Source organism: Streptomyces sp. NPDC054883 (assembly GCF_053610645.1).
This window is the reverse complement of record NZ_JBSGYT010000026.1, coordinates 1-55,402: the sequence shown is the minus strand read 5'-3', so window position 1 is coordinate 55,402 and position 55,402 is coordinate 1. Positions and strand designations below refer to the sequence as shown.

The 55,402-nt window shown below is 71.8% G+C and carries 56 protein-coding genes and 1 pseudogene; 41 read left to right on the top strand and 16 right to left on the bottom strand.

What is annotated here, in order from left to right:
* Positions 1–446 precede the first annotated feature (446 nt).
* Both ACWGH1_RS20205 and ACWGH1_RS20200 read right to left on the bottom strand, forming a co-directional pair.
* Entirely contained in the window at positions 447–1,178 is a 732-nt protein-coding gene (locus tag ACWGH1_RS20205) for a DUF4232 domain-containing protein (protein WP_453356677.1), read from the bottom strand.
* A 174-nt stretch (positions 1,179–1,352) separates the two neighbouring features.
* Positions 1,353–2,114 carry an NAD(P)H-dependent oxidoreductase gene (locus ACWGH1_RS20200; protein WP_453356678.1) on the bottom strand — a complete coding sequence of 254 codons (762 nt, stop codon included), beginning with the start codon at positions 2,112–2,114 and terminating at the stop codon, positions 1,353–1,355.
* Between the two features lie 32 nt (positions 2,115–2,146).
* Between ACWGH1_RS20200 and ACWGH1_RS20195 the strand changes: the two genes are divergently transcribed.
* From ACWGH1_RS20195 to ACWGH1_RS20170, 6 genes are all read left to right on the top strand, one after another.
* Entirely contained in the window at positions 2,147–2,494 is a 348-nt protein-coding gene (locus ACWGH1_RS20195) for a VOC family protein (protein ID WP_453356679.1), read from the top strand.
* A 140-nt stretch (positions 2,495–2,634) separates the two neighbouring features.
* Entirely contained in the window at positions 2,635–3,009 is a 375-nt protein-coding gene (locus ACWGH1_RS20190) for a VOC family protein (protein WP_453356680.1), read from the top strand.
* Positions 3,010–3,203: 194 nt separating this feature from the next.
* The gene (locus ACWGH1_RS20185) at positions 3,204–4,316 is read left to right on the top strand and encodes an ABC transporter substrate-binding protein (RefSeq protein WP_453408869.1); all 1,113 of its coding nucleotides are present in this window, start codon (positions 3,204–3,206) and stop codon (positions 4,314–4,316) included.
* Positions 4,317–4,355: 39 nt separating this feature from the next.
* Positions 4,356–4,628, top strand: a complete 273-nt coding sequence (locus tag ACWGH1_RS20180) for a DUF3253 domain-containing protein (protein ID WP_453357357.1) — start codon at positions 4,356–4,358, stop codon at positions 4,626–4,628.
* 59 nt (positions 4,629–4,687) lie between these two features.
* On the top strand, positions 4,688–5,161 hold the full coding sequence (locus tag ACWGH1_RS20175) for an SRPBCC family protein (RefSeq protein WP_453357358.1): 474 nt from the start codon (positions 4,688–4,690) through the stop codon (positions 5,159–5,161).
* Between the two features lie 145 nt (positions 5,162–5,306).
* The gene (locus ACWGH1_RS20170; protein ID WP_453357359.1) at positions 5,307–5,699 is read left to right on the top strand and encodes a YciI family protein; all 393 of its coding nucleotides are present in this window, start codon (positions 5,307–5,309) and stop codon (positions 5,697–5,699) included.
* 162 nt (positions 5,700–5,861) lie between these two features.
* Here ACWGH1_RS20170 and ACWGH1_RS20165 read toward each other — a convergent pair whose 3' ends face one another.
* Positions 5,862–6,485, bottom strand: a complete 624-nt coding sequence (locus tag ACWGH1_RS20165; protein WP_453408868.1) for a TetR/AcrR family transcriptional regulator — start codon at positions 6,483–6,485, stop codon at positions 5,862–5,864.
* A 128-nt stretch (positions 6,486–6,613) separates the two neighbouring features.
* Between ACWGH1_RS20165 and ACWGH1_RS20160 the strand changes: the two genes are divergently transcribed.
* Positions 6,614–7,564 (top strand): alpha/beta fold hydrolase, encoded by a 951-nt coding sequence (locus tag ACWGH1_RS20160; protein ID WP_453354363.1) that lies wholly within the window; start codon positions 6,614–6,616, stop codon positions 7,562–7,564.
* 55 nt (positions 7,565–7,619) lie between these two features.
* Here the strand turns inward: ACWGH1_RS20160 and ACWGH1_RS20155 are convergent, their stop codons facing one another.
* Positions 7,620–9,281: an FAD-dependent oxidoreductase gene (locus ACWGH1_RS20155; protein WP_453354364.1), complete on the bottom strand. Its 1,662-nt coding sequence runs from the start codon at positions 9,279–9,281 to the stop codon at positions 7,620–7,622.
* A gap of 196 nt (positions 9,282–9,477) precedes the next feature.
* Here ACWGH1_RS20155 and ACWGH1_RS20150 point away from each other — a divergent pair, with 196 nt between their 5' ends.
* From ACWGH1_RS20150 to ACWGH1_RS20120, 7 genes are read left to right on the top strand one after another with little or no spacing between them, the layout of a single operon-like run.
* The gene (locus ACWGH1_RS20150; RefSeq protein WP_453354365.1) at positions 9,478–10,635 is read left to right on the top strand and encodes a SchA/CurD-like domain-containing protein; all 1,158 of its coding nucleotides are present in this window, start codon (positions 9,478–9,480) and stop codon (positions 10,633–10,635) included.
* Positions 10,636–10,693: 58 nt separating this feature from the next.
* A complete protein-coding gene (locus tag ACWGH1_RS20145; protein ID WP_453354366.1) occupies positions 10,694–11,131 on the top strand; it encodes a cupin domain-containing protein in 438 nt (145 codons plus the stop codon).
* Positions 11,128–12,384 carry a beta-ketoacyl-[acyl-carrier-protein] synthase family protein gene (locus ACWGH1_RS20140; RefSeq protein ID WP_453354367.1) on the top strand — a complete coding sequence of 419 codons (1,257 nt, stop codon included), beginning with the start codon at positions 11,128–11,130 and terminating at the stop codon, positions 12,382–12,384. Before ACWGH1_RS20145 ends, ACWGH1_RS20140 begins: the two co-directional genes overlap by 4 nt.
* A gap of 8 nt (positions 12,385–12,392) precedes the next feature.
* A complete protein-coding gene (locus ACWGH1_RS20135) occupies positions 12,393–13,643 on the top strand; it encodes a ketosynthase chain-length factor (RefSeq protein ID WP_453354368.1) in 1,251 nt (416 codons plus the stop codon).
* Positions 13,644–13,675: 32 nt separating this feature from the next.
* The gene (locus tag ACWGH1_RS20130) at positions 13,676–13,933 is read left to right on the top strand and encodes an acyl carrier protein (protein ID WP_453354369.1); all 258 of its coding nucleotides are present in this window, start codon (positions 13,676–13,678) and stop codon (positions 13,931–13,933) included.
* Position 13,934: 1 nt separating this feature from the next.
* A complete protein-coding gene (locus tag ACWGH1_RS20125) occupies positions 13,935–14,414 on the top strand; it encodes an SRPBCC family protein (protein WP_453354370.1) in 480 nt (159 codons plus the stop codon).
* Between the two features lie 17 nt (positions 14,415–14,431).
* A complete protein-coding gene (locus ACWGH1_RS20120) occupies positions 14,432–14,764 on the top strand; it encodes a TcmI family type II polyketide cyclase (protein WP_453354371.1) in 333 nt (110 codons plus the stop codon).
* Between the two features lie 83 nt (positions 14,765–14,847).
* On the opposite strand, the gene ACWGH1_RS20115 is transcribed toward ACWGH1_RS20120, so the two are convergent.
* The 3 genes from ACWGH1_RS20115 to ACWGH1_RS20105 all read right to left on the bottom strand — a co-directional run bounded on the left by ACWGH1_RS20115 (position 14,848) and on the right by ACWGH1_RS20105 (position 18,338).
* A complete protein-coding gene (locus ACWGH1_RS20115; protein WP_453354332.1) occupies positions 14,848–15,897 on the bottom strand; it encodes a methyltransferase in 1,050 nt (349 codons plus the stop codon).
* Positions 15,898–15,940: 43 nt separating this feature from the next.
* Positions 15,941–16,999 (bottom strand): right-handed parallel beta-helix repeat-containing protein, encoded by a 1,059-nt coding sequence (locus ACWGH1_RS20110; RefSeq protein ID WP_453354331.1) that lies wholly within the window; start codon positions 16,997–16,999, stop codon positions 15,941–15,943.
* 553 nt (positions 17,000–17,552) lie between these two features.
* A complete protein-coding gene (locus ACWGH1_RS20105) occupies positions 17,553–18,338 on the bottom strand; it encodes a polysaccharide deacetylase family protein (RefSeq protein ID WP_453354330.1) in 786 nt (261 codons plus the stop codon).
* A 630-nt stretch (positions 18,339–18,968) separates the two neighbouring features.
* On the opposite strand from ACWGH1_RS20105, the gene ACWGH1_RS20100 reads away from it, so the two are divergent.
* Together ACWGH1_RS20100 and ACWGH1_RS20095 are read left to right on the top strand one after the other, a co-directional pair.
* On the top strand, positions 18,969–19,640 hold the full coding sequence (locus ACWGH1_RS20100; RefSeq protein WP_453354329.1) for a HEAT repeat domain-containing protein: 672 nt from the start codon (positions 18,969–18,971) through the stop codon (positions 19,638–19,640).
* Between the two features lie 3 nt (positions 19,641–19,643).
* Entirely contained in the window at positions 19,644–20,648 is a 1,005-nt protein-coding gene (locus ACWGH1_RS20095) for a HEAT repeat domain-containing protein (protein WP_453354328.1), read from the top strand.
* Between the two features lie 12 nt (positions 20,649–20,660).
* On the opposite strand, the gene ACWGH1_RS20090 is transcribed toward ACWGH1_RS20095, so the two are convergent.
* Positions 20,661–21,017, bottom strand: coding sequence for a transglycosylase family protein (locus ACWGH1_RS20090; RefSeq protein ID WP_453354327.1), 357 nt, complete (start codon positions 21,015–21,017; stop codon positions 20,661–20,663).
* Between the two features lie 578 nt (positions 21,018–21,595).
* On the opposite strand from ACWGH1_RS20090, the gene ACWGH1_RS20085 reads away from it, so the two are divergent.
* From ACWGH1_RS20085 to ACWGH1_RS20045, 9 genes are all read left to right on the top strand, one after another.
* Positions 21,596–22,879: a phenylacetate--CoA ligase family protein gene (locus tag ACWGH1_RS20085; protein WP_453354326.1), complete on the top strand. Its 1,284-nt coding sequence runs from the start codon at positions 21,596–21,598 to the stop codon at positions 22,877–22,879.
* Positions 22,876–24,216 (top strand): MFS transporter, encoded by a 1,341-nt coding sequence (locus ACWGH1_RS20080; protein ID WP_453408867.1) that lies wholly within the window; start codon positions 22,876–22,878, stop codon positions 24,214–24,216. Before ACWGH1_RS20085 ends, ACWGH1_RS20080 begins: the two co-directional genes overlap by 4 nt.
* On the top strand, positions 24,213–25,358 hold the full coding sequence (locus ACWGH1_RS20075) for a GNAT family N-acetyltransferase (protein ID WP_453356528.1): 1,146 nt from the start codon (positions 24,213–24,215) through the stop codon (positions 25,356–25,358). Before ACWGH1_RS20080 ends, ACWGH1_RS20075 begins: the two co-directional genes overlap by 4 nt.
* Positions 25,355–26,503, top strand: a complete 1,149-nt coding sequence (locus tag ACWGH1_RS20070; protein WP_453356527.1) for a LuxE/PaaK family acyltransferase — start codon at positions 25,355–25,357, stop codon at positions 26,501–26,503. Before ACWGH1_RS20075 ends, ACWGH1_RS20070 begins: the two co-directional genes overlap by 4 nt.
* Complete coding sequence (locus ACWGH1_RS20065; protein WP_453408866.1) at positions 26,500–29,022, top strand: acyl-CoA reductase; 2,523 nt, start codon at positions 26,500–26,502, stop codon at positions 29,020–29,022. The genes ACWGH1_RS20070 and ACWGH1_RS20065 overlap by 4 nt, the downstream gene beginning before the upstream one ends.
* Positions 29,023–29,265: 243 nt before the next feature.
* Positions 29,266–29,859, top strand: a complete 594-nt coding sequence (locus ACWGH1_RS20060) for a hypothetical protein (protein ID WP_453408865.1) — start codon at positions 29,266–29,268, stop codon at positions 29,857–29,859.
* A gap of 157 nt (positions 29,860–30,016) precedes the next feature.
* A complete protein-coding gene (locus ACWGH1_RS20055) occupies positions 30,017–30,481 on the top strand; it encodes a hypothetical protein (RefSeq protein WP_453357231.1) in 465 nt (154 codons plus the stop codon).
* 165 nt (positions 30,482–30,646) lie between these two features.
* Positions 30,647–31,252 carry a hypothetical protein gene (locus tag ACWGH1_RS20050; RefSeq protein ID WP_453357230.1) on the top strand — a complete coding sequence of 202 codons (606 nt, stop codon included), beginning with the start codon at positions 30,647–30,649 and terminating at the stop codon, positions 31,250–31,252.
* A 282-nt stretch (positions 31,253–31,534) separates the two neighbouring features.
* Complete coding sequence (locus ACWGH1_RS20045; protein WP_453357232.1) at positions 31,535–32,509, top strand: serine/threonine-protein kinase; 975 nt, start codon at positions 31,535–31,537, stop codon at positions 32,507–32,509.
* Between the two features lie 131 nt (positions 32,510–32,640).
* Here ACWGH1_RS20045 and ACWGH1_RS20040 read toward each other — a convergent pair whose 3' ends face one another.
* From ACWGH1_RS20040 to ACWGH1_RS20030, 3 genes are all read right to left on the bottom strand, one after another.
* Positions 32,641–32,871, bottom strand: a complete 231-nt coding sequence (locus tag ACWGH1_RS20040; RefSeq protein WP_453354944.1) for a response regulator transcription factor — start codon at positions 32,869–32,871, stop codon at positions 32,641–32,643.
* Between the two features lie 211 nt (positions 32,872–33,082).
* Positions 33,083–35,518 (bottom strand): SpoIIE family protein phosphatase, encoded by a 2,436-nt coding sequence (locus ACWGH1_RS20035; RefSeq protein ID WP_453354945.1) that lies wholly within the window; start codon positions 35,516–35,518, stop codon positions 33,083–33,085.
* Positions 35,519–35,873: 355 nt separating this feature from the next.
* On the bottom strand, positions 35,874–36,137 hold the full coding sequence (locus ACWGH1_RS20030) for a hypothetical protein (RefSeq protein WP_453354946.1): 264 nt from the start codon (positions 36,135–36,137) through the stop codon (positions 35,874–35,876).
* Between the two features lie 702 nt (positions 36,138–36,839).
* Between ACWGH1_RS20030 and ACWGH1_RS20025 the strand changes: the two genes are divergently transcribed.
* The 9 genes and pseudogenes from ACWGH1_RS20025 to ACWGH1_RS19985 all read left to right on the top strand — a co-directional run bounded on the left by ACWGH1_RS20025 (position 36,840) and on the right by ACWGH1_RS19985 (position 44,801).
* Entirely contained in the window at positions 36,840–38,267 is a 1,428-nt protein-coding gene (locus tag ACWGH1_RS20025) for a DUF6777 domain-containing protein (protein WP_453354947.1), read from the top strand.
* Positions 38,268–38,503: 236 nt separating this feature from the next.
* The gene (locus ACWGH1_RS20020) at positions 38,504–39,448 is read left to right on the top strand and encodes an SDR family NAD(P)-dependent oxidoreductase (protein WP_453354948.1); all 945 of its coding nucleotides are present in this window, start codon (positions 38,504–38,506) and stop codon (positions 39,446–39,448) included.
* 148 nt (positions 39,449–39,596) lie between these two features.
* On the top strand, positions 39,597–39,752 hold the full coding sequence (locus tag ACWGH1_RS20015; RefSeq protein ID WP_453354949.1) for a DUF6131 family protein: 156 nt from the start codon (positions 39,597–39,599) through the stop codon (positions 39,750–39,752).
* A gap of 217 nt (positions 39,753–39,969) precedes the next feature.
* On the top strand, positions 39,970–40,131 hold the full coding sequence (locus tag ACWGH1_RS20010; RefSeq protein ID WP_046495796.1) for a hypothetical protein: 162 nt from the start codon (positions 39,970–39,972) through the stop codon (positions 40,129–40,131).
* A 549-nt stretch (positions 40,132–40,680) separates the two neighbouring features.
* Positions 40,681–41,781 carry an LLM class flavin-dependent oxidoreductase gene (locus tag ACWGH1_RS20005; RefSeq protein WP_453408880.1) on the top strand — a complete coding sequence of 367 codons (1,101 nt, stop codon included), beginning with the start codon at positions 40,681–40,683 and terminating at the stop codon, positions 41,779–41,781.
* A complete protein-coding gene (locus ACWGH1_RS20000; RefSeq protein WP_453356945.1) occupies positions 41,778–42,431 on the top strand; it encodes a CE1759 family FMN reductase in 654 nt (217 codons plus the stop codon). Before ACWGH1_RS20005 ends, ACWGH1_RS20000 begins: the two co-directional genes overlap by 4 nt.
* Before the next feature lie 145 nt (positions 42,432–42,576).
* Positions 42,577–43,182: a GOLPH3/VPS74 family protein gene (locus tag ACWGH1_RS19995; protein WP_453356946.1), complete on the top strand. Its 606-nt coding sequence runs from the start codon at positions 42,577–42,579 to the stop codon at positions 43,180–43,182.
* 252 nt (positions 43,183–43,434) lie between these two features.
* Positions 43,435–43,734 (top strand): annotated as a pseudogene (locus ACWGH1_RS19990) (DUF1062 domain-containing protein); the annotation flags it as partial.
* 380 nt (positions 43,735–44,114) lie between these two features.
* Positions 44,115–44,801 (top strand): HAD family hydrolase, encoded by a 687-nt coding sequence (locus ACWGH1_RS19985; RefSeq protein ID WP_453354297.1) that lies wholly within the window; start codon positions 44,115–44,117, stop codon positions 44,799–44,801.
* Positions 44,802–44,877: 76 nt separating this feature from the next.
* On the opposite strand, the gene ACWGH1_RS19980 is transcribed toward ACWGH1_RS19985, so the two are convergent.
* Positions 44,878–46,116: a PP2C family protein-serine/threonine phosphatase gene (locus ACWGH1_RS19980; RefSeq protein ID WP_453354296.1), complete on the bottom strand. Its 1,239-nt coding sequence runs from the start codon at positions 46,114–46,116 to the stop codon at positions 44,878–44,880.
* The gene (locus ACWGH1_RS19975; RefSeq protein ID WP_453354295.1) at positions 46,113–46,337 is read right to left on the bottom strand and encodes a hypothetical protein; all 225 of its coding nucleotides are present in this window, start codon (positions 46,335–46,337) and stop codon (positions 46,113–46,115) included. Before ACWGH1_RS19975 ends, ACWGH1_RS19980 begins: the two co-directional genes overlap by 4 nt.
* Before the next feature lie 580 nt (positions 46,338–46,917).
* On the opposite strand from ACWGH1_RS19975, the gene ACWGH1_RS19970 reads away from it, so the two are divergent.
* Complete coding sequence (locus ACWGH1_RS19970) at positions 46,918–47,271, top strand: hypothetical protein (RefSeq protein WP_453354294.1); 354 nt, start codon at positions 46,918–46,920, stop codon at positions 47,269–47,271.
* A gap of 44 nt (positions 47,272–47,315) precedes the next feature.
* Here ACWGH1_RS19970 and ACWGH1_RS19965 read toward each other — a convergent pair whose 3' ends face one another.
* A complete protein-coding gene (locus ACWGH1_RS19965) occupies positions 47,316–48,923 on the bottom strand; it encodes a hypothetical protein (protein ID WP_453354293.1) in 1,608 nt (535 codons plus the stop codon).
* Positions 48,924–49,080: 157 nt separating this feature from the next.
* Between ACWGH1_RS19965 and ACWGH1_RS19960 the strand changes: the two genes are divergently transcribed.
* A complete protein-coding gene (locus ACWGH1_RS19960; RefSeq protein ID WP_453354292.1) occupies positions 49,081–49,260 on the top strand; it encodes a DUF6193 family natural product biosynthesis protein in 180 nt (59 codons plus the stop codon).
* Between the two features lie 422 nt (positions 49,261–49,682).
* On the opposite strand, the gene ACWGH1_RS19955 is transcribed toward ACWGH1_RS19960, so the two are convergent.
* Both ACWGH1_RS19955 and ACWGH1_RS19950 read right to left on the bottom strand, forming a co-directional pair.
* Complete coding sequence (locus tag ACWGH1_RS19955) at positions 49,683–50,573, bottom strand: alpha/beta fold hydrolase (RefSeq protein ID WP_453354291.1); 891 nt, start codon at positions 50,571–50,573, stop codon at positions 49,683–49,685.
* A complete protein-coding gene (locus tag ACWGH1_RS19950; protein WP_453354290.1) occupies positions 50,570–51,193 on the bottom strand; it encodes a TetR/AcrR family transcriptional regulator in 624 nt (207 codons plus the stop codon). The genes ACWGH1_RS19955 and ACWGH1_RS19950 overlap by 4 nt, the downstream gene beginning before the upstream one ends.
* A gap of 254 nt (positions 51,194–51,447) precedes the next feature.
* Between ACWGH1_RS19950 and ACWGH1_RS19945 the strand changes: the two genes are divergently transcribed.
* From ACWGH1_RS19945 to ACWGH1_RS19925, 5 genes are all read left to right on the top strand, one after another.
* A complete protein-coding gene (locus ACWGH1_RS19945; RefSeq protein ID WP_453354289.1) occupies positions 51,448–52,164 on the top strand; it encodes a hypothetical protein in 717 nt (238 codons plus the stop codon).
* 145 nt (positions 52,165–52,309) lie between these two features.
* Complete coding sequence (locus ACWGH1_RS19940; protein ID WP_453408864.1) at positions 52,310–52,903, top strand: hypothetical protein; 594 nt, start codon at positions 52,310–52,312, stop codon at positions 52,901–52,903.
* A gap of 87 nt (positions 52,904–52,990) precedes the next feature.
* Entirely contained in the window at positions 52,991–53,419 is a 429-nt protein-coding gene (locus ACWGH1_RS19935) for a hypothetical protein (protein ID WP_453357420.1), read from the top strand.
* Positions 53,413–53,673 carry a helix-turn-helix transcriptional regulator gene (locus tag ACWGH1_RS19930; protein WP_453357421.1) on the top strand — a complete coding sequence of 87 codons (261 nt, stop codon included), beginning with the start codon at positions 53,413–53,415 and terminating at the stop codon, positions 53,671–53,673. The genes ACWGH1_RS19935 and ACWGH1_RS19930 overlap by 7 nt, the downstream gene beginning before the upstream one ends.
* Positions 53,670–54,662, top strand: a complete 993-nt coding sequence (locus ACWGH1_RS19925) for an NAD(P)-dependent alcohol dehydrogenase (protein WP_453357422.1) — start codon at positions 53,670–53,672, stop codon at positions 54,660–54,662. Before ACWGH1_RS19930 ends, ACWGH1_RS19925 begins: the two co-directional genes overlap by 4 nt.
* The last annotated feature ends 740 nt before the right edge of the window (positions 54,663–55,402 follow it).

The following is a 55,402-nucleotide window of genomic DNA, read 5'->3' as shown; positions in this document are numbered from 1 at the left end:
GGCGCCCGCCGACGTGACGGCGTCGCCGGGACCCGGCCGTGGCCGCGGAAGTGACAGCCGCCGTAGCCGAAGGCCGGCCTGCCGGTTGCCGGCCGGGACGCCTGCTCCGGGCGCCGTGGGCGAAGAACACGCGCGGCGCACGCTGCCGGGGGTCCTGGAAGGCCTCTTCGGCCTCCCCCTGCCCGTGAGAACGCAGGGCTCGCGACGGCCTCTCCGGCGGGCCGCCCCACCGGGACCACCGCGGTCGTGGCGCTCGGCGTCTTCCTGTCCGGCCGCTACCTCGGCCTCGGCATGGGCGGCATGGAACGGCTCGCCGCGTTCCCGGTCCTGCTGTGGGCGCTGCCGCGGCAGCCGCGAACGCCGAGGATGCAGGCCGCCCGGTCCGGGGGTCCCCTCCGCGGAGGGGCGGAGGAGGACCTCTTCACATCCGTCGTCAGGCGGCCCCGTCAGTGGGGGAACAGCGGGGTCGCGGCGGCTTCCGAGCTGCTGTTCCAGTACGTCACGCGGGCCTTGTCATCCACGTACACGCCGCCCTTCGGCATCTGCAGGAGGACACCCTCGCCCGTGCTGTTGTCGGGGCGCTGGCCGTGCGGTGCGAGCGCCAGGTTCTTCACCAGGGTGCTGACGTCCTTGTTGCTCTGGCGCAGGAGCAGTCCGGCGTACGCGTCCTTGCCGGGGGCGAGCGTCACCTCCGTCTGCGGCTTCGAGTTCTCGAAGGCCCCCACGAGCCGGCCGTGGCCGTCCTCCAGCCGGAGTACCGGATAGCTCCGCAGCTTGCACGGCTCGGTGCTGGTGTTGGTGACGGTCAACAGGAGCTTCGAGTCGTCCTTGGCGGGCGGTACGGCCCACTCCACCTTGACCTCGGTGTAGTCGTCCGGACAGTTGCCGTCGATGCCCTTCGGGTCGCCCTCGGCTTCGCCCGGACGGCCCGGCGCGGAAGAGGACGCGGAGGGCTTGGCGGGGGGTTTGGCGGTGGGTGACGCCGGGGCCGGGGCGACGGCCGGCGCGGACGCGGAGACGGTAGGCGACGCGGAAGACGACGCGGTGGAGTTCGGCGGCGGGGTGGCGCCCGCCTTGTCGTCGCTCGGCTCGCAGGCCGTGGCGGCGAGGAGCGCCGTGGCGGCGAGGCCGAAGGTGCCGAGTCTCCGGGCGTGGGTGGTCTTGCGGGAAATGTGCATCACGAGCCCCCGTGGCTGCTGGCGTACTGGCTTGGTCTGGCCAGGATGCCCACCCTGACCTGCGGATTCACCTCAGCCCAGGCGCCGTTACACCTCTCGTATGCGGCGGTGACGATTCCGTGGTGAGAGCGGCTCCAGGCCCGGGCAGATGCCGTCCCGCCCCTGCTGCTCGGCTCAGTCGCCGGGCTCGGGAACCACGTCCCGGTCCAGCAGCGTCGCGGCTTGCCGACGTGCCTCGCCGAGCCACGCCGCGCGTGTTTCGTCGTCCGCGTCGGTGACCGTGCGGAAGACGACCCGGCGTACGTCGGCGACTCCCACGTACGGCAGGACACAGGCCGACCAGATGCTCTGCAGCGGGTCGCCGAACTCGCTCTCCTCCCGGTCCGCGGGCGTGTCGGAGGTGTTCAGGACGAGAGCCCGGCCGGCCCTCAGCAGCCCCACGGGCTCGCCGTCGGCGGTACCCAGTTTGTAGGCGACGCCCGGCACGAGCACCCGCTGCACCCAGCCGACGAGGACCGCGGGCGGCATACCCCACCAGTTCGGGTGGACGAACACCATGGCATCGAGGGTGGCCGCCTCCTCCTGGTGAACGGCCACCTGCGCGTCGTGGGCGCAAGACGCGGACCGGACCGTCTCCGTCTCCGCGGCGGAAAGCTGTGGTGGGAATCCTTCGGCACACAGGTCGTGCGCCAGCACTTGGCATCCCCGTCCGCGCAGTTCCGCCACCACCGCTTCGAACACGGCGTGGTTGAAACTCCCCGGTCGAGGGTGTGCAAGATATACCCCTACGCGCACGTTCCGTCCCCCAGTCGACACGAGCCGATCGGCTGATCCGCCACCGGCCGATCGCCGATTATCCCCGTGCCCGGGCTCGTACGCGGCGGATTCGATGCATGCGGTGGTGGCGGATGTGCCGTAGAACTCCTGGGGAGACATTGGGACACGTTCATCCTGACTTGGAGTCGTCAATGGCCGTTCGCCGTGTCGTGCCCAACATCCGGTCGGAGGCCGCGCAGGAGAGCCGGGAGTTCTACGGCCTGTTGGGCTTCGAGGAGGTCATGAACCACGGCTGGATCATGACCCTCGCCTCCCCGGCCAGCCCGGCAGCGCAGATCAGCGTCATGACCGGCGACAAGACCGCGCCCGTCGCTCCCGATATGAGCATCGAGGTGGATGACGTGGACGCGGCTTATGCGGTCATGAGGGAGAGCGGCGCGGACATCATCCACCCCTTGCAGGACGAGGAGTGGGGGGTGCGGCGCTTCTTCGTCCGCGACCCGAGCGGACGGGTGGTCAACGTGCTCGGCCACCGCTGACGGCCACTCGCGACGCCTGGTGACCCGTTGTCGGCGTGGGGGGCCCGGCGGCGCACCGGCACACCACCGTGCATGCCCGCTGGGGCAGCGGGTACGACTGCTCCCGTACGGGAAGGCGCGAGGACGAGGGGTGTCGGAAAGTGATCCGAAAGTTGCAGGCGGTCGCGCTGGACTGCGCCGATCCGGTCCGGCTCGCCGAGTTCTACGCGGAGCTGCTCGGCGGCCGGGTGGTCGCGGACCCGGAGGATCACGACTGGCTGGAGGTGCACGGGTTCGAGGGCACGCCGCTGGCCTGCCAGCGGGTGGACGGCTACCGACCGCCCGAGTGGCCCGGCCAGCAGCACCCGCAGCAGCTCCACCTCGACTTCGACGTGGACGACCTCGACGCCGAGGAGAAGCGGGCGCTCGCCCTCGGGGCCACGGTGCTGGAGCGGACCGACCAGCTCCGCCAGGAGGCCAACTGGCGGGTCTACGCGGACCCGGCCGGCCATCCGTTCTGCCTCTGCCTCCACTGAGACGCTCCCTCCGCGGCGGGATCGGCTCAGCGGGCTGATAATCGGTTGCCATTGGGCGACCGTGGTGGATGCAATGTCCGGCATGGTCACCCCGGTGCGCCCGGCACGGCGCGGCCAGACGGCCGCGTACGGCCGACCCTTGCCGCTCCGCGGTTCGGGCATGCAACCGAATCGCGACACGGAGACGCCGACGTATGCGTACGCCACCAACCACACCCGCCGCGGAGCGGGCTGACGGTTCATCCGTCCGGATCGGCGCTCTCGTTCCGCTGACCCGGCCCGGCTGGGTCGAGGCGGGCCGGCACTTGCTCGCCGGACTGGAGCTGGCCGTTCACGAGGTCAACGACACGGGTGGGATCGGCGGAACACCACTCGAACTGGTGGTCCGGGACACCGCCGCTGATCCACGCAGGGCCGTGGCCGCCGTGGACGAGTTGGCCGGCCTGGGCGTGGCTGCCTTGGCGGGGGAGTACCACAGCGTCGTCGCTCGCGCCGCTGCCGCCCGGGCCGACGCCCTCGGCCTGCCGTTCCTCTGCTCGTCAGCGGTGCTCGACGCGCTCACCGAGCGGCCGACGGAGTGGGTCGCGCGGCTGGCCCCGGCGCAGTCCCACGGCTGGCGGGTCTACGCGGATTTCCTCCTCGGCACGGGTCACGGCCGGATCGCCGTGGCAACCGGGCCGGGTGTCTACTGGGCGTCCGGGGCCCGCATCCTGCGCGACCGCCTCGCTGCACGCGGTGGCACCGTCATCGAACTCGACATGAGCGCGCTCGCCCCGGCGGACGTGTGCGACGCACTCGTCCGCCATCGCGCGACCGCCCTCCTCCTGCTGGTCGGCCACCCGGAGCCAGCGGTGTCGGTCGTCAGGTCAGTCCGCCGCGACCCGCGCCTCGCCGAGATCATGATCGGTGCCCCGGCCGGGCAACCGGAGTTCGCCGAATGGGCGACGCTGCTGGGCGGCGACGGCGCCGCGATCCCGTTCCTGCGGTACCTGCCCGCGCGCCTCGGCCCGCTCGGCGCACGGGTCGAGGCGGCCCTCCGCGACCGGTTGGCCGAAGCTCCTTCGTTCGTCGCCTTCGAGGGCTACGACACGGTCACCGTCCTCGCCGCGGCTCTGCGTTCCCACGGCACGGACCGGACGCGGATCGCCGAGTCCTGGCCGCGCGCAGCAGTCGAGGGCACCCGCGGGCAGATCCGGTTCTCCCGCACGCCGGGCATCAGCGTGTGGCAATGGGCCTGGACGGCCGTCCACGTCGTTGACCGGGACCCGGCGGAACCCGGTCGCTTCCGGATCCTCCACACCGGCTGAGAGGGCCGCCAGGCCCGTCACCGGTGGGACACTGGCGAAGTGACGGACATCGAGCGGCAGACGGATCGACGCTTGGAGCGAGCCATCCTGGAACTGCTGGAGCGGCGTGGCCCGACCGCCACCATCTGCCCCTCCGACGCCGCGCGGGCGGTGTACGGAGGGGACGGCGACGAATGGCGCGCGCTCATGGAACCGGCCCGCCGTGCGGCCTGGCGGCTGGTCGCCTCCGGAGAGGTGGAGATCACCCGGGGCGGCCGTCCCGTCGAGCCGACGGAGGCCCGCGGTCCGATCCGTATCCGCCGCGCCCGCTGACACCCCCAGGCGTGGCGTGGCGCGGCGCCACGCGCCGCACGGAACTAGGGTGAGGGGCCATGACCATTGATCCGATCCGGCTGCCCGACCTGACGGAGCGCCCCCACCGGCTGACGGTCGAGCGCGCGATGATCGCCGCCGAGCACACGCTGTACGCGGCGTGGACGGAGGAGTTCGACCGCTGGTTCGCGGCGCCGGGCTCGGTCGTGATGACGGCCGAGGTGAACGCGCCGTTCTTCTTCGAAACGGAGTTCGCGAAGGAACCGGGGGCTCCCGCGACCCGGTATCCGCACTACGGGCGGTTCCTGAGGCTGGTGCCCGACCGGCTGGTGGAGCTGACCTGGGTGACGGGCCGGGCCGGCACGGCGGGAGCCGAGACGGTGGTCACCGTCGAGCTCAGCCCCCACCCGATCGGCACCCGGGTCCGGCTGACCCACGCCGGGTTCTACGACGGGGCCGCCCGCGACATGCACGAGGCGGCCTGGCACCAGGTCCTCGCGAACCAGGACGAGGTCCTCGGCGCCTCCTCCTGAGGAGCGGCGCGGACACCGGGCGAACCCGGTCCTCGGTGGACTGCGTCGAAGCGGGGGCCCGGGCGCCGATGAGTTCCGCGGCGCCCGGCGGTCTACCCCTTGACCGGCCGGAGAAGCCGGGCAGCCACCCGGAAGGATGAGGGACATGAAGTACATGATCCAGATGAACGTGCCCGCCGCCCAGTGGGACGCCGTCATGTCGTCCTATTCCAAGGACGACATGGAGGCCATGTTCGCCCACATGAACGCCCTCAACAATGACCTCACTTCCGCTGGGGAGTGGGTGGAAGGGCGGGGCCTCGGCGGCCCCTCACTGGTCAAGACGGTGCGGGCGGGGAGCGACGGGCGGCCGCAGGTGACCGCCGGGCCGGCCGAGGCGGGACACATCCTGGCCGGGTACTGGGTCGTCGACGTCAAGAGCGAGGACCGGGCCCTGGAGATCGCCGCGCGGGCGTCGGCCTGCCCCGGACCGGGCGGGAAGCCCGGCAGCGAGCCGGTCGAAGTGCACCTGATCCCCGGGGAACCGACGGAGGCCTGAGCGGTCGGGCCGCGTCCACGGCTGGCCCCCGAGACGGGGCCTGCCGCCCGGAGCACGCCGCAGCCGCGAACGCAGGCCCGAGCCGGCCCTACCCCTGGACAGGCCTGGCGGCACCTCTGCGGCGGACGGCGACAGCAGCCGGGCGGTGTGGCCGGGCAGCGGTCATGCGGGCGGTGCGGGCCGGCCGCTGTTGAAGATCCGGTCGAGGTGGTGGTGGAGTACCGCGATCGCCGACTCCGGCGTCCGCTGGCCGACGAGGATGCTGGTGCCCATGGTCGCCGTCATCGCCAACAGGCTGATCGCCTCGGTGCGGGCGTCGATGCCGGCATCGGCCAGCCCGGTCTCCTGTGCCTGGAGAAGCAGTCCGGTCAGCGCGTTCTCCGCGGCGTCGGGATTGTCGATGAACGGCTGGGCGGCGAGCGCCTCGTCGGTCACGGACAGGACCGAGTACGAGGTGTAGAGGAGGTGGAAGGTACGGCTCTCCTCGTCGGTCGGCAGGGAGGCCAGCAGCAGCGCCTCGGTCGTGGCCCGCGGGCCCGGGTCCGGGCCCGCGGCGGCGAGACGGGCGCCCACGCGGGCGGTGAAGCGGTCGGTGAGGTGCTGGAGCCCGTAGAAGAGCAGTTTCTCCTTCGTCTGGAAGTAGTACTGCACGAGTCGGAGTGACACTCCGGCCTCTGCGGCCACGTCGCGCATGCCGACCGCGTGCAGTCCGCGCCGGCCGGCGACCTGGATGAGGGCCTCGGCGATCTGGGTGCGCCGTTCCTCGTGGTCCACGCGCTTCGGCATGTGCCGTGCCTCCGCCTGTCGGTGGTGGGTTGCGGTCCGGCTGCCCCGGACCTTCTTCATGGTACCGTCGTATCAACGTCATGATACGTTCGTATCACGAAGAATGGATCTCTCTCCGGAGGTGCCCCGTGCCCCAGAACCTGACCCGAGCACGCCGCGACATCGGCCGCTACGTGAACGACGAGCTGCGCGACCGGTACTTCGCCGCATGTGACGTGCTCTACGCGAAGGGCGCACCCATCAGCTCGGAAACGGACGTCGAGACCAGCTTCGGCACCACTCACGTCTACCGCTACGGGCCCACGGATCCGGCGGCCGAGTCACGTACGCCGGTCGTCCTGATCCACGGCTCCGGCGGCTGCTCGGCGCAGTGGTACCCCAACACCCGCGCGCTCAGCGCGGACCGCCCTGTTTACGCACTCGACACCCCGGGCGACCCCGGGCGCAGCGTGCAGCGCGAGCCCATGTGGCAGCCCGAGCGCGCGGCGCAGTGGATGGACGAGGCCCTCGACGCGCTGGGCCTCGACAAGGTCCACCTGGTCGGCTCCTCCTACGGCGGCTGGCTGGTCATCAACCAGGCCCACCGCCGGCCCGAGCGGCTCGCCTCGGTCACCGCTCTCGACCCGGGGGGCCTGGAGAAGGTGGGCCTGCGCTTCTTCGTCTGGATCTTCGCCAGCCTCTTCGCCACCTACGCCCCCGAGGCGTGGCGCCCCCGCCTCGCCGCCTGGCTGGAGCAGCCCGTGATCATCGTTCCGGAACTCCGGGCCATGATCCAGGCCGGCGTGCGCGCTTTCCGGATCCGCCGCCCCGCCCCGCTGCCGCTGTCCGACGCCGAGCTGGGTTCCATCCGGACGCCGTTCTACCTGATCATGGGCAAGCGCAGCCTGCTCGTGCACCCGAAGCGGCAGCTGGAACGCGTACCGCGGCTGATCCCCGGCGCCCGCGCCGAGATCGTCGCCGCGACCGGCCACGGACCGCAGATCGACCACCCTGAGCTGGTCAACGCCCGGATGCGGTGCTTCATGGACGACATCGAATCCCTCGACCCGGCGGCGACCCGGGGCACCGCGGACGCGTAGTCGCGAGGGGCGGCCGGTGAACACCGCCGACGCGCCCCCCTCACCCCGTGCAGGTTCAGCCCGTGCGCAGGACCGCCGCCAAGGCCCGGCGCAGCGCCGCCTCCGGGTCCGCCGCCGCGCCCTCGGCCCGCCAGGCCACGAACCCGTCGGGGCGCACCAGGACCGCACCCTCGGCCGTGGTGCCGTGGACCTGCGCCCAGTCGGCGGGCTCGTCGGCGCCCGGCGCGCCGGGGCCGTCGTACACCAGGTCGGCGTCGGGGCCCGCACCGATCCGGTAGGCCTCCAGCCGCACCCCGCCGGCGTCCGCGATGCGGCGCGCGGCCGCATGCCAGCCCGCGGCATCGCCCGCCCCGCTGAGCAGCACCATCGAACGCTCGTAGAGGTCGACCGTGGACAGCCGCCGCTCCCCGTGCCGCAGCCACATGTGCGGGGCCCGGCTGCCCGGCTGCCCCGTCAGCCGCACCCCCTCGGGCACCACGTCCTGCTCCGGGTCGGCCCCGACGACCGCGCCCTGCGGGTAGCGGTAGGCGAGCACGACGTTCAGGATGCCGCCCTGCCGGCCGCCGCCCATCCCCGGCGGCGGCGCGAAGCCGGGGTGGCTGTGCTCCACCGAACGCGCCGAAGCGCGGGCGCTGGTCGCCAGCGCCACCGGCCGCCGCTCCGCGTCGTACGTCTCCAGCAGCCCCGGCCCGGCCCAGCCGCCCAGCACGGCGGCCAGCTTCCAGGCCAGGTTGTGGGCGTCCTGGATGCCGGTGTTCGAGCCGAACGCCCCCGTCGGGGACATCTCGTGCGCGGAGTCGCCGGCGAGGAACACCCGCCCGGCGCCGTACCTGTCGGCGACCCGCTCCGCCGCGTGCCACGACGCCTTGCCGGTCACCTCCACGTCGAGGTCGGCGACACCGACGGCCCGGCGGATGTGATCCTGGCACCGCTCGTGGGTGAACTCCTCCAGGGTCTCGCCGTCCTCCGGGTGCCAGGGCGCGTGGAAGACCCAGTTCTCCTTGTTGTCGACGGGCAGCAGCGCACCGTCGGCGTCCGGGGAGGTCAGGTAGCACACGATGAACCGCCGGTCGCCCACCACGTCGGCGAGCCGGCGCGACCGGAAGGTGATGCTCACGTTGTGGAAGAGGTCGCCGGGGCCGCTCTGCCCGATGCCCAGCCGTTCCCGGACCGGGCTGCGCGGGCCGTCCGCGGCGACGAGGTAGTCGGCGCGGACGGTGTGGCGCTCTTCGGTGATCCGGTCGCGCACGACGGCGGTCACGCCCTCCGCGTCCTCCTCGAACGACACCAGCTCGTGCGAGTACCACAGGTCCCCGCCCTGCTCGCGGGCGCCGTCGAGCAGCACGGGCTCCAGGTCGTTCTGGCTGCACAGGCACCAGGAGGTCGGGCTGAACTTCGCCAGCCCGCCGCCGGGGTCGATGTCCTTGAACAGCCACTCGCCCGCGTCGCCCACGAGGGTCGGCGTCTGCAGGATGCCGTGGTTGTCCGCCAGCAGCGACGCCGCGGTCTTGATGTCCGGCTCGACGCCGGCCACCCGGAAGAGCTCCATGGTCCGGACGTTGTTGCCGCGTCCGCGCGGGTGGATCGAGGTCCCGGCGTGCCGCTCGACCAGGGTGTGCCGTACCCCGTGGCGCCCCAGGAACAGGGACGTGGACAGGCCCACCAGGGAGCCGCCCACGATGAGGACCGGAACCCGGTGGTCGACTTCGTGCTGCATCGATGCCTCCAGAGGCAGGCGTTCGGGATGGGGCGCGGGCAGTTCCGCGCCTTCTGGACAGCGGGTCCGCGGGCCCGTCACCCGCGTGGTTCATGCGGGTCGCGCACTTCCCCGGGCGGGCACAGGATCGAGACACGCTGACGTCGCGACACCGCGGCCGGCGTCCACCTCTGCCCTCGAAGGAGATGTGCGCAGGATGACCACCACGTCTGAACGTGTTTCAGAACCGCAGAAGCGACAGATGCCGAAACGTGTCTCCCAGTCCGTGTTCGACGGCTCCAGGCTCCGCGTCGTCCTGCTGGTGGATGTGTACGACGGCGCCCAACAGCAGTTCCTGGAGGCGTACGAACAACTCTGCACCCAGGTCTCGTCGGTTCCGGGACACGTCAGCGACCAGCTGTGCCAGTCGATCGAAAATCCATCCCAATGGCTCATCACCAGCGAATGGGAGAGCGCCCCGCCCTTCCTCGCCTGGGTGAACAGCGAAGAACACGTACGGATGGTCTCGCCGCTGCACGGCTGCGTCCGGGACACCAGGTCGCTGCGCTTCCACGTCGTACGGGAGACCGGCGGCCCGGCCGTCGACACCAAGCCCGACCAGCGCCGCCTGCAGACCTCCCCCCGCATCGGCGACGGTGTGGTCCGCCACGCCCTCACCTTCACCGTCAAGCCGGGCAGCGAGGAGGCCGTCGCCGAAATCCTCGCCGGATACGCCTCGCCCGAGCCGCAGGTCGACGACACCACCCGGCTGTGCCGCACCTCCCTGTTCATGTACGGCAACCGGGTGGTGCGGGCCGTCGAAGTCAAGGGCGACCTGCTCGCGGCGCTGCGCCACGTCGCCCGGCAGCCCGAGGTACGGGCCGTCGAGGAGGCCATCAACCCCTACCTGGAACAGGACCGGGACCTCAACGACCCCGAGTCGGCACGGGTCTTCTTCACCCGAGCGGCCCTGCCCGCCCTGCACCACGTCACGGCCGGGCACGAGCACCCCGAGGCCGAACGGCACGCCCTGTACTACGAGGCCCGCCCGGACTGCGGCATGCGGCTGGCCGAGCTGCTCGCCCAGCACGACGAGGCGGCGGCCGACGACCCGCGCAGCCCCGTGCTGCGCAGCACGATCTTCCAGCGCGACGAGGTCGTGGTGCGCCTGGTCGACGTACGCGGCGACCTCGACGACGCCGACCCGGCGCTCTGCCTGGGCCTGGCCGACCCCGCCGAGGCGGCGGAGCTGACCACGCTCTTCGAGGGCGCCCCCGGGGCCGACCTGTCCGCACTGCGGAGCGAGGACTTCGCGCGCCTGCTGGGGCTCGCGCGCATGCGACTCATCACTGACCGCCGGTCGCCTGAGGCCTGACCGGACCACGCGGACCGCGGCCCAACCCGCCCGGCGCGGCACACAACGGAGGAACGTCGTGATCACATCCAAGCCCCGAATCGTCGGACTCGGCGACGTCGAGCCCAACTGCCGGCGCGGCGGCGATCTGCGCGCCCTGCTCACCCCCGCCACCGTCGGCTCGACCAGCGGTTTCATGGGCGTCGCCATGGTGCAGCCCGGCGACCGCATCGCCGAGCACTACCACCCGTATTCCGAGGAGTTCGTGTACGTCGTCTGCGGGCGGCTGGAAGTGGACCTGGACGGTGTGGCGCATCCGCTGCGGCCCGAGCAGGGGCTCCTGATCCCCATCAACGTGCGCCACCGGTTCCGCAACGTCGGCGACACCGAGGCCCGCATCGTCTTCCACCTGGGCCCGCTGGCCCCGACCCCGCCGCTCGGCCACGTCGACACCGAGGGCACCGACGCCGTCGCGGACGGCGCCTCGCCGGCCGACCTCTCCCAGGTCCGTTCATGACCCGGCGGGTGGCCGTCACGGGCCTCGGCATAGTCGCGCCCGGCGGCATCGGAGTACCGGCGTTCTGGGACCTGCTCGCCGCCGGGCGCACCGCGACGCGCGGCATCACCTTCTTCGACCCGGCAGGTCTGCGGTCGCGGATCGCCGCCGAGTGCGACTTCGACCCGGCCGCCCACGGCCTGGACGCCGAGCAGGTCGCCCGCGCCGACCGGTACATCCAGTTCGCGCTGGCCGCCGGTGACGAAGCGGTCCGCGACGCGGGCATCGACCTCGCCAGGGAGGACCCCTGGCGGGTCGGGGTCTCCCTCGGCACCGCCGTCGGCGGCACCACCCGCCTGGAACAGGACTACGTACTGGTCAGCCACGGCGGCCGGCGCTGGGACGTCGACCCGGGCGAGGCGCAGCCGCACCTGCACCGGGCGTTCTCGCCCAGCACCCTGGCCTCCACGGTCGCCGAGCGCTTCGGTGCCTGCGGCCCGGTCCAGACCGTCTCCACGGGCTGCACCTCCGGACTGGACGCCGTCGGGTACGCCTTCCACACGGTCGAGGAGGGCCGGGCCGACATCTGCATCGCCGGCGCGTCCGACTCCCCGATCTCGCCCATCACCATGGCCTGCTTCGACGCCATCAAGGCCACGTCGCCCAACAACGACGACCCCGCCCACGCCTCCCGGCCCTTCGACAACGACCGCGACGGGTTCGTGATGGGCGAGGGCGCGGCGGTCCTGGTGCTGGAGGAGCTGGAGCACGCCCGGGCCCGCGGAGCGCAGGTGTACTGCGAAGTCGGCGGGTACGCCACCTTCGGAAACGCCTACCACATGACCGGGCTGACCGGTGAGGGCCTGGAGATGGCCCGGGCCATCGAGAACGCCCTCGACCACGCCCGCATGGACCGCTCGGCCATCGACTACGTGAACGCCCACGGCTCGGGCACCCGGCAGAACGACCGCCACGAGACCGCGGCCGTCAAACGGGCCCTGGGCCACCACGCCTATGCCACGCCCATGAGCTCCATCAAGTCCATGGTCGGGCACTCCCTCGGCGCGATCGGGGCGATCGAGCTGGTGGCCTGCGTCCTGGCCATGCGACACCAGGTCGTACCCCCGACCGCGAACTACGAGACGCCGGACCCCGAGTGCGACCTGGACTACGTCCCCCGCGTCGCCCGCGAACGCAAGCTGGACGGCGTGCTGTCCGTGGGCAGCGGGTTCGGCGGCTTCCAGTCCGCGGTGGTCCTGAACCGGAAGGGTTAGAGGACACGATGAGCCAACCGAACCCACGGCGCGCCGCCGTCACCGGAATCGGCGTGATCGCGCCCAACGGACTCAGCACGGACGCGTTCTGGAAGGCCACCCGGGAAGGCATCAACGTCCTCGGCCGCATCACCCGCGAGGGCTGCGACCACCTGCCGCTGCGGGTGGCCGGCGAGGTGCGCGCCTTCGAACCGGCGACGGCGGTCGAGGAGCGCTTCCTCGTCCAGACCGACCGGTTCACGCACTTCGCCATGGCGGCGGCCGACTCCGCCCTGGAGGACGCCCAGCTCGGACAGGCCGCCACCGGCGATGAGCCCTTCTCCGTGGGCGTGGTCACCGCCGCCGGCTCCGGCGGCGGCGAGTTCGGCCAGCGCGAGTTGCAGCAGCTGTGGGGCAAGGGCAGCCGGTTCGTCGGCCCCTATCAGTCCATCGCCTGGTTCTACGCCGCCAGCACCGGCCAGATCTCCATCCGCCGGGGCTTCAAGGGGCCCTGCTCGGTCGTCGCCGCCGATGAGGCCGGCGGCCTGGACGCCCTCGCGCACGCCGCGCGGGCCGTGCGGCGCGGCACCGACGTGATCGTGGCCGGCTCGACCGAGGCGCCCCTGGCCCCGTACTCGATGGTCTGCCAGCTCGGCTACCCGGAGCTGAGCACCGAACCGGACCCCGACCGGGCCTACCGCCCCTTCACCTCCGCGGCCTGCGGCTTCGTACCCGCCGAGGGCGGCGCGATGCTCGTGGTGGAGGCGGAGGACAGCGCGCGCGAGCGCGGCGCCGCGGTGCGCGCCATCGTCGCGGGGCACGCCGCGACGTTCACCGGCGCCTCTTGCTGGGAGGCGTCCCGAGAAGGGCTCGCCCGGGCCATCGAAGGGGCCCTGGCGGAGGCCGGCTGCGCCGCCGAGGAGGTCGACGTGGTCTTCGCCGACGCCCTCGGCGTCCCCGAGGCCGACCGCGCCGAGGCACTCGCCATCGCCGACGCCCTGGGACGGCACGGCAGGCGCGTGCCCGTCACCGCACCCAAGACCGGCATCGGCCGCGGCTACTGCGCGGCGCCCGTGCTGGACGCCGCTGCCGCGGTGCTGGCCATGGAGTACGGCGTCATCCCGCCCACTCCCAACATCTTCGACATCTGCCATGACCTCGACCTCGTGACCACCCGCGCCCGCGCCGCCGAGCTGCGCACCGCGCTGGTCCTGAGCCGGGGCCTGATGGGGTCGAACTCGGCGCTCGTGCTCCGGCGCGGCGCCACGGATGCCCCGTAGCGGGGCACCCCGTACCCAAGGAGAGGAATCCCATGAGTGACCGCATCACCGTGGAAGAACTGGCCGAACTCATGAAGAAGGCCGCCGGGGTCACCGTCGACCCCGCCGAGCTCGAAAAGCGCAGCGACTCCGGCTTCGACACCTTCGGCCTCGACTCGCTCGGGCTGCTCGGCATCGTCGGCGAGCTGGAGAACCGGCACGGTACGCCGATGCCGACCGACGCCGAGCGCTGCAAGACCCCCCGGCAGTTCCTCGACCTGGTCAACAGCAGCCTCGTGGCAGGAGCGTGACGTGGCCGGCCACACGCAGAACGAGATCACCATCGCCGCGCCCGTCGACCTGGTCTGGGACATGACCAACGACGTGGCGAACTGGCCGCAGCTGTTCAGCGAGTACGCGTCCGCCGACATCCTCTCCGTCGAGGGGAACAAGACGACCTTCCGGCTGACCATGCACCCGGACGAGAACGGCACGGTGTGGAGCTGGGTGTCCGAGCGCGAGACCGACCGCGACCGGCTCAGCGTCACCGCCCGCCGCGTCGAGACCGGACCCTTCGCCCACATGAACATCCGCTGGCAGTACCAGGAGGTGCCGAAGGGCACCCGGATGGTGTGGACGCAGGACTTCGCCATGAAGCCGGAGGCGCCCGTCGACGACGACTGGATGACGGACAACATCAACCGGAACTCCAAGGTCCAGATGGCCCTGATCCGCGAGCGCATCGAGCAGGCCGCCGCCGAGCGCCGGCCCGCGCAGGTGCTCACCGACTGAGCCGGACGGAGAACCCGATGCACCAGTCACTGATCGTCGCCCGTATGGCCCCCGGGTCGGCCCCCGGCATCGCCGAGGTCTTCGGGGCCTCGGACCGCGGCGAGCTGCCGCAGCTCGTCGGGGTCGCCCGGCGCAGCCTCTTCCAGTTCGGCGACGTGTACCTGCACCTCATCGAGTCCGAGCAGGACCCGGGCCCCGCCATCGCCAAGGTGACCGGGCACCCCGAGTTCGTCGACGTCAGCCGGCGGCTGTCCGCGTACGTCAGCGCGTACGATCCCGACACCTGGCGCTCGCCGAAGGACGCCATGGCGCACTGCTTCTACCGCTGGGAGCGCGACTCCCGGTCCTGAAGCACGCCGCTCCGCCACCGGTCGCCGGGCCCGCACCTCGCGGACCCGGCGACCGGCGTCGTACGGCAACCGGCCGACTGGTCTCAGCCCGCCACGGTGCAGTCGAAGGCGTGCAGGTACGGGTTGACCGGACGGATGTCGTTCACGGCCAGGCCCGCCTCCTTCAGCCTGCCGACCATGCTCTCGGTCGTGTGCTTGGCCCCGCCGACGTTGAGCAGGAGCAGCAGGTCCATGGCGGTGCTGAACTGCATGGACGGGGTGTCGTCCACGAGGTTCTCGATCACCACGACCCTCGCCCGCGCGCCGCCGGCCGCGATGACGTTGCGCAGGGTGCGGGCGGTGCTGGCGTCGTCCCACTCCAGGATGTTCTTGATGATGTACACGTCGGCCTGCACCGGGATGTCCACCCGGCAGTCGCCGGGCACGATGCGCACCCGGTCGGCCAAAGCCCCTCCCGGCCGCAGCCGCGGATCGGCGTTCTCCACCACGCGCGGCAGATCGAGCAGGGTGCCCCGCATGGCCGGGTACTTCTCCAGCAGGCTCGCCACCACGTACCCCTGGCCGCCGCCGATGTCGGCGACCGACGAGGCCCCCGACAGGTCGAGGAACTCCGCCACGTCCTGCGCCGACTGCCGGCTGGAGGTGGTCATGGCGCGGTTGAAGACGTCGGCCGACTCGGGGGCGTCCTCGTTCAGATACGTGAAGAACTCCTTGCCGAAGAGGTCCTCGACGACGTTGCGGTTGGTGCGCACCGCCTCGTCCAGCTTCGGCCAGGCGGCCCAGGTCCAGGGCTCCGTGCACCACAGGGTGATGGCGCGCAGGCTGTGCGGGTCGTCCTCGCGCAGCAGCCGGGACGTGCCGGTGTGCGCGAACGTCCCGTCCGGCTGCTCGGCGAAGACCCCGTAGCAGGACAGCGCCCGCAGCAGCCGCCGCAGCGGCTTGGGCTCGGTCTTCACGGCGGCGGCGAGGTCCGCCACGCTCATCGGGCCGTCCCCGAGGGCGTCGGGTACGCCCAGCCGGACGGCCGCGCGGAGGGCGGCGGTGCATGCCGCCCCGAAGACGAGTTCGCGCAGCCGCATGGACGGCGGGGGCACCGGCCTCGTGGCGGGGTCGGAAATGGGTGCGGTCGTCATGTGCCGCCCTTCCCTTTCTCGTGCGTGCGGTACGGGCGGTAGGTCAGCACAGTCCCGTGGGCTTCGAGGCCCCGCAGGAGTTGCCCTTGAAGACGTTGCTCCGGCCGAGGTTGGCGTCGACGAGGTCCGCCGGGGCGTTGCCCCGCAGCGTGTTGCCGGTGATCCGGTTCCGCTCGTTCGTGGCGCCCACGAAGCTCTTGAAGAGGACGACGCCGCCGGACAGCGGGGAAGCGCCGCTGTTGTCCGTGATCGTGTTCCCGGTCACCTCGGTGTCCTCGGCGCCGGTCAGTACGATCCCGGAGCCCTGGAGGAAGGGCAGCCGGGCCGTCTTCGGACAGAGCTTGTTGTTCGCCACCACCCGGTTGTCGTGCAGGGTCATGTGGCCGGTGCGCGGGAGGTTCTCGTCACCGACGACGAACAACCCGGCGCAGTTCGCGGTGATGTCGTTGTGCCCGACGCCGAGGTTGCGCAGGCGGCGCACGGTGAGGCCGATGCGGTTGTCCCGCAGGCGGTTGTGCTCCACCACCGTTCCCAGGGTGTCCGCGGCGCCCGCCTCGGTAGCGACGGTGTTGGCGAGGAACAGGCCCGCGTCGCCGTTGCCGCGTGCGGTGTTGCCGGTGAAGACGCCGTGCGTGGAGCGCTCCTGGGCGATGCCCCACTGGCCGTTCTTCTCGGCGGTGACGTTCCGTACGGTCAGGTGGTCGGTCCGGGAGGCCCAGAGCCCGTTCTTGGCGAAGCCGGACAGGGTGAGCGAGGCGACGGTGGTGCCTTCGACGGGCCGGCCGTCGGCGCCCTCGACGCAGATCCCGCTCCCGGCCTGGGCGCAGGCGTCGGCGGCTCTTCCGGCGGCCGGTGTGAGGACGGTGCGGGGGCCCGTGCCGCGCAGGGTGAGCCCGGAGGTGGTCACCCGTACGCTCTGGCGGAACGTCCCTGAGGTCAGCAGGACGGTGTCGCCCGGGCGCGCCGCGTCCACCGCACGCTGGATCGAGTCGCCGGGCCGTACGACGTGGACCGTAGGTCCAGCGGTGGCCGGCGCGGCGCCGAGCCCCGTCGCGCAGAGCACCGCGGCGCCCGCGCAGTAAAGAATATGACGCTTCTTCATATTCGTACGTTATGACCTGATGCGCCGCCGAGGGCCGGGATGGGCCATCCGGTGGCGTGTCATCGCGGGCATCCGGCGGCCGGCAGGCATCGGGCGCTGGGACCCCCGCGAGAGCGTCCGGCAAGGAGGCCACCTTCCAGGAGTTCGCGGACACCGCCTTCAAGAAGGCCGGAGAACGGTTCGGGCCGGCAGCGCCGAGCAGTCGACCGTGCTGGCGGCGTGGCAGGAAGTGGAGATCCGGATCAGCCAACGGGAACGGTGGCATGGGCCGGCGGCACAGTCCGGCGGACCTGACCAGGCAGGTCGGCGAGCTGGGCGCCCGGATGACGGGGCTGGCCAAGGACCTGGCCGCCTTGAAGAGGAGCAGGTGACCACTGCCGGACACGGCCGCCGACCGACCCGGCCGCGCTGCCCGGCCCGCCCGGGAAGCGGGCGGGGGGACCGTGGGAGCGGATCGGCGCGCGGCGCGGGCGCAACGCGGACGACACGTGCCCTCATGACGCACCTGCGGCGCCGGTGCCCGGCACTGTGTCCGGCTCCGTCCGCGACGGTCCTACGGGGTGGTGCGGGCCGGGAAGGTGAAGGTGTAGCCCCGCGCGGTGAGCCACGGCAGGTACTCCTTCAGCGCCGCGACCGTCTCGCTGCGGTCGCCGCCCCCGTCGTGGAAGAGGACGGTCGGCTGCTGCGGCAGCTCGCCCTCCACGGCGGCGAAGATGGCCGGCAGGCCCGGACGGCTCCAGTCCTTGGGGTCCACGCTCCAGCCCAGGGGACGCATCCCGCTCGCCGCGGCGATCGCCCGGCTGTCGGGGGTGAAGGCACCGCCCGGCGCCCGGTAGTAGTTGACGGCGACGCCCGGCACGGCCGCCTCGATCATGGCCTTGCCGTCGAGTATCTGCCGGCGCTGGTACGCCACGGGCTTGTGGTCCATCGTCACGTCGTGGTCGACGGAGTGGTCGCACAGCTGGTGCCCGTCCGCGGCGACCGCCCGCACCAGCGCCGGGTACTTCTGCGCCTGGGTCCCGATCATGCAGAAGGTGGCCTTGACGTGGTTCTTCCGCAGCACCTGGAGCACCTGCGGGGTCCAGCGGGGGTCCGGGCCGTCGTCGATGGTGATGGCGACGTCACGGCCCGGGCCCTGGGCCAGCCGGGAGATCTCCAGCGGGACCCGGGAGGCGCTCCGGTCCGGTTCCGCGTGATGCGCGCCCGGGTGCCGGCCGGCGGTGCCGTCGGCGGCCGCGGCTGCCGGCGCGACCGCCGCCGTCAGAAGACCGAGGACGGCCGCCGCCACCGCGGAGCCCGCCCGCCGACGACGTGCGGAACTGCTGGTGGTGGTGCCCATGGACGCGCCCTTCCGTTGCGCTCGGCTCCCCGGCCTCGCGTAGCTGCCCGATCCAGGCTAGGTCATCCCTCGCCGCCCCTTCCTCCGCCGAACGGCCCGCGGAACGGCCCCTCGCCTGGCCGGCCACCGGTGGAGGGCCATGGCAGGCGTTCCAAGGTGAGATGCGTCACGGCCGCCGGCGCGGACCCACCGCCCTGCGGCCCCAGCCCCGGGCCTTGGCGACCGCGCGGCCGGCACCGGACGGGGCACGACCATCGGTCGACGACCTGGAAGCCGCCGGAACATCTGCGTCCTGATGCTCCGGCCCGGCCGGTACCCGTCGCATTCCCCGGGACCCGGACGGCCTGGGTTCAGCCCACGCGCTCGTGCGGCCGTCCCGCAGCCACAGGTCGGACACGTACCGGCCGACCGGCCTCGGGCCCGCGTCCAGTCCGGCACCCAGGCGCCGAGACCTTCCCCCGCACCGCCCGCCACGCGGCCGAGCTCACCTCCGGCGCGGGCCACGACCGGTTCGACTTCACCCTCGCCCTGATGACCGACGGCCTCGCAGACCGCTGCACCCGTCGGCGTGGAACCGGTTGACCTTGACACAGTGACAAGGCCTTCACTGTGGCCGAGGAGGTGGTCCGCATGACCATGTTGCAAGAGGACGCGAACACCGCGCGCGTTCTCCAAGGGCTGGAGAACGACAGCGCGTCGGTCCGGCTGCGGGCAGCGCTGGTGGCCGGCACGAGCCCCGACCCCGGGTTCATCGGCAAGCTCATCGAGCGGTGCGCGAGCGAACCCGACTTCCAGGTAAGGGAAATGCTGACCTGGGCACTCACCCGCCACGCGACATCGAGGACGGTCCCGCTGCTCATCGACGGACTTCGGTCGGATCATGGGCAGGCGCGGAGCCAGGCGTTGCACACCCTCTCCAAGATCGGGGATCGCAACGCGTGGCCCGCGATCACACCGGCGCTGCTGTCCGACGCCGACGACGACGTGGCCCGGAGTGCCTGGCGGGCCGCGGTGGTGCTCGTACCCGAAGGTGACGAGCCCGAGTTGGCCGTAGTGTTGGCGACGCAGCTCGGGCGCGGCCCCCGCGAGACGCAGCTGAGCCTCAGCCGGGCGCTGATCGCGCTCGGGGAGGTGATGTTGCCCGCACTGGGCGCCGCGATGACGGACCCGGACCCTCGGGTGCGTGCGCACGCGATCGCCACGGAACAGCTGTGGCGCGACCCGGATGCCGGCTTCGAGTTCGCGATCGAGGAGGCGAAGCGCACCGCAGCCCTCGGCGGGGCCGGCCAGGAGGGGCAGTAGGCAGTGTTGATCGGCGATGTCGCGCGACGGTCCGGGGTCAGCGCCCGCATGCTCCGGCACTACGAATCGCTCGGCCTGGTGCGGCCGACGGGTCGTACCGGTTCCGGCTACCGGGAGTACTCCGACGAGGACATCCGGCGGATCTTCCACATCGAGAGCCTGCGGTCGTTGGGGCTGCCGCTGCGCGACGTCGGACGCGCGCTCGATGATCCCGGCTTCGCGCCCGCGGAGCTCGTGGGCGACCTCGTCCGCCAGACGCGAGAGCGGATCGCGGCGGAGACGGAGCTGCTCACGCGACTGCGCCGGATCGGGGCCGCGGCACCCGCCGACTGGGGGGACGTCCTCCAGATCGTCGCGCTCCTCCAGGCGTTGGGGTCCAAGAGCGCGGCGGCGCGGCAGCGCGCGGCCCTGTCCGCGGCCGGGGAAGTTCCCGTGCCGGTGGAAGCACTGGTCGAGGCCGTGCTGAGCGAGTCGGACCCGAACGTCGCCGGAGCCCTTCGCTGGGCCCTGGCGCAATCGGGTGGGGACGGGCTGGAACTGCTGGCGGAGGGCCTCGGCTCACCCGCCGCCGACGTGCGCAAACGTGCCGTCCGCTCCATCGCCGAGATCGACAACGGTGCGGCGACCGCATTGCTGCGGGACGCCCTCACGCACCCCGACATCGTGGTCCGCGGGTACGCGGCTCTGGCGCTCGGGGCACGTGGAGTGGCCGAGGCGGTCCCGACACTCATCGGCATGGTCGTCGAGGAGCGGAACGACGCCGACGCGGCCGATGCGCTGAGCGCGCTGGCCGGTGATCCCGCGTTGGCGGATCGGATCGCTGCGGGACTGGTAGCCCGCCTCACCCGCGGCGCCGTGCAACCGGCCACGCGTCAACGGCTGACCCAGGCGCTCGCGGACATCCCGGGGAGCAGGGCGTCACGTGCCCTCGCAGATCTGACGCAGGACGAAGACCGGGCCGTCGCGCTCACCGCGGCGTACGTTCTCAAGCTGCGCACCCCGAACTAGCGACTGTGCTTCCTACCGGCGGGCGCAGGACCAAGCGCCCATGCCCTGCATGGCGGCCAGCCTCTTGGCAGTGGCGATCTGCTCGTTCTTCGTGGCCAAGTCGGCCCGTGCGGCGTACCGGCGGCCACCAGCGGCTTTCCAGCTCGAGTGGGTGAACTGGAGACCGCCGTAGTGTCCGTTGCCCGTGTTGGCTCGCCAGTTGCCCCCCGACTCGCACTGGGCGATCGCATCCCAGTTGACGCCAGGTTTATAGGAGCCGGTGGCCGCATGGGCGCTGGGATCGGTGAGTGCTGCCCGGTACAGGAGCACGGCGCAGAGCAGGGCCAGGACGGTGCTTCCGGTGCGCCGGCTGTCTGGGAAACGAGACATCGGTCTTCCTCCACGGTCTGATGGGCCGGCCCACGAACGCGGCCGGCACCGATTGCGGCCGTACGGCCATGGCCGCAGCACAACACGCCCCGTGCCGACCGCCGCTCGTTTCGAGCGGGCGAACGGGCGACGCCACCCGGACGGCGTCCCCCTCGGGCGCGGCGGTGCGGCGATGCAGTACCCATGGCCAAGGGCCGCGCCGCACCGCAGGTTCGGCCCGGTCCGGCACATCGCCGGGGAGGGCGCCGCGCAGAAATCGGTAGGGATGGCGGTATGCCGCTCGACGCCGGAGCCCTCCAGGAGGGTCGGCCGGCACCCCTGGTGAGCAGCAGCGGATCGCGGCCCTGCGCAGAATAATGGCGAGTACGACCGCCCTGGCCGGAAATCCTTGCCCAATTTGGTGAGAAGCGCACTGATGTTTCATCATCGTGACTGCACGTCAGTTCTTGCCGTGCGTCGAGGAGGCGGGGCGCCGGGGGCCCCCGCTCACACCGGTTGATCACGCAGGCGAATCAGTGCTCTCGCCGCGGACTGCCGTGGTTCCCTCGATCCCGTTCCCGTCACCTAGGCAAAGGCCCATGTCCGCCCAGCAACTTCCGGACCTCATACGTTTCGCCCGTCACAACTCGCCCTTCTACCGCGACCTCTACGCTTCCCTGCCGTCCGACGTCGACCGCCTCACCGACCTGCCGGTGGTCGACCAGCAGGAGTTCTGGGCGGCCAACACCCTGCCCGACAGCCGCGTACTGACCGGACCGCTCAGCGAGGCCACGCTCTACAAGACCGGCGGTACCACCGGATCGCCCAAGTTCTCCGTCTACACCCGCGACGAGTGGCGCACGTTCGTCACCTCCTTCGGCCAAGGACTCGTGGACACCGGGCTGCGCCCGGGACACCGCGTCGCCGACCTCTTCTACGCAGGGGAGCTGTACGCCAGCTTCCTCTTCGTCCTGGACTCGCTCGCCCACGCGCCCGTGGACAACGTGCGCCTCCCCATCGGCGGCGGCGCGCCGCTGGAGTCCACGATCCCCACGCTGCGCGACCTCGCCGCCCAGGTACTGGCCGGCACACCCACCACCCTGTGCCGGCTCGCCGAACAGGCCGTCTCGACGGGCGTCCCGCTCGAAGAGGTGGAGTTGCTGCTCTTCGGCGGCGAGGCCCTCTTCGACGATCAGCGGCGCCTGCTGGCCACCGCCTTCCCGCGCGCCGAGGTCCGCTCCGTCGGGTACGCCAGCGTCGACGCCGGCCTGCTCGGCCGCCCCGTACCGGGCGGCGACGCCCGGGTGCACCGGGCCTTCACCCCGTACTCGGCCGTCGAGATCCTCGACGACTCCACCGATGAGCCCATCACCGAACCGGGGCGGCCCGGCCGGGTCGTCGTCACCAGCCTCTTCCGCCGCCTCATGCCGATCATCCGCTACCCCGCCGGCGACCGGGCGGAGTGGACCGGAACCGGGCCCGGGCACTTCCGGATCCTCGGCCGCGCCGAGGAGGGCGTACGGGTGGGCCCGGTGTCCCTGTACACGCAGGACGCCCAGGACGCCGTGGCCACGGCCGACACCACGGGGTACGTGGTCGGCATGCAGCTCGTCGTCCGCCGCTGGGACGGCCGCGACGGTCTCGTCCTGCGGCTGGCCACGGCTCCCGGTGGCGCCGCCTCAGACGACGTGACCGCCCACCGGGAGGCGCTCGCCAAGGCCGTCGTCGCCGAGCTGGAGACCGTACGGCCGCTGTACCCGGACAGCGTGCGCGCCGGGTTCGTGCATCCGCTGTCCGTCGAGTGGGCGCGCCACCGCGACCTGGCCGTCAACCCGCGCTCGGGCAAGCTCGTCCGCGTCCTCGACGAGAGGCCGACCGCATGACCGCCACAGCCGTCACCGCGGACGAGACCGGAGGGAGCGGCCCGGCCGGCCCCGGCCGCCGACGCGTCCCGCTGATACTGCGCAACCGCGCCTTCGGCGCCGTCTGGCTCGGCCAGGTCCTCACCCAGGCCGCCGTGCGCATGTTCCAGGTCGGCGTGTCGTGGTGGATCGTCGCCTACGCCGTGCGCGATGCCCGTGGCCTGGCCTCCGGGCTGTTCATGGCGGCCTGCACGCTGCCCGCCGTAGCGCTGGCTCCCCTCGTGGCCGCGGCCGTCGCCCGCTTCGCCCACCGTTCGGTCCTGCGGACCGCCGCCGGTCTGGCCGGCGCCGCGTCGGGCGCCCTCGCCCTGTGGGCGCACGGCGACGGCCCGCCGCTCGCCGCCGTGTACGCCGCTGCTCTCGCCCTGGCCACCTGCCAGGCGTTCTTCGACCCTTGTCTGACCACCTCCGTGCCCGAACTGGTGGCCGATGCCGACATCGAGACGGCCACCGGCTTCGAGCTGTCCACCCAGTCCCTGGCCGGCCTCGGCGGTGCCCTGCTGGGCGCCCTGATCGTCGACCGGGCCGGCGTGGCGGCGCTGGCCGCCGGCTGCGCGGCCGCCTACCTCGGCGCCGCCCTGCTGGTCACGAGCGCACGCTTTCGCACCGCCGCGCCCACCACGAACGCCGGTGCGGCCGTGCCCGGGCGGCGCCCGCTCCGCCGCATCCTCGGCGAACTGCCCTACGTACGGCGGATCCTGTTCTGCTTCACGGCGGCGAACCTCTTCACCACCGCCGTGTTCGTCGTCATCCCCCTCTATACCCGCTCGGTCCTCCTGGGCGGTGGCGGCACCGTGGCACTGCTGGAGGCCTCCCTCGGAGCCGGCGCGCTGGTCGGCGCCTTCACCGGCACCCGTGTGCCGGGGCGCCCCACCATCGCAGGCGCCTGCTGCCTGAGCCTGATGGCCCTCGCCCTGGCGCTGCCCGGGCTGGTCGCGCACCGCCTGGTCTTCGCGGGCTGCCTGGCCGTGGCCGGCTGGTGTGCCGGGGCCGTCAGCGTCCGCTTCGTGGCCCTCTTCCAGCGGCTGGTGCCGGCGGCGGACAAGCCCGGCTTCTTCGCCGTGATGCAGGCCGTGCTGGGCGCCTCGCTGCCGGTGGCGTCCCTGGTGTTCGGCACCGCAGGCGACTTCCTTTCGCCCCGGACCCTGTGCCTGGCGCAGGGCGTCGGCCTGGTCCCCGCCGCCTGCGCGCTGGCCCTGCTCGGGTCCCGCACACCTGCGCCGTCCGCAGCCGGTCCGGGTACGGATCCGGATGCGGAGCCGGGCCGAGGCGCCGAACTCGTCGGAGGCCACCGGTGACCCCCCTCATTACCCCGGCCGCCTGTGCGGACATCGCGGAACTGCGCCAGCTCTACTACGCCGTCTACGGGCCGCACTACCCCGTGGCCCTCGGCACCGACCCGGCCGAGATGGCCCGGCTCATCGAGGACCCGCACTCCCTGTGGCTCGTCGGCCGGTGCGCCGACACCGGGGCGCTGACCGCGTCCGCCGCCATCCACGGCGAGGCGGGCAGCCGCATCGGCCGCCTGGAGGGCATCGCAGTCCACCCGGGGCACCGCTCGGCCGGCCTGGCCGCCGCCCTCACCGGGGCGCTGTGCGCCGCGATGCTGGACACGGGTCGGCTGGACTCGGTGTACGCGACCGTACGCACCGTCAGCGCCGGTCCGCAGCGCGTCGTCGCGCGCAACGGCTTCCGCCCGTTGGGCATCCTGCCCAACGCCGTAGACCTGCGCAGCCGCGAGAGCCTCGCACTCTACGCGCGTCACTCCTCCGGTGTGCTCGACCGCCGGGTCCCCGTCACCGAAGTGCCCTCCCCGCTGCTGCCGTTGCTGCGCACCGCCGAGGCCGCGCTCGGCATCGGCTACCCCGGGGTCCGCACTGCCGACGGCCCTCCACCGGCTCCCGCGCGCCAAGCGGCCGTCGAACGGCTGGAGATGATCGAGGCACCGGCCTTCGTCCGCCGCCGCTTCCGCGAGCGGTTCCCCGGCGCGGGGAGCTGGTTCTACCCGCTGCACACCCCGAACGTGCTGCTCACCCCCGAAGACGGCCGGTTCGAGGTATACGCCTACCTCAACCGGGCCGGCGGCTACGGCGCCCTGCTGACCGCCCACCCCGACCCGGCCGCCGCGGCCGCGTACCTCGAACCCGTCACCCGGGCCCTCGCCCGAGCCGGCGCCGGCTACGTCGAGGCCCTGGTACCGCTCGCCCACCAGGAGGCCCTCTCCACCTTCCTGGCCCAGGGCTTCGTCGCCGGGGCCCTCTACCCGGCGATGCGCGCGGACGGCGACGGCTTCCACGACTACGCCGTCCTGTCCCGCTCCAGCGAACGGATCGACTTCCGCGGCGTCGCCGTCGAACCGCCCCTCCAGCCCTACCTGGACTGCTACGCGTCGGCCTGGGCGTCGACCCACCTGCCCACACCATCCGAGGTTGCCTCATGAACCCCCATCTCGCGCCGGTCGCCGTACCGGACCCGGCCCAACTGGCCCACGTACAACGGCTGTGCGATCTGACCGATCCGTACGCCTGCGGGCCTGCGGAAGACGAACTGTTCGCCGCCGCCATGGCGGAGACCAACGCCTGGCACACCGAGCGCTCCGAGTTCTTCCGTTCCCTGTACGAGGACACTTCGCCGGCGGAGCCCTACCGCGCGCCGCTCGTCCACGCGAACTTCTTCAAGCGGCACGAGGTGCTCTCCGTCCCGCGCGAGGAGATCGAGCTGCACCTGACCTCCTCCGGCACCACCGGCCAGAAGTCGCAGATGTTCTTCGACAACTGGACCATCCGCTCCGCCCAGCGCATGGTCGCCAGGATCTTCGAGCGCAACGGCTGGATCACCCCCGACCAGGAGGTCAACTACCTGCTCTACAGCTACGAGCCGTCCCCCTCACTGAACCTCGGGACCGCCTTCACCGACAACTACCTGTGCGACTTCGCCCCGGCGCGCAGTGTCGAGTACGCCCTGCGCCACACCGGCGGCGACCACGAGTTCGACCCCTTCGGCTGCATCGCCGCACTGCGCCGCTTCGAACGGGAGGACGCCCCGGTCCGCATCCTCGGCTTCCCGGCCTTCCTCTTCTTCACCCTGGAGCGCATGCGGGCCATGGGGCTGCCGCCGCTGCGCCTGCCCGAGGGCTCCCTCGTCGTGCTCGGCGGCGGCTGGAAGGGCCACGCCGACCGGCGCATCGGCAAGGAGGAGCTGTACGCCCGCGTCACCGAGCAGCTCGGCATCCCGGCGGAGCGGATCCGGGACACCTTCGGGTCGGTGGAGCACTGCATCCCGTACATCGAGTGCGACCACCACCGGCTGCACGCGCCCGTCTGGTCCCGGGTGACGATCCGCTCCACCCGCACGCTCGAACCCCTGCCGTACGGGGAGCGGGGCTACCTGCACCTCGTGTCTCCGTACATCACCTCGGTACCGGCGCAGAGCGTGGTGATGGGCGACCTCGCCTCCCTCCAGCCGGGCGCGGCCTGCGGGTGCGAGCTGCGGACCCCCTGGTTCACCGTCCACGGCCGTGCCGGAGTGAGCCGCAACCGAAGCTGCGCGGTGGCCGCAGCGGAACTGATGAAGGGAATGGCGTGACCGTGGCCCAGACCGAGAAGCAGAACTACTGGCAGGGTGCCTTCATCGGAGACGAGGAGACCGGGCGCCGGCTCGCCGACCTGCCGGCCACGGTCGAGGCCGCGCTGGCCACGGTGCTGGAGACCGAGACCGTGCTGGCCGCCTGTGACGCCCTCGCCACCGCCCTGCGCGATCCGGTGCATCCGGTACGCGCCCGGCTCGCCGCACACCTGCCCGACGGGGAGGACCCGGCCGTACTGGGCGAGCTCGGCCGCCTCCTCAGCAGGCGCGAGCTGACCCGCAAGCTCCGCCGGGAACTCGGCAGCGCCACTCCCGGCCGGCTGAACCGGCCCGATCCGCGCGAGACGGTCTACGAGGCATGGGCGCCCGTCGGCCTGGTCGCCCACATCGCCCCGGGCAACGCCGCGACGGTCGCGCCGCTGAGCCTCGTCGAGGGCCTGCTCGCCGGAAACGTCAACATCCTCAAGACCAGCAGCGCCGACACCCTGCTGAGCCAGCACCTGATGGCCGAGCTCGCGGCCCTGGACCCCAGCGGCGCGCTGGCCGCGCGGATCGTCGTCCTGCGCTTCCCCTCCACCCGGCAGGAGTGGCTGCGCCTGATGTGCGCGCCCGCCGACGCCGTCGCCGTGTGGGGCGGGGAAGGCGCCGTCGAGGGTGTGAGGAGCCATGTTCCGGCCGGCTGCAGGCTGGTGGAATGGGGGCACCGGATCTCCTTCGCCTACCTGACGGGCGACGCCTGGTCGGACACGGACACCCTCGACGCCCTCGCGGCTGATGTGTGCCTGCACGAGCAGCAGGCGTGTTCCAGCCCTCAGGTGGTCTACCTCGACACGGCGGACGAGGGCGAGGTGTTCGCCTTCGCCGAGCGGTTCGCGGCGGTCCTCGCCGCCCGGCCGCCGGCCGCGCCCGCCGCTGCGGCGGGCGAGCCGGATCCCGCGGAGGAGGCCGAGCTGACCACCACCGAGCTGGTGGCCCGGCTGGAGCAACACCTCGGACTGACCCGCGTGTTCGCCGCCCCCGACGGCTCGTGGCGGGTCATGGCGGACACCCGGTCCCCGCTCACCGCCTCGCCGCTGAACCGCAGCGTGTGGGTCAAGCCGCTTCCCCGCGAGCGGCTGATCGCCACCCTGCGCCCGATGCGCCGCTATCTGCAGACGGCGGGCCTGGCAGGCAGCCGTACCGACATCGCCGAACTCTCCCGTACCGTCCTGGCCGCGGGCGCGACCCGGGTCACGCCGGTCGGCGCCATGCTCGACAGCTACGCGGGCGAGCCGCACGACGGCGTCTACGCCCTGCAGCGCTACAGCCGCCGCGTCGCCGTCCAGGCCGACCCGGCCCGCTTCGCCACCACCGCCTGCCTGGACGACCTGGCCCGGCCCGTGGTCCTGCCGCGGCCCGCGGGCCCCCTGCTGGCCAAGGAGGACGTGCAGGAGCAGGGCCGGCAGGTCACCCGGGCCGATGCCGAACTCTTCTTCCGTAGTGGCGGCAGCACCGGCGCACCGGCGCTGTCGATCTTCAGCTACGACGACTACGACACCCAGATGCACGCCGCCGCCCGCGGCCTGCTCGCCGCGGGCTACGACCCGGTCGGGGACCGCACCGCCAACCTGTTCTACTGCGGCGGCATGTACGGCAGCTTCATCAGCTTCTTCTCCGTGCTGGAACGGCTCGGCGGAGTGCAGCTGCCGCTGTCCGCCGGCCCCGACCACCGGGCGACGGCCCGCGCCGTCATCGAGCACGGCGCCGACACGCTCTTCGGAATGCCCTCCTACCTCTGGCAGCTGCTCCACGCGGAGGCGGACGCGCTGCGCGCGTACGGGGGCCTGCGCAAGGTCTTCTACGGCGGCGAGCACTTCACGCAGGAGCAGCAGCGCACCCTCAAGGCCAGGTTCGGCATCACGGCCGTCCGCTCGATCACCTACGGCAGCACCGACCTCGGCCCGCTGGGCTACCAGTGCACCGAGAGCTCCGGCGGCGTCCACCACCTGCACGCCGACCTGCACACGATGGAGATCCTGGACCTGGCCGAGGACCGGCCGGTGGCCCCGGGCGAGACGGGCCGGCTGGTCTTCACCACGCACGCGCGGCGCGGCCAGCAGCTGGGCCGGTACGTGATCGGCGACCTCGGCCGGGAGATCCCCGGCCGCTGCGCCTGCGGCCGGCACGCACCGCGCTTCGAGCTGAGGGGGCGCACCGGCGACGTCATGCGGGTGGCGACGTACTTCCTCAACCACCGCCGGTTCCTGGACCTGGCCGAGGATCGCGGCGGCCACCGGGGCGAGCTGCAGATCCGGCTCGACGCCGCGCGGGCGCGCGAGCGGCTGACCGTACGGGTGGAGCAGGGCGCAGCCACGGACCCGGAGCGGCTGCGGGAGGTGTTCCTGGCCGGCTACCCGGAGCTCCGCTCGGCGGTGACGGAGCGGCTGCTGGACCTGGTGGTCGAGGCGGTCGACGGCGCCTCGCTGGACCGCAGCCCGACCAGCGGAAAGCTCCTCGCGGTGGTGGACACGCGCGGCTAGGGGGAGGGCGCGGGTGGGCCTTATAGCCCGCTTCGTCCGGCCTGACAAGTCCCGACATCCCGGAACATGACCGGGGTGTGCCGCTCGGCGCTTACTTGTGGTGCGGGCCTCACCGAGAAAGGAACGAGGCGACAGGGAAGGAACGAATTCCTCTCAGAGGATTCTTTCTCTCTCCGATGTCACCGCATCCGTCCCGGATTTACGGGTCGGTCAACCACCCATCGACACAAGTAGGAGAAAGCCATGACTCGCAAGATTCGCACCAACAACGTCGCCCGTGCCAACCGCCGGGGTTTCCGCCTCGCGACGCTGTTCGCCTCGGCTGCGGTGATCACAGGAGGGATCGCCCTTCCGGCCTCCTCCGCGATGGCCGCTCCGATGCCCGCCCACGTGGCTGCGGCCTTCCCGACCGCCGGTGGCGCCGGCGGGGACGGTGGTGACGGCGGGGGCGGCCTGGTCGGCGGCGGTGGTGGCTCCGGCGGCTCCGGCGGCGGCAGCGTCCTGGGTACCGGCGGCACCGGCGGCAACGGCGGCAAGGGCGGGAACGGTGTCCTCTCCGGCGGCGGTGGCGGTGGCGGCGGTGGCGGCGGCGACGGCGTGATCGGCGGCAACGGCGGCAAGGGCGGCGACGGCGGCGGCGGCCTGTTCGGCGGCAACGCCGGTGGCGGCGGTGGCGGCGGCGACGGTGTCCTGGTCGGCGGCAACGGCGGCAAGGGCGGCAAGGGCGGCGACGGCGTCTTCCAGGGCGGCAACGGCGGCAAGGGCGGCAAGGGCGGCGGTGGCATCTTCGGAGGCCTCGGCGGCGGCGGTGGCGCAGGAGGCCACAGCATCTTCTGAGCCGGCCCGGTTCCCAGGGGTGGAGGCCCCCGAGGCCTCCACCCCCCACACCCCCCGTCCCATCCCTCCCTCTGATCGGTCCCGACCGCCGGCCGGCGACTCCGGGACGCAGCGCCCGTAAGTAAACACCCGTGCCTCACGGAAATGGAGAACCCCCATGTTCAGAAGTACCTGGCAGCGTCCGCTCATCCTGGCGGCGGCCTCCCTGGCTCTCTTCACCGGCACGGCGTGCGCCGCGCAAGCGTCCGTGCCCCGCAGCCCGGCCGGCATCAGCTCCCAGGCCGTCGCCGACCACCCGAAGCCCTGCGCCGCGGTCGGCAGGGGCGGAGAGGGCGGGGAGGGCGGGGAGGGTGGCAAGGGCGGCCGGCCCGGTCAGCCGGGTGAGCCCGGCAAGCCCGGCCGCTCGGGATGCCTCCGGTTCGACGACCTGCCCGACAAGTCGAAGTCGAAGCTGACGGTCGTGGACAAGGTCTACATCGTCATGGTGCTCCTCGCCGACGACTCGGACGCGACCAAGGAGAAGATCGCCAAGAAGTACGACGTCTCGCACGACCAGCTCGACATCTGGAAGAAGGACTATCTGGACGGCAACTGGTTCGCCCTCATGAACGGCGATTCCTGAACCCGTACGGAGCGGGGGCGGTAAGCAGGGCGAGCAGGGGCGGAAATCCCCGAGGAAGAAGCGAGGCCGGCGGGTCGAACCGCCGGCCTCCGCTGCAAAGGCGCGGGCGGCGCACGCGCGGAACCGCGTAACGGAAAAGCGATCTCTAAGACAAGGGTGAAAGTCATGCGTGTGCGTTCTTGGAACTTCCGTCTCGGCCTGGTCATCTCCTCGACCCTGATCGGCGCCGGTGCGATGGCGCCGGCCGCCACGGCAGCGCCGGCGCAGCCGTACCAGCCGGCCGCGGCATCCGTCGGCCACTCCCACGGCCCCCCGTCCGGCACCGGTGACGGCCGCCCGGGCGGGAGCCGGCTCCAGGCCGGCGGCCCGGTGCTCGGCAACGTCAAACTGGGCAAGGGCAGCGTCCAGGTGGGCAACGGCAGCGTGCGCATCGGTGACCGGGTCTGCGCGGGCAACTGCACGGGATCGGTCAACGGCACCAACGGCGGCAGTGGCGGGATCTGCGCCGGGCTCTGCACCGGCAGCGCCAACGGCGGCAACGGCACCGGTGGCGGCCCGGGCGGCAACGGTACGAACGGCGGCAACGGCGGGATCTGCGCCGGCGTGTGCACCGGCAGCGCCAACGGTGGCAACGGCGGCAACGGCGGGGCAGCGCCCCCCGGTGGCGACGGCGGCAACGGCGGCCGCGGCGGCAACGGCGGGATCTGCGTCGGCGTCGGCTGCGAGACCAGCGGCCAAGGCGGCCGCGGCGGCAACGGCGGCGCCGGCTGATGACCGCCCGGGTGGCACGGTGACGGCGACGGCTCCACGCCCCGTACCACCCGGCACACGGATGGACCACTGGATAGACTTCGGTTAGGCAGCGTCGTCCGCTGGGCGGCGCTCGCGACCGGCGGCGCGAGGCGGAGTGTGCGTGCCGGGCCGGTCACGGACCATCGAGGACGGGGTCGGCATGATCGGCACCTTCACCCACGGGCACCGCGGCGGTGCCGGGCCCCGTCGGTCCGACCGGGTGGCGGGGGCATCCCCATGGCTTCGGGATCTGGCGTGAGCATGTACACGGATCGGGCCTCCGGCCTGATCGGCAAGCAGATCGCGGGCTACCGGGTCGATCGGATGATCGGCCGCGGGGGCATGGCAGTCGTCTACTGCGCGAAGGACCTGCGCCTGGACCGCACGGTCGCGCTCAAGCTGATCGCCCCGGAGCGCGCCCGTGACGACACGTTCCGGCGCCGCTTCACCCACGAATCGAGGGTGGCCGCGCAGATCGACCACCCGCACATCGTGCCGATCTACGAAGCCGGCGAGACCGACGGCGTCCTCTACATCGCCATGCGCTACGTAGCCGGTCTGGACCTGAGGGCTCTGCTGGACCGGGACGGCCCGCTCCCCGTCGCGACCGCCCTGCGCATCGGCACCCAGGTGGCATCCGCACTCGACGCGGCCCATCAGCACGACCTGGTGCACCGGGACGTCAAGCCCGGCAACATCCTGGTCACCGCGGGCACCGACAGCGACCACCCCGAACACGTCTACCTCACGGACTTCGGGCTGACCAAGAGGTCACTGGCGCTCACCGGGTTCACCACCGCGGGGGAGTTCGTCGGCACGGTCGACTACATGGCGCCGGAACAGATCTCCGGCCGGCCGGTGGAAGGCAGGTGCGATCTCTACAGCCTCGCCTGTGTCGTCTACGAGTCCCTCGTCGGCGCGCCGCCCTTCGAGCGTGACGGTGACGTGATGGCGCTGCTGTGGGCCCACCAGTACGACCCGCCTCCGCCCCTGACCGAGCGGCGGCCCGGGATCGCGCCGGCCGCCGATGACGTCATGGCGAAGGCTCTGGCGAAGATCCCCGAGGACCGGTACGGCTCGTGTCTGGAATTCCTCGCGGCCCTGCGTGCCGCAACGGGAGTCGGCGCCGCCAAGGGTGCGGACGTGTCGTCCCCGGCCCGGCCCCGGCCCGGCGGGACGGCGCGGAACGTGCCGCCGCCCGTGCCGCCCCCTTGGGCCCGGCCGGTCTTCCGCTGAGTTCCGGGCCGGCCGTGGTGGTACTGCGCTCGCACGAACGTCCCCGCCCCACCCGGATGCGGGTGGGGCGGGGACGTGTGCGGGTGCCGGGGCGCCGGCCGGCGATCGTCACAAGGGCGTCGGCGCCGGGGTCACAGGCCCAGGGAGATGGCCATTCGGGTCATCTCCGCCGTGCTGGTGATGCCCAGCTTGGCCCGGATGCGGCGGAGGTAGGCGTCGACCGTGTGCTTCGAGAGTCCCATGTGGCGGGCCGTCTGCAGGTAGGTGCGCCCGGCGGCGATGTGCCGCAGCGCCTCCTGCTCACGCGGGGCCAGCGCAGGTGCAGGGGTTCGGGTGTCCGGCGTGGCGAGTGTGAGGCTCATGGGATTTCCTCCGACGGATCGGGTCGGTCATCGCTGCTCGCGCCCTCGGAAGCAGGGGACATATAGCGGAATGTTGCTTTTTGTCCCTGTTAAAGAGCTTGCTCGCGCGACGTCATGAGGCTGTCCGTCGACTGTCACAGGCGTGTCACAGGGAACGTTTCTCCCAACCGTGAGACGCGTGGCCGTGGCGTTCTTCCCGTCTGCCGTGGCCTCAGTAGCCGACGAGGGACTGCTCGGCCCAGATGGTCTTGCCGACGGGGGCGTGCCGGGTGCCCCAGCGCTGCGCGAGCTGGGCGACCAGCAGCAGGCCCCGGCCGCCCTCGTCGAAGATGCGGGCCCGCCTCATGTGCGGGGCGGTACTGCTCGCGTCCGAGACTTCGCAGATCAGGGTGCTGTTCTCGTGGATCAGCCGCAGCTGGATGGGCGGCTCTCCGTAACGGATCGCATTGGTGACCAGTTCGCTGACCACGAGCTCGGTGACGAAGCCGGCCTCCTCCAGCCCCCAGGCCGCCAGCTGGTCGTTGGTGTACCGGCGGGCCTGGGCGACGACGGCGGGGTCGGAGTCCAGGTCCCAGACGACGACCTGGTCGGCGTGGAGGGCTCGGGTGCGGGCGATGAGCAGCGCGACGTCGTCCTCGGGTGGGTGGGTCAGCATGGCCGTGAGAACGCGGTCACAGACCGTCTCCAGGGTGGAGGCGGGACGGATGAGGGCCTCGAACATGCTGTCCAGGGCGTCGTCGATGTCGTGGTCGCGGGCCCGGAGCAGACCATCGGTGTACAGGGCGAGGGTGCTGCCTTCGGCGAGCTCCACCTCGGCCGCCTCGAAGGGCATGCCCCCGAGGCCGAGCGGCGGGCCGGCCGGGACGTCGAGGAGGTAGACCGAGCCCTCGGGGGAGACCACGACGGGCGGGGGGTGCCCGGCCCGGGCGACGGTGCAACGGCGGGTGACCGGGTCGTAGACCACGTACAGGCAGGTGGTGCCGATGCCACCGGCGGCCTCCCGGGAAGCGTCCTGGCCTGCCTCGTCGGCGGACAGGTGGATGATGAGGTCGTCGAGGTAGGTGAGCAGTTCGTCGGGGGGCAGGTCGACGTCGGCCAGGGTCCGTACCGCGGTGCGCAACCGGCCCATCGTGGCGGTGGCACGGATGCCGTGGCCGACGACGTCGCCGACGACCAGCGCCACCCGTGCGCCGGACAGCGGGATGACGTCGAACCAGTCGCCGCCCACGCCGGCCCCGGTACCGGCGGGCAGATAGCGGGAGGCGATCTCCAGTGCGGCCTGCGTCGGCATCGTGTGGGGGAGCAGGCTGCGCTGCAGCGTCATGGTGGTCGTGTGCTCCCGGGAGAACCGGCGTGAGTTGTGGATGCTGACGGCCGCTCTGGTCGTCAGCTCCTCGGCCAGCCACAGGTCTTCGGGCTGGAACGGCTCCCGGTGCTGGTGACGGCTGAAGATGGCCAGGCCGAACGTGACGCCGTCGGCACGCAACGGCAGGACCATCACCGAGTGGGTCCCGTCCCCGCTGATCCGGGCGGCCCCCGCGTCCTGGGCCGCCCACCGGGCGATCCCGGGGTCGGCTCTCCCGTACACGGCGCCCCGGCCCGCGGCCAGGCACTCCACGGGAGGGGACAGCGGCGGGTAGACGGCCGTCTCGCCGACCGGGACCTGGGTGCCGGCGGTTCCGGCGAGAATCGAGCGCACGGCCGTACGGCGCACGGCGACGGGGCCTGCCATGGGGCGGGAGGACGGATCGTCCCCGCGCGGGGCCGGCTCCAACAGGTCCACGACTGCGAAGTCGGCGAGCCGGGGAACGGCGATGTCCGCCAGTTCCTGCGCGGTACGGGCACTGTCCAGGGTGGTGCCGATGACGGCGTCCGCATGGTCCGGCAGGAGCATCACCGGACGGTCGGCTTCGATGGCGGTCCGGTCGTGCGCGGCCAGGTACACGGCGAGGATCCGGCCGTCCGGGTCCCGTAGCGGGGTCAGCGAGGTGGCCCAGCCGCGCTTCTCGGTGCCCCCGCCGGGGAGACGGATGAAGGCATCCACGTACTGCGGTTCACCCGTCTCCAGCGTCAGGCGCATACAGCGTTCGGTTTCGTCGCTCGCGGGATCCGGCGCGATCTCGGGCAGCCGCAGCCCGCGCATCTCGGCCTCCGTGAGGGAGAGCGTCTGCTCCGTGCCGGCGTTCGCCCGTACCAGCCGCAGCTCCGCGTCGAAGATCGCCAGGAGGCAGGGGGACTGGGTGAACGCCCATTCCTTCAATGCCTCGTCCGAGGGGGTGCGGAGCCCGCCCGGTACGGCGGACACCACGGACCACTTGGCGGTCCCGCCGGTGGACGTCCAACGGTGCGCGAGCAGCCCCTGTTCCAGCCGCCCGCCGTTACGGTGCCGCAGCGCCACGGTGCCGCTCCACCGTTCCTGTCCGGGCGGCATCCGCCACGGCGCACCGCTGACGTCGTCGGCGAGCAGGCGGGCAGCGGGCAGGCCCACTACCTCGGAGGGGGCGTAACCGAGCAGTCGGCGGGCGCCCTCACTCCACTCGGTGACGGTGCCCTGGTCGTTGATGCCGGCCGTGGCCGAGTACGCCGGTTCGGGGGAGGAGTCCGTCTTCTCCGGGCGCTCACCGGGAAAGGTGGGAAGTCGCTCCATCGCCGCTCATCTCGCCCTCGTCAGTCCTGCCGGCTGCCCCCGGGCACCTGCACGGGGCTCCACTGACAAGCATCATCCGGCCGGGCGAGGAGCACCAACGCAGCGCGACGGCGAGGACTGCGGCCTGATGGCGCGCCTCTTGGGCCGGGCTCCTGAGCGAGACTCCGGCAGGCGTGGGCAAGCTGCCGGAACGGCTGGACGCGCCTGAGAAGACCTCGGATCCTTTCCGAGGTCTTTTTCGTCAGGCCGCGAAAATCGACAGTCCGGCTGGGTGGCTCAACCAACGGTCTCGCCATCAGCCGGACTGCTGATCGCTGTCGGCGTCATCGGGCCGCAGCCCTCGCCGTCGCGCTCGTCAGTGGTGCTTGTTGTGGTGGTGGTGGTGATGGTGGTGGTGCTTGTGATGCTTGTCGTGGTCGTGCTCGTGGTCGTCGTGGTGCCTGTCGTGGGCCTGGACGGCGTTCACCACCGGTGTGGCGGGCATCGCGGACACCGTCGCGGCGGTGGCCGGGAGGATGGCGGCACCGGACAGCAGGGCGCCCGAGGCCAGAATCGTCGCGAGGCGGAAACCCCGCCTGTTGGGACGGGCGTCGTCGTTGCGGACTGTGTTGCGGATCATGAGTTTCTCCTAGCGGTGAGTGTGCGATTTCGGGTGAATCAATGGACCGTCTCCGGGGTGGCGATTCGATGAGGAAGAACGTCCCCGGTGAGGAATTCCGTCCTGTCGTTCTGCCTTTAGCCTTCCTGGCGAGGTCCGTGCTTCAAGTAAGCCCGCCGCGGCCCGGCAGGGTCATGTTCCGAGGACTCGGGACTTGACGCCGCAAAAAGGCTCGGGTAAACGCGGCGTGAAACCCGCGACCAGCGGTGTGCCTCCTCGACCGGCCTCCTGCCGAGACGGCCCCACCGGCGCCTGTCAAGTCCCGAGAAGTCGCGCCATGACGCGACCCGGGGCCACCGGCTTACTCAAAGACATGGGTCACCGCAGCGAGTGACCCCTCCGCGTCAGCCCGCTCCGGGACGCGGAGCCAATATGACCGAAGGAGTAGGCAATGCGGACGACCATCGTTTCCCCGACGTCCCACGACGAGGGGGGAGTGTCATGACCTCCCTGCCCCCTTCGTCGGATCGCCCCACCGGCCCCCCGTCCGGTCCGTTGTCCGCCCGGCCGACGATCGAGCAGCCACCTCCGCCCGGCCTTCCGCCACCAGCGGGACCACCCACGCCGCCAGCAGGGCCTCCGGGGCCGCCGACCGGCAGCGGCGCCCCGGCCCCCCGGTGGCGCTCGCGCAGAACCGTACTGAGTGCCGGCGCAGCGGTGGTGATGGCGACGGCGGTGGTCCTCGCCTTCACCGTCATGGGCGGCGACAAGGCGAGCGGGGGCGAGGTCTTCCTCCAGGCCACCTCGGCGGCCGGCCCCGATCCGTTCACTCCCTCGACGGCCACGCGGGCCGAGGAGAGCGAAGCCACGCCCGTTGTGGCCGGGGAGCCGAAGAGCGGCCGGAACGGTGTGCGAACCCTTGAGGTCAATGGCGCGCAACCGGGGCTGTACGGAGGAACACGGAACGTGGCGAGCTGCGACGTCGAGAGGCAGGTCCAGTTCCTGACGCAGCACACGGACAAGCGGAAGGCTTTCGCCGAACCCCTGGGCATCCGGCAGTCCGACGTCCCGTCCTACCTCCGGTCACTGACGCCCGTTCGGCTGGGCTGGGACACCCGGGTCACCAATCACGGGTACCGGAACGGCGCGACCACCAGATACCAGGCGGTCCTGCAGGCCGGCACCCCCGTCCTGGTGGACGACCGTGGCGTACCCCGTGTCCGCTGCGCCTGCGGCAACCCCCTGGCTCCCCCGGTCGCCGTCAAGGGCAAGCAGACGTACAGCGGCAGACAATGGTCGTCGTTCCGGTCCACCGACATCGTTGCGGTCAGGCCCGCCGAGAAGCCGGTGAAGACCGTCACGATGTTCGATCCGGACCGCAAGGGCTGGTACGAGCGCCCGAGCGGCGACGTGCAGGGCATGCATGACCACGAGACCGCCGGCCCCAAGGGCCAAAGGCCCGAGTCGCCGCACCCGCTCCTGCCCGCGCCGCATCGGGAACCAGTGGAGAAGTCCCCCGACGCGCACCGGGAGAAGGACCCGGGCAACGAGCCGGACCGGGGCCACAGCCCCGCGAAGGATCCGGGCAAGGACCAGGAGAACCGTCCTGGCAAGGAGGCGGGCCAGCGCCCCGCCCCGGAACCCGGCAAGGATTCCGGGAACCGGCCGGACGAGGAGCATCCCTCCGGCAGGAACCCCGGATACCAGCCGGACAAAGGTGAAAGCCCGGCGAAGGAGCCGACGAAGGACCGGGGGGACCGTCCCGGCACCGACCCCGGCCAGAGCCCTGCCCCGGAACCCGGCAAGGCCCCCGGAAATGAGCCCGGCAAGAACCAGGGCCCCGACCAGGAGCCGAACAAGGACCAGCGGGGCCGGCCGCGCCGGCCGGACAACGACAAGGGCCTGAGCCCTGCCCCGGAACCCGGCAAGGCCCCCGGGTACCAGCCCGACAAGAGCCAGCGCCCCGACAACAACCGGGGCTCCGACCCCGTCCAGGGCGGCGACAACAGCCAGAGCCCCGGCAAGAACCAGGGCCCCGGCAAGAACGAGAGTCCCGGCAAGGAGCCGGACAAGGCCCCGGGGAACCAGCCCGACAAGGACCCGGGCCAGAAGACCGGCGGTCAGCCCGGCCACGAGGAGCCGTCCGGCTGATCCTCGTTCGCGACGTCTTCCCGGAGGGCGTCCGTCGTCTCCGATGGGGTGAGGGCCATCCGGCGCAACGGCGCGCACCGGAGCGTAGGGGGCGTTGGACGGCACGTGTGACGTGTACGGCTGCGTCGGGTCGAACCGCACGCTCCCTGTGCCGATGCCCACTGCCGGGGCAGGGTGGGCGGTTGGCGTTGTCGGGGCAAGGAGGCCGCTCCGGCGCGTCGTCGGGGAGGGGCGGGGTGGACGAGGTCCGTTTCGATGACCGCGTTGTCGTGGTGACCGGTGGGGGCCGCGGGCTGGGCAGGGAGTACGCCGTGCTGCTCGCGGCGCGGGGCGTGAAGGTGGTCGTCAATGACCTGGGGACCGGGACCGACGGACGCGGGGCGTCGCCGTCGCCAGCGCACGCGGTGGCCGAGGAGATCAGGGCGGCGGGCGGGGAAGCGGTGGCCGACGTGCACGACGTCGCCACCACGGCCGGCGCCGAGGCGCTGGCAGGAGCCGCGCTGGAGCAGTGGGGCCGACTGGACGCCCTGATCAACAACGCGGGGATTTCGATCCTGCGCCCGTTGGGCGAACTCTCCGACGCGGAGTGCCGACGGGTGCTGGACACGCGTGTGGGCGGGACGCTGAGCATGCTGCGGGCCGTCTGGCCGCACATGGCCGCGGCCGGTTACGGGCGGATCGTCAACACGTGCTCCGACGCCCTGTGCGGCGACGGCGGGCTGAGCGTCTACGCCGCGGGGAAGGGCGCCATACTGGGGCTGACCACGTCGTCGGTCGCCGAGGGAGCCGCCGTCGGCATCAAGGTCAACGCGGTCGTTCCGATCGCCGCCACGCGCATGTCCCTGGAGGTGGTCCAGGGCGACGAACAGATGACCGCGCTCCTCGCGGACCTGTTCCCCGCCCGGCACGTCGCGTCCGTGGTCGCGGTCCTGGCCCACGAGACGGCTCCGTGCAGCGGGGAGCTCCTGCACGCGGCCGGCCGCCGTGCCGGCCGGATCTTCCTGGGTGCCACCGAAGGCGTCGTGTGGAAGGAGGACCCCACACCGGAGATGGTCCGCGACGACTTGCCGCGGATCCGCAGCACCGAGTCGTTCCGCACGCCGGGGAGCGTCAGCGAGTCCACCCTCAGGTCCTGCACACTTGCCCGGGCGCCGGGCCGCCGGGCCGGTCGGCGGTACTGAGCGCGGCCCCCGCCGCAGGCGGAATGCCGCGCGGACCACAGCGGGGTGATCATGTCAGCGCTGGGTATGCGCCTTGCGGAGGACGGAGCGCTGGGGCGGGGGAGCACTCCTGAACTGAAACCGTGACCCCACTAAATTGGAGGGCACCATGATCGTCCTCGGCGTCATCCTGCTCATCATCGGCTTCCTCACCAGCATCAGCATCCTGTGGACGATCGGCATCGTCCTCGTCGTCATCGGCATCGTCCTTTGGATCGTGGGCGCTCTCGGACACGCTGTCGGTGGCCGCAAGCACTACTGGTGAAGCTGGACTTCGGCGAGAACCTGTCGTCGGCTCGGTTCGGCCCGGGACCGGGCCGCGCCGAGCAGTCGCCGATCTTCTCCCGCTCCTGTGCAGGGGGCTCCAGGGCTCCGTCATGTCGGCGCATTCTCCTGCCCGCCCGGTGAAGTAAGAAACGCATAAGAATCGAATGCATGGGCGAGGTGCGGTCGGGCAGAAGGCGCTTCGGAGGTTGATAATCATGGTTCCCCTGCTTCTTGTTCTTCTGCTCGCCCTGATCCTCTTCGGCGCCGGTTTCGCGGTGAAGGTTCTCTGGTGGGTCGCCATCGCCGTGCTGGTCCTGTGGCTGATCGGCTTCGTGGCCCGCCCGAAGGGGGGGAGTGGCCGCTGGTACCGCTGGTAGCCGCAGGGCGGCTAGGCGGTGGCGAGAGGCAGGGCGGTGGCCCGCCGTTCCCCATTTCCGAGGGGCGGCGGGCCACCGCCCTTTCGTCGTCCCGGAGTCGCAGACACCGGCCGGTAACGGGTGAAAACGGATACGAGGGGTATCCGGCGCTAGCCGGGGCGGTCGTCGTGACGCAGCAGGGGGCCTGCTCACCTCCAATGATCGACGGCCGCCCCGGTCCGGCTGCCCAGTACGACGCCGGTGGCCGCGCGGACCGTCAGGCCGGAAGGCCGTCTGCGCTGGAGGCCGGCTCCGCTTCCTCCGCCGCGCCTTCGAGCCCCTCCAGAGGTCCCCGTTCTGACGTCACGCGGGATCTGAGTCGGCTCTCGAACGTCGATCACGTGCTCGTTGGCGTGTCGGCCCTCGGGTGGCGACGTCCGCACACCCGGCCGGCCCCTGGCGGCGCCCGGCCGAACGCGGCCACGGCTCCGCGCGCTCCCCGGGAATAGCCCGATCGAGCCGCTCGTTGGCGGGTGTAGTTGAAACATGAACAATCTTGGAAGGGGAGCCATGCAGTTCGGGATCTTCACCGTCGGCGACGTCACGGCCGATCCGACGACCGGACGTACACCCGGGGAGCACGAGCGCATCAAGGCGATGCTCGCCATCGCGCAGAAGGCAGAGGAGGTCGGCCTCGACGTCTTCGCCACCGGTGAGCACCACAACCCGCCGTTCGTCCCGTCCTCACCAACGACGATGCTCGGCTACATCGCCGCACGCACCGAGAACCTGATCCTCTCCACGTCGACGACGCTGATCACCACGAACGACCCGGTGAAGATCGCCGAGGACTTCGCGATGCTCCAGCACGTCGCGGACGGCCGCGTCGACGTGATGACGGGCCGCGGCAACACCGGTCCGGTCTACCCCTGGTTCGGCAAGGACATCCGCGACGGCATCGACCTCGCCATTGAGAACTACGCGCTGCTGCGCCGCCTGTGGGACGAGGACGTCGTCACCTGGAAGGGCAAGTTCCGCACGCCGCTGCAGTCCTTCACTTCGACCCCGCGCCCGCTGGACGGTGTCGCGCCCTTCGTGTGGCACGGTTCCATCCGCTCGCCCGAGATCGCCGAGCAGGCCGCGTACTACGGCGACGGCTTCTTCCACAACAACATCTTCTGGCCGTCCTCCCACACCGGGCAGATGGTGAACCTGTACCGGGAGCGGTACGCCCACTACGGGCACGGCACCCCCGAGCAAGCCATCGTCGGGCTCGGCGGTCAGGTGTTCATGCGCAAGAACTCGCAGGACGCGGTGCGCGAGTTCCGCCCGTACTTCGACAACGCGCCGGTGTACGGCCACGGCCCGTCCCTGGAGGAGTTCACCTCCCAGACGCCGCTGACCGTCGGCTCGCCCCAGGAGGTCATCGAGCGGACCCTGTCCTTCCGGGAGTACGCCGGTGACTACCAGCGCCAACTGTTCCTGATGGACCACGCGGGCCTGCCCCTGAAGACCGTGCTGGAGCAGCTCGACCTGCTCGGCGAGGAGGTCGTGCCGGTGCTGCGCAAGGAGTTCGCGAACCTGCGGCCGGCGGGAGTGCCGGACGCGCCGACGCACCCGGCCCGTGTGGCGGCGGCGCGGGAAACCTCGAAGGAGGAGATGCAGGCATGAAACTCGTGGTCGTTTCGGCGGGGCTCAGCTCGCCTTCCTCGACACGGCTGCTCGCCGACCGGCTGGCGGCCGCGACCCTGGGGCACGTGGACGCCGAGCCCGAAGTGATCGAACTGCGGGACCTGGCGACGGAGATCGCCCAGCACTTCGTCACCGGGTTCCCGCCCGCCCGACTGGCCGCAGCGCTCGACTCGGTGGCGGCCGCGGACGGCCTGATCGCCGTGACACCCGTCTTCGCGGCGTCCTACAGCGGCCTGTTCAAGTCGTTCTTCGACGTCATCGACAACGACGCCCTCACCGGGAAGCCGGTGCTCCTCGGCGCGACCGGCGGCACCGCCCGGCACTCCCTGGTCACCGAACACGCTCTGCGCCCGTTGTTCTCCTACCTCCGCGCGCTCGTCCTGCCGACGGCGGTGTACGCGGCCTCGGAGGACTGGGGCGAGGAAGGACTGGCGCAGCGGATCGCCCGTGCGGGCGCGGAACTGGCTCGCTTCATGGGACGCGCCGCTCGGGACGCCGCTCCCGATGCCGACACCGCTGCCGCGGTCGCACCCCGTTCGCTGACCGGGGCGATCACCTCGGTGGATCCGGCAGCCGGCTTCCCGACGACGTCATTCGAACGGCGGCTGGCAGCGCTGGGGGCCGAGTAGCCACGGTCTGTCTGCTGCGACAGGCCCGACGGCCCGGGCGGAGGCGATACTGGTTGTGACAGTCACGTCGTCGCCGAACCGGCTCCGGATGCGGGTCCGGCCGGTGGGGACGCGCCTTTGCCGGTGTCTGTGAGGGGAGCCGTTCATGACCACGGCGAAAGACCTGTTCATCACTGCCATGGACACGGGGCCGGAGCATGCCGTGGGACAGGGCGACCTGTCGCTCGCACTCGCGGGAGCCGAGCTGATCGATCTCATCGGTGCGGGAGCCGTCACCGTGGACGGCGACCGCATCGTGCCGGGCGGCCCGCCGATGCCGGGCGATCGGCTCCTCGACGAGGCGGCGGCACGGCTCACTCGGGAACCGCCTTACGAGCGGATCGAGGACTGGCTGTGGCGCCGGGGCCGGGACCTCTCGGCGGCGTACCAGGCCGCACTGGAGGAGGACGGCGAGCTGACGCGGAAGCGAAGCGGGCGGCTGTCCTTCGGCCCCGAACGCGTGGAACCGGTCGACACGCCCAGCCGCCGCCGGGCAGCCGACCGCTGGGCGGAGAAGGAACCCGTCCTCGCCGCCCTTGCCGCGGTCGTGGGCATCGACGGCGGACGATCCGACGACGAGCCCGGCCTCGATGACGAGGCGGTGACGACCGTGGTGGCCGCCGTCCACGACGCGGTGATGGAGCTGGAGGCCGTGTACCAGCGGCGGACCATCGAGAAGGCGGCCTTCGCCAACCTCTGGCGCGGCCCGTGAGCCGGATCCGCGGTCGAGACCGACGGCGGGGATGACCGCCCGCCCGGCCGTCGGGAAGTACCCGCGGACCGACTCGTTTCGGCATTCCCACCCGCGACCTGCCGTGTCGCGGGGTGGCGGTCGAGCGAACTCCCGCCGGTGGCAAGGGGGTACGGCGAGCGGGTCTGCGTCTTCCACGGCACCGTCATCGTCGCCGCGACGTGGCTGCGGCTCTCCCGTCGTCCGTCTTCCGCCCGCCGGGAGCCGGCACTTGGCCTGGCAGCGGAGCTGCTCCAGGATCCGGTCGTGCGGCGCCGCAATCGCATCGCCCTCGACTGGGACGGCGCCTGGCGCCTCGGCACCGCCGGATCGGACCGCCTGGACCGAGAGGTGATCGACGTCTCGGTCCGCTTTGCGGCACCGATCCCCGTCCGGCCGGTACGCCTCATCGCCGAAGGCTGCGGTCTCTCGCGGGCCGAGGTCGAGAGGCTGATCACGGAGGGGAAGCTCGTTTCGGCAGTCCGGCTGAGCGGCAAGCTCTCCGGCGACTTCGCCTTCACGCTCAAGCGCTGAGCCCTCATCAGGCCCCGCGGCCTGTCCGGCGAACAGAAACCGCCGGACAGGCCCCAAGGGCAGCTCCACGACGACCGGCGGCGGGAGCGCCGGAGAGCCGGCAGTCACGGCGAGATCGACTCGGACGCCGGCAGTGGCGTCCGCGGCCGGCCCCCTGTGCAGGTCAGCGTTACCAAGGAGCGTCCGGCACAGGAGCATTGCCTCGGTTCGCTCCACGTTGAGGATCTCTCGCACAGCGTGCCAAGTCGACTCGGATCCAGAGGGGCTGATCTCGGCTGACCCTGGACCGGGTTCGCTGTCAAACGCCCCGAATGGCTGGCACAGCGACTGCGGCCACTCGCGCAGAATGCCTGTTCAGGGCCTGATGACATGATCGAGGCGTGATCAGTGAACCCGGCCGTTCCCGTGCGATGAGGTATGTCCTGTTCGATGTCGATGGCACGTTGATCGATGCGGTGGCCAATCAGCGCCTGGTTTGGCGCGCGTGGGCTGAGCGGTACGGGCTGGACCCTGATGAGGTCTACCGTGTGGCGCTGCGGACGCGGCCGCTGGAGACGTTCGCGCAGGTTGCCCCGGACCGGGACCCTCGGAAGTGCCTCGCGGTACTGCACGAGCTGGAGGACGAGGACGTCCGTGCCGGCGCATATACGGCCTTCGACGGTGCCTCGGAGTTGCTGGATGCCCTGCAGCTCGGGGCCTGGGCGCTGGTGACCTCGAACTACGAGCACCGGGTACGGGGACGTTTCGCGAGGACAGGATTGCCGGTCCCGGAGGTTGTCGTGGATGCGGCCGCGGTGGAGGAAGGCAAGCCGTCGCCGGTGCCGTATCTGGAGGCCGCCGCGCGACTTGGTGCCCGACCGGAGGACTGCCTGGTCATCGAGGACGCCCCCGCCGGGGTGCAGTCCGGGTTGCGTGCCGGGATGACGGTGTGGGGCGTCAACACTCCCGCGGCCGTCGATGGCACGCATCGTCACTTCGCCAGCCTGCGCGAAGCAGTCCCTGGCATTCTCGCCTTCGCGTCCGAGTCCCGCCCTCACCGGCTGCCGGAAGCAACCACATCGGAATGATCCTGCTGTGGCTGGGGTGGTCACGGTGCTGGAGCCGTCCTGGATGGTCCCGTTCACCCTGTCGGCCGCTGTGTGCTCAGAGGCGGAGGATGACCAGGGCGGTGTCGTCGGTGATGCCGGCGGGCGGGATCAGGTCTCTCAGGAGGGCATCGGCGAGCTGGTCGGGGTCGGCGGTGCGGTGGCGGATGAGGGAGTCGGCGAGCCGGTGGAGGCCTGTGTCGATGTCCTCGTGGCGGCGCTCGATGAGTCCGTCGGTGTAGAGGGCGAGAGTGGAGCCGGTGGTGAAGGCGGCCCGGCACTGGGGGCGGGGTACGTGTTCGGGGCGGGCTCCGAGTGGGGGGTCGGTAGCCTGGTCCAGGAACGTCACGGTGCCGTCCGGGTGGCAGAGCAGGGGCGGCGGGTGACCGGCGCTGCTGTACGTGAGCGTGTGGCCGGCCCAGTCGACGAAGACCGAAACGGCGGTGGCGGACTCCGCGCCGTCGACATGGCGGGCGTACAGACCGAGAACTTCAAGGGCCTGGGCGGGCCCGGCTGCCACCCGGGAGGCGGCGGACAGGGCGCTGCGGAGCTGGCCCATGACGCCGGCGGCTTGCAGGCCGTGGCCGACGACGTCACCGACGGCGACGGCGGTGTGGTCGCGGTGGGGCAGGTCGGTCAGGTCGATCAGGTCGTACCAGTCCCCGCACACGTTGAGGGAGCCGGTGGCGGGCCGGTAGCGCACCGCTGCGCGGTGGCCGAGCGGGCCGGGCGCGGGCAGCATCGCCTGCTGGAGGTGGAGTGCGACTTCGCGTTCGCGTGCGTGGGCCTCGCGCAGGCGCTGGTTGAGGTCCTGGAGTTCCCGGGCGCGGGTGTAGAGCTCCGCCTCCAGGACACGGGTACCGTCGCTCCCGCTCCGGGTGCTGCGGGCGCGGATGAGTTCGGTGACCTCCTCCACCCGGTGGAGGATCAGTGCCACGGCGCCGTCCGGAGCGAGCACGGGGACGTTGACCGGACTCCAGTACCGCTCCTGCCATTCCCCCGGCCGGTCGGTGCCCTCGACGTCGTAGCGCTGGAGCGCCATGCTGTCGCTCTCACCGGTGGCGGCGACCCTGCGCAGGGAGGCGTGCAGGTTGTGCATGCCGCTCGCGGCCGGGTCGCCGGGATTGTCGGGGAAGACGTCGAACATGTAGCGGCCGATCACCTGCTCCCGAGTGCGGCCCGACAGCGACAAGTAGGCCTCGTTGGCGTCGGCGAACACCAGGTCCGTGCTGAGCAGGGCGACGGCGCCCGGCAAGGCGTGAAAGACCGCCTCGTAGTCGATGTCGGAGGCGCTCACACTCCACCTTCCCGGCGTGGGGCGTCGTGGTCCGCGAGTGCGTTCTCCCGCAGGTCCGGTGTGGCGCGGAGGGTGCTGGTGAACCGTGCGCCGTGGCGGTTGCCCAGGAAGGGCGCCGAGGCTCCGTGGGGTCCCGAGAGCGCCGAGGCCGACGAGCGCCGTGAGGGCGCCCCGTATCCGACGACCACAACCCCGGCGACCACGACGGCGCAGCCGTTCATCAGCACTCCTCACAGCGGGCACTCGTCGTCGCCGGAGCGATCGCGCCACGGGAGGCAGCAGGGTGCCGGGTGTCCCGGCGATGCCGTCCTGCCTCGCCCGGGGATGCGGAGTACGACCTTATGGCGCCGGCGGCCAGGCCCACGGTAACCCCGCTCCGAACGCGCTCAGCTCGGCCCGGTCGGCCCAACGAGCGGCGGTCGCACCGGGCAGGGCGAGGACGCCGGCGCGGGAGGCGCATGGCCCCCACGCCCGGGGCTCAACCCAAGGCCCCACGACCGTGCGTCTGACGTGCTGGGGAACCCAGGTATGTGACCCCAACGGCTGTACCGATGGGCCCACCGACGCCAATTGCACCGGATGCGAATAGACGATTCGAGCCGACTTGAGGTCAAGGTCCTCCCGTGCCTGCCTGCGGACGCGCGGGCATCGATCTCCCGCTCTACGTCTTGAGCGGCTCATGTGCTTGCCGGGGAGGTCGAACTCGTCGACGATGCTCCAAGGCCCCGGCCGTCCGGATTCCACCGGTCCCGGTCAGGGCATCGGAGAACAGGGGAGACAGTGACAAGGAACAGCAATCCAGTGAAGCGCTCCACAGCGGCGGCGGCACTCATACCGCTGCTCGTACTCGTCGGGCTGCTGCTGGGCCCTGCGGCAACCGCTACGGCGGCCGTTGCGGCCACCGCCCGGCAGGCTCCCGCCGCAGCGGCCCTCCCGCAGCACGGTCTCTCCGCCGGCGCCGGCGCCAGTATGGCGAGCGGTCTCCACGCGCCGACGTCGTCCCAGGTCAAGGCCACCACCGGGAACAAGAAGAGCAAGAAGAGCAAGAAGAAGGGCGGGCTCTTCAAGAAGCTCCTGATCGTCGTGGTCGTCGTCATCGTGCTGCTCGTGGTCCTGTACGGGGTCCGCCGAGCTCTGAGCCGCAGGTCCGGCTAAGAGGGCAGCCGCGCTGGCTTGATCAGGCGGCTGGCGCCTCTCGGCTATGGCTGACCGCTGACCCAGCTCAGCTTGTGTGCGTAGAGCACCCGCTGGCAGTAGTCCGTCCCCGCCGGGTCGGCGGGGTCGCGGTTCGCCGTACAGTCGGACGCCTCGCCGGGGCGGTGTTCGGAGAGGGACCACAACCGCCCCGTGCCCCGCTCGACGTACAGGTCCTCGGCGCCCCGGGCGGTCTTCACGGCCCGTCCGTCCTGGACCAGTTGGCCGTTGCTCCACTTGTAGCGCCACAGGTTGCCCGGTTCGTCCGTGCCCCTGGACTCGTTCACGTACAGCGTGCCGTTGTACGCCGCCGCGCCCTGGGCGCCGCCGTTGGGCATCGGCAGGTAGTTGGACCAGCCTTCGGCGGAAACGTCGGCCGAGCGCCCCTCCAAGGCCGAGACCGGGTAGGAGGCGATGCGGCCGGTGGAAGGGTAGCCGCTCTCCGGACGGCAGTACTCGCCCATGACGAGGCGGTCCGGGACGGTGCTGCGGTCCAGCGAGATGTACGAGGCCTTGGGGGCGCCGGTGGAGACGCAGGCGTAGGAGCCCTGCGGGTTGCTCTGCGTCGCCTTGAACTTCCACGCGGCCACCTGCGGCATCACGTACCGGTAACCGAAGCTGTACCAGACGTTGTCGTGCCTGCCGACCTTCGTCTTGTCCTCGGTGTTGGAGGTGGTCCGCACCCCGTCGGTGTCGGCGCCCATCGCGTCGTGCGTGCTCGGGTCGCCGTCCGGGTCCAGGTCCGTGATCTGGCGCATGTCGAAGACGCGCAGTCCGTTGCGGGTGTCCGCGACGTAGAGGTAGTTGCCGTACCAGACGATACCGCCGGCGTGGACGCCCTTCTGGACGGGGTACTCGGACGCGTGCAGGCCGTCGAAGGAGACGTGGTCAGCGGAGTTCACGTACGTCCAGCCCAGAAGGACGTGCCGGTACTTGACCTCGGGGCTGCCGGTGGCCGGGTTGGTCCGGCTCTGCACGAAGGTGATCCGGACGCCCTTCTGGTTGCAGGCGTCGTTGGCCTCCAGTTCGGCGGTGGTGCAGTCGCCGGTCGACGGGTTCGGGTCGTTCTCCCGGCCCGGGTCCCAGCCGTCGTAGGAGGCGAACAGCTGGACGTTCCCGGCGTTGCCCCACAGTTCGTTGTCCTTCGCGTCAGAGACGCCGGTGAAACCCTGGGGCACCCACTCCTGTGAGACGGAGTCGTCGCTCTGCAGGCAGTACTTGATGTCGGGGTCGGGGGCGGTGCCGAAGGAATCACGGGAGCACCACGGCTGCGCGGTGCGGTTGGCGCCGGCCAGCAGGTTCTGCACTCCCGACGTGGGCAGCACGGATTCCAGACGGGTGACCCGCCGGGTGGTCTCGGCGTTCAGTTCGCCCGGGGACACCGTGAAGTCACCGGCCGGGGCCGGGCCGCCCGGAGCGGTCAACGCGTGGGCGGTGAACGGCGTGGGGCTGCTCTCGGCCGCACGGGGCTCCTGGATCCAGGACGCCGGTACGTCGGGCGGAAGGTCGTCCGCCTGTGCCAATGCCTGAGCCGGTGCCGCAAGGCCGCTGAACGCGAGCGCGGCAGCGGCGAACGCCGTTTGCCAGGAGCGACGTGTTCGTCTTGTGGGCATGTGGCGGTTTCCTCCGCTGCTCGTGCGACAGGCAAGTCGAACGGAGGGTTCCAGAACCCCTGTGCGCGACGCAAGCTTGATCGATCCGCCAAGTGGCGGACTCAGCAAGGGGTTTGTTGTCGATTGAGGGAAGCCCCCATGGCCCCAGCGGTCGTCGATGGCCTCTGGCGGGTCAGCTGCCCGAGCCGGGAATCGGCTGCTCGGCCACCATCAGGAGCCGTGCCCACTGCGCCGGGCCGGCGCTGCGCGACGCGCCCTCTACCCGTTCACCAGTCACTGGGCGCTGCGGTTCTCGACCACCGTCCGCCCCAGCCCGCCGTCACCGGACCGGGCCTGACCGCCGGCAGCGACGGCATGTTCGGGGTGGGCCGGGCTTCATCGCTGCGGACCTGGGCCGGTCAGCCCGGCACGAGTGGCCGTTGCACGGGCAGTGCACCTGCCGGCTTCCGGCCCCGGCCCAAGCGACCTCGGCCGATGACGCGGGGGCCGGCGGACCGGGCCTCGTCGTCAGCCTGCGCCCGGGCCTTCGAGAGGGTGCCGGCTTCGCCTGAGGCGCTGCTCCGCCGTCCTGCCGACCGGGCTCTGCCGGTCCTCCTTCCTCCGGCATGCCTTGCCGCGCCTGTCCTCGTGGTACGGCTGCGCTCCGGTCACCGGTCAGCTCGTCGACCCGCTCGGCGATGGCCTCCGGAGCCGAGGGACGCCCCTGCGTCTCCACGGCCGCCAGTACCTCCGCTTCGCCAGGAACGGCGTGCGGCGTACTCACCGCCCGTCCGCACCGCTTGTCCCTTCCCGGCGCCTCGCGGTTTCCAGGAACGGGACGATCGCGTCGAGGAAGTGCTCGTTGCGATCGCCGACCACCATGTGTCCGGCGCCGGCCACATCGACGCGCCGGGCGAGGGGAACCCTGTCGCAGAACTGGTCGGCAACGTCTTCGCGCACCACGTCGCTGATCCCGCCTCGCACGAGCAGGATCGGTACGCCGGCGTGGCGCGCGGCGTCGAGGAGACGTTCCGCCATGCCCGGTGGGTCCATCCGGCCCTCGAAGCTGTCCAGCATCCGGGGGTCCCAGTGCCAGACCCAGCGGTCGCCGTGGCGCCGCAGGTTGTGCCGCATCCCCTCGGGACCGGACGGAGGGGTGCGGTGCGACAGGTACGCGGTCACCACCGCGGCCGCTTCCCGCACGTCGGCGAATCCGTCCGGGTGGCCGCGCATGAACGCGGCGATCCGGTCGGACCCGTGGGGATCCGGCCGATGGGCGACGTCGACGAGCACCAGGGCGCGGATCGCCGCCTCGGGCGTCTCTCCGGCGGCCAGCAGCGAACTCAGGCCGCCGAGCGAGGCACCGATGACCACCGGCCGCTCGCCGAGTTCCGCGACGATCGCCCGGACGTCGTCGGCGAACAGGCCGAGGCCGTAGTCACCATCCGCCGACCACCCGCTGGTGCCGTGCCCCCGTAGGTCCGGGGCGATGACCCGCCACCCCAGCGCGGCCAGCCGCGGTCCGGTCCGGTCCCAGGCGTGCCGCGTCTGGCCGCCGCCGTGCAGCAGGACGAGCGGGGGAGCGGAAGCCTCTCCCCACACGTCCGCCGCGAGCCGGATCCCGCCGTGGCCCGTGAAGTTCCGCGACCGGGGCGGGTCGCCGGCATTCATACCGTGCCCCCGGTCCGCAGGGGCGCCAGCAACCGGTCGCGGTAGGGGTCGGCGGCCGCTGCGGCGAGTACGACGTCCAGCGCGAACAGCGCCCGCGCCAGGAACCGGTCGTCATCGATCAGGGCGGCGACCCACTGGTGCAGTGCGCCCACGCACGAGGCGCCGACCACGGCGGCCAACGCGTCGGTGTCGACGTCGGCCCGCAGGATGCCCTGTGTCCGGGCGTCCGCCATCGCCCGCCGGAGCTGGGCGAGCGGACTGCGGGCGAGTACGAGGCCGCTCTCCTGCCACCCGCGCACCATGCGACGCGACACGATCGGGTCACGCACGAACAACTCGACGGTCGACCTGACGACGTCCCGCGGTTCGCCGGCTCCCAGCGCGGCCAGTTGGTCCTCCAGCTCATCCGTGAACCCGTCGGCGAGCGCCTCCCAGATCTTCTCGCGCGGCCCGAGCAGGTTGTACACGGTGGCGGGGGAGACCTCTGCCCGCTCGGCGATCCGCTCGGTACTGAGAACCGAATCCGGGTGTTCCCGCAGGAGTTCGCGCGTCGCGTCGAGGATCCGCAACCGCCTCCGCGCCTTGTGCCGCTCACGCAGCCCCTCTCCGGCTGTCCGCATGCGACCACGCCCCTCCGCTGGAATTTAGAGATGCCTCTAAAAACAGAGTTGCCTCCATAGTGGGTTCGGCAAACCTCCCCGGATGCGCCCCCGGTGGGTGGCGTCGATGGGACCGGACGGGCAACGCTCGCCGGCCGAGCTGCGAGACGGGCGGCCGCTCATGGCCTCCAGTCATGGACGATCCGCGCTTCTCCGCATGCAAGGGGACTTTTCGGGCACGGGGCGGGTTGCCGTGCCAAAGGATGGAGACCAGCGTGAGGACGCAAGACGGGTGCCGCGAGACCGAGGCCGCCGCGCGGCTGGGGGTGCCGGAGGCGGCATTACGGTGGGCCGTTCACATCGGAGCGGTACCGGCCCCGGACGCGGGACCGGGGGAGTGGTCGCGGGCCGCGGTGGAGGCGATGGACGCCGAAGCGATCCGCGCCCGCCTGCCGTACGCGTTGTCCGGGGCGGAGACCGCCGACCGGCTGGCCCAGGCGCTGGGCACGCCGAATCCGCCCGGCGGCCCGGCCAGGGTGAGTGTGGCGACCGTACGCGAGATGGTGGCGGCCGGATTCCTGGTCGACCTGTCCGACGTCCCGGACCGGCCGCTGTTCCAGCCCGACCAGGTGGCGGACCTGGCCGGACGCGCGGACCTGGACCGGCTGATTGCCGACGCCGCCCTGCTGGGCCCGGAGCAGTGCGCCGCCCGCCTCCGGGTGCGCCGGACGGACTTCGACCACCTGGTACGGCTGGGCTGGATCACCTGTGCCCAGCAGGTGAAAGCGAAGTTCGGTGCGGCCCGGGGCGGCACCGTACGGATCCCGCTCTACCGGAGCGCGGATGTCGACCGGATCCCCACCGACCACCCGGAGGTGGACTGGCCGGCCGTGCGCGCCGTCGGCAAGGGCCGGCGCTCCCCGTTCGCCGAGCTGGCCGCCCCGTCCTCGCCGGCCCCTGACGCGGCCCGTGCGTCCCGGGGAGCTCGATGACCCGTGTCCCCTTCTCCGGGAAGGCCGGTCGGTGCTGTGCTCCGTTCGCACCAGGCCCGATGGCAGTCCGCCGGCCGATGGGCGACGGTGGTCAAGGCGCCGGCCGCTTCGCCGGTGCCTCTTCCGCCTGGGCGAGGGAGCCGTCATGTCCGATCGTCACACGACGCTGCGCAGCCTCCACGAGCTGGGACTCGCCGCCTGGTTCGGCGGATCCCTGATGGGCGCGGTCAGCCTGAACGGCGCCGCCCGCGACGAAGGCGGGACCTGGGCCACCTCCGCGAGGATCGCAAGTGCCGGCTGGGCGAAGTGGACGCCCGTCAACGCCGCGGCGATCGCCGCGCACCTCTTCGGTTCCGGCGGCCTGCTCGCCGCGAACGCGCCGCGCGTCGCCGCCCAGCAGGGCGTCGCCGCCTCCACCCTCGCCAAGACCGTCCTGACCGGCGCCGCCCTCGCGGCCACCGCCTACAGCCGCGTCCTGGGCAAGAAGATCGAACTCGCCGCCTCCGCCGATCCGCACGACGCCGAAAAGGCGGCCAAACACCCCATCGACACCGACAAGGCACAACGCCACCTGGCGTACCTGCAGTGGGCCGTCCCCGCTCTGACCGGCGGCCTGGTCATCCTCAATGCCCTCCACGGCGAACAACAGCGCCCCGCAGAACAACTCCACGGCGTGTGGCAGCGAGCCCGCTCCCTCACCCCGCACCTGCCCAGCACGGACTGGCGCCTCCCCCACTGACCCGACGCTTAAGTAAAGAATCCTTGACACCATGTCGAAGATGGCTGACACTCCGAATGTCTGGTTTTCTTGACATGGGGAGCGGGAGTGGCAGTCGAAGAGAAACGTGCCTGGAGCATGCTGGTGATCGCGGCCGGGTCGTACGCGGCATATCTGTGGGTGGTGTTGGGACGCTCCACGGCAGCCGAACTGTCCCAGGCGCCCTACGTCGCCACCCTGCTGTGGACGATCGGGCTGTCGATCGCCGCGTCGATCGCCGCCCATACCGCCATCGCCGCCTCCACCCCGCACGAGGCACACACCAAAGACCAGCGAGACCGGGAAATCCACCGCTTCGGCGACTACGTGGGCCAGGGGTTCGTCGTCATCGGAGGGATCGCCGGCCTGGTCCTGGCAATGGCCGAGGCCGAGCCCTTCTGGATCGCCAACGCCATCTTCCTCGCCTTCGTCCTGTCGTCGGTGCTCGGCTCGGCGGTCAAGGTCATCTCCTACCGGTTCGGTTTCCACCCGTGGTGAAGCCGACGAGGGTCACCAACACCATTCGGGCCCAGCGGTTCGCCCGCGGTGAGATGACCCAGGCAGAACTCGCCCGCCGGATCGGCGTCAGCCGCCAGACGGTCATCGCGATCGAACAGGGCCGCTACTCACCGTCCTTGGAAATGGCCTTCCAGATCGCCCGGACGTTCGGGGTCCCCCTGGAAAGCGTCTTCCAGTACGCGGCCCGGCCCACCGGCCCGGACGAAGCCGGCAACGAGGGAGACACCCGATGAGAGCCATCGTCCACGACGTCTACGGATCCACCGACGTCCTGCGCCTCGACGAAATCGACCAGCCCGTACCCGGCCGGGGCCAAGTGCTGCTGCGGGTTCACGCGGCCGGCGTGGACCAGGGCGTCTGGCACCTGATGGCCGGCATGCCCTACGCGATCCGCGCCGCGGGCTTCGGCTTGCGCGCGCCGAAGCAGCGCGTGCGCGGCATGGACGTCGCCGGCCGCGTCGAGGCCGTCGGGCCGGGCGTCACCCGCTTCCGCCCGGGTGACGAGGCGTACGGCACCTGTGCCGGCTCCTTCGCGGAATACGCCTGCGCGGACGAGGACGAGCTGGCCCTGCGGCCGGCCCGGCTGACCCCCGAACAGGCGGCGGCCGTCACGGTCTCCGCGCGCACCGCGCTCCAGGCCCTGCGCCTCGGCCGGCTGGAGCCCGGCCACCGGGTCCTGGTCATCGGTGCCGCCGGCGGAGTCGGAACCTATGCACTCCAACTCGCCAAAGCCCTCGGGGCCGCCCACGTCACGGCCGTCTGTAGCGGCCCCAAGGCGGACCTGGTCCGCTCCCTGGGCGCCGACGACGTCATCGACTACACGCACGAGGACCCGACCGACAGCACCCACCGCTACGACCTCGTCCTGGACATCGCGGGAAACCGTCCCCTGGCCCGACTGCGCCGGATCCTGACTCCCCGGGGGAACCTGGTCCTCGTCGGTGGCGAAACCGGCGGCCGCTGGACCGGTGGAACCCAACGCCAGCTCTGGGCCCTCTTGCTGTCCCCCTTCGTCCGCCACCGCCTGCGGGTGCTGGCCTCCGTTCCCCGCCCCGAGGACCTGCACGCACTCCGGGAACTCATCGAATCCGGCGCCCTCACCCCGGCCGTCGACCGCACGTACCCACTGGCGGAAGTCCCGCGGGCTATAGACCGTCTGCGGGCAGGCCAGGCCCGCGGCAAGATCGTCATCCGGGTCCGTCCCGCACCCTCCACCGGCTGAAGGGGAGCAGCACCGCCCGCCCGCCCGGGCACTCCGTGCTACTGCGGGACCGTGCCGGCCCACCTGCCCGGTGCTCGTGCCCGGCCCCTGGCCGGCCACCCGGCGAGTGCCGGGTGGCCCGACTGCTCCCCGTCTCTGTTCGACTCCGATTACCTCTCCGTCGAACAGGCAAAAATCTGCGTCGGTCGGAGTAGACATTGGGCCGTGGTGTGGTTATGGTTTCTCTCGTAACGGGAAGTCAGAAGGGCCTGGCAGAGATGAAACTGCCGGGCAGCAGTACCCGCGAGTGCAGGTACCGCAGTGGAGTCAGTGAGCAGTACCCCTGGTGAAGGCGTCGGCTGCGGGCGCGCGCACCGGGAAGTCCGGCAGTGGGGTTCCAAGCCAGAGCAGACGCAGGACGGGCGACGGGGCTGGCTGCCGGAGAAGTGGCGCTGTCACAGGCCACTGAGCAGTTCGCATCACCAGCAGTAGGCAGTTCCCGTAGGTAGGTAGTTGATCAAGAGGGAAGAACGGAGGAACGAGCGCCATCAGGATCGCCCGGGCGTACGCGTTGAGCCCGGGTACCGCAGGACATCGATAGTGAGGTGGTCTCCGGTCAAGCAACCGCGATCCCCGCGCCCCCGACAGCATCACGGTCGGGCATGCGGAAACAGGGAGCCGGCGCAGTATCAGGGCCGGCAGATGGTGTAGCAGTTCCTTCGGGGCCCTGGTGCCGTACGGCACCAGGGCCCCTCCACGCG

Excerpts from the sequence above, each read along its gene's own strand:
- ACWGH1_RS20120 (WP_453354371.1), top strand. The coding sequence starts at position 14,432 with ATGCACCAGTCACTGATCGTCGCCCGTATGGCCCCCGGGTCGGCCCCC.
- ACWGH1_RS20105 (WP_453354330.1), bottom strand. The coding sequence starts at position 18,338 with ATGGGCACCACCACCAGCAGTTCCGCACGTCGTCGGCGGGCGGGCTCC.
- ACWGH1_RS20085 (WP_453354326.1), top strand. The coding sequence starts at position 21,596 with ATGTCCGCCCAGCAACTTCCGGACCTCATACGTTTCGCCCGTCACAAC.
- ACWGH1_RS20080 (WP_453408867.1), top strand. The coding sequence starts at position 22,876 with ATGACCGCCACAGCCGTCACCGCGGACGAGACCGGAGGGAGCGGCCCG.
- ACWGH1_RS20170 (WP_453357359.1), top strand. The coding sequence starts at position 5,307 with ATGAAGTACATGATCCAGATGAACGTGCCCGCCGCCCAGTGGGACGCC.
- ACWGH1_RS20140 (WP_453354367.1), top strand. The coding sequence starts at position 11,128 with ATGACCCGGCGGGTGGCCGTCACGGGCCTCGGCATAGTCGCGCCCGGC.
- ACWGH1_RS20030 (WP_453354946.1), bottom strand. The coding sequence starts at position 36,137 with ATGATCCGCAACACAGTCCGCAACGACGACGCCCGTCCCAACAGGCGG.
- ACWGH1_RS20025 (WP_453354947.1), top strand. The coding sequence starts at position 36,840 with ATGGCGACGGCGGTGGTCCTCGCCTTCACCGTCATGGGCGGCGACAAG.
- ACWGH1_RS20090 (WP_453354327.1), bottom strand. The coding sequence starts at position 21,017 with ATGTCTCGTTTCCCAGACAGCCGGCGCACCGGAAGCACCGTCCTGGCC.
- ACWGH1_RS20110 (WP_453354331.1), bottom strand. The coding sequence starts at position 16,999 with ATGAAGAAGCGTCATATTCTTTACTGCGCGGGCGCCGCGGTGCTCTGC.
- ACWGH1_RS19925 (WP_453357422.1), top strand. The coding sequence starts at position 53,670 with ATGAGAGCCATCGTCCACGACGTCTACGGATCCACCGACGTCCTGCGC.
- ACWGH1_RS20050 (WP_453357230.1), top strand. The coding sequence starts at position 30,647 with ATGCGTGTGCGTTCTTGGAACTTCCGTCTCGGCCTGGTCATCTCCTCG.
- ACWGH1_RS20100 (WP_453354329.1), top strand. The coding sequence starts at position 18,969 with ATGACCATGTTGCAAGAGGACGCGAACACCGCGCGCGTTCTCCAAGGG.
- ACWGH1_RS20070 (WP_453356527.1), top strand. The coding sequence starts at position 25,355 with ATGAACCCCCATCTCGCGCCGGTCGCCGTACCGGACCCGGCCCAACTG.
- ACWGH1_RS19940 (WP_453408864.1), top strand. The coding sequence starts at position 52,310 with ATGTCCGATCGTCACACGACGCTGCGCAGCCTCCACGAGCTGGGACTC.
- ACWGH1_RS20035 (WP_453354945.1), bottom strand. The coding sequence starts at position 35,518 with ATGGAGCGACTTCCCACCTTTCCCGGTGAGCGCCCGGAGAAGACGGAC.
- ACWGH1_RS20015 (WP_453354949.1), top strand. The coding sequence starts at position 39,597 with ATGATCGTCCTCGGCGTCATCCTGCTCATCATCGGCTTCCTCACCAGC.
- ACWGH1_RS19965 (WP_453354293.1), bottom strand. The coding sequence starts at position 48,923 with ATGCCCACAAGACGAACACGTCGCTCCTGGCAAACGGCGTTCGCCGCT.
- ACWGH1_RS20040 (WP_453354944.1), bottom strand. The coding sequence starts at position 32,871 with ATGAGCCTCACACTCGCCACGCCGGACACCCGAACCCCTGCACCTGCG.
- ACWGH1_RS20205 (WP_453356677.1), bottom strand. The coding sequence starts at position 1,178 with ATGCACATTTCCCGCAAGACCACCCACGCCCGGAGACTCGGCACCTTC.
- ACWGH1_RS19995 (WP_453356946.1), top strand. The coding sequence starts at position 42,577 with ATGACCACGGCGAAAGACCTGTTCATCACTGCCATGGACACGGGGCCG.
- ACWGH1_RS20195 (WP_453356679.1), top strand. The coding sequence starts at position 2,147 with ATGGCCGTTCGCCGTGTCGTGCCCAACATCCGGTCGGAGGCCGCGCAG.
- ACWGH1_RS20150 (WP_453354365.1), top strand. The coding sequence starts at position 9,478 with ATGACCACCACGTCTGAACGTGTTTCAGAACCGCAGAAGCGACAGATG.
- ACWGH1_RS20045 (WP_453357232.1), top strand. The coding sequence starts at position 31,535 with ATGTACACGGATCGGGCCTCCGGCCTGATCGGCAAGCAGATCGCGGGC.
- ACWGH1_RS20055 (WP_453357231.1), top strand. The coding sequence starts at position 30,017 with ATGTTCAGAAGTACCTGGCAGCGTCCGCTCATCCTGGCGGCGGCCTCC.
- ACWGH1_RS19975 (WP_453354295.1), bottom strand. The coding sequence starts at position 46,337 with ATGAACGGCTGCGCCGTCGTGGTCGCCGGGGTTGTGGTCGTCGGATAC.
- ACWGH1_RS20060 (WP_453408865.1), top strand. The coding sequence starts at position 29,266 with ATGACTCGCAAGATTCGCACCAACAACGTCGCCCGTGCCAACCGCCGG.
- ACWGH1_RS20130 (WP_453354369.1), top strand. The coding sequence starts at position 13,676 with ATGAGTGACCGCATCACCGTGGAAGAACTGGCCGAACTCATGAAGAAG.
- ACWGH1_RS20155 (WP_453354364.1), bottom strand. The coding sequence starts at position 9,281 with ATGCAGCACGAAGTCGACCACCGGGTTCCGGTCCTCATCGTGGGCGGC.
- ACWGH1_RS20185 (WP_453408869.1), top strand. The coding sequence starts at position 3,204 with ATGCGTACGCCACCAACCACACCCGCCGCGGAGCGGGCTGACGGTTCA.
- ACWGH1_RS20010 (WP_046495796.1), top strand. The coding sequence starts at position 39,970 with ATGGTTCCCCTGCTTCTTGTTCTTCTGCTCGCCCTGATCCTCTTCGGC.
- ACWGH1_RS20200 (WP_453356678.1), bottom strand. The coding sequence starts at position 2,114 with ATGTCTCCCCAGGAGTTCTACGGCACATCCGCCACCACCGCATGCATC.
- ACWGH1_RS20175 (WP_453357358.1), top strand. The coding sequence starts at position 4,688 with ATGACCATTGATCCGATCCGGCTGCCCGACCTGACGGAGCGCCCCCAC.
- ACWGH1_RS20115 (WP_453354332.1), bottom strand. The coding sequence starts at position 15,897 with ATGACGACCGCACCCATTTCCGACCCCGCCACGAGGCCGGTGCCCCCG.
- ACWGH1_RS20000 (WP_453356945.1), top strand. The coding sequence starts at position 41,778 with ATGAAACTCGTGGTCGTTTCGGCGGGGCTCAGCTCGCCTTCCTCGACA.
- ACWGH1_RS20005 (WP_453408880.1), top strand. The coding sequence starts at position 40,681 with ATGCAGTTCGGGATCTTCACCGTCGGCGACGTCACGGCCGATCCGACG.
- ACWGH1_RS19955 (WP_453354291.1), bottom strand. The coding sequence starts at position 50,573 with ATGAATGCCGGCGACCCGCCCCGGTCGCGGAACTTCACGGGCCACGGC.
- ACWGH1_RS20165 (WP_453408868.1), bottom strand. The coding sequence starts at position 6,485 with ATGCCGAAGCGCGTGGACCACGAGGAACGGCGCACCCAGATCGCCGAG.
- ACWGH1_RS20135 (WP_453354368.1), top strand. The coding sequence starts at position 12,393 with ATGAGCCAACCGAACCCACGGCGCGCCGCCGTCACCGGAATCGGCGTG.
- ACWGH1_RS19960 (WP_453354292.1), top strand. The coding sequence starts at position 49,081 with ATGGCCTCTGGCGGGTCAGCTGCCCGAGCCGGGAATCGGCTGCTCGGC.
- ACWGH1_RS19950 (WP_453354290.1), bottom strand. The coding sequence starts at position 51,193 with ATGCGGACAGCCGGAGAGGGGCTGCGTGAGCGGCACAAGGCGCGGAGG.